Below are 55,609 nucleotides of genomic sequence, written 5' to 3' on the forward strand. Positions count from 1 at the left end.
CACGTTCATTCCCATCACTTACTTTGGAATGACGTAATTCTAATGCTGATTTTAGCGCGAATGATAACTTGATTTTATTCATTCAGGTAGTTTGATCTCATTTACAAAAAAATCAAGCATCTTCATTGATCACGGGTATAGAAGGATATCGTGAAGCTTATGCTCTACTTTTGATTGTTGGCGATGATCAGGGATTGGTGAAAAATGTTCATTAAAGGCTGATAACATTTGAGGCCCTATGAATAAGAAGCCTATTTGATCACACTTGGCTCAAAATTAAAAGTTCATGATCTTACCCTGGCCAACAGCACTTTAATTAGGGCTAAATATCAATTCATATCTTACTTGTGGTAATTTTTGTTGCTTGTATTCTCTGTGAGAACACCCAAAAACAATAAAGTGTCATCATCTTGTAGAGCCTCGCTCTCAATAAGTGTGATACATCTCGTGTTATAGCTGTATTGTATTTTAATGTTTGGGTAGTAATTTCTCTTTTTTTTGATTAAGTCAACTAAGTGTGGGTTTGCATCTGCTTTATGATCCTAACGTAGATTCTTTGTTTTTTGGGTTGGTTTTTGTTCGAAATTGGAGGTTTTTTACTTTTTTGTGCAATTTACTTAGTTCAGGATAAAAAACGCAGAATGATTTTTTTATTAGTTTTTTATAAATTATTGGTCTTCTTGCGTTGCTTTTTTATGTCTAATTATGGGGAGGGGGCTATGAACCCTTGCTTTTAAAGACAAAAAGATAATTAAAATTTGATTGGTAATGTTTTTTTTTGTCAATAGAATATTTAATTGTAAATAATTAGTTGCGGTTGTGATGACCTTTTTGATGTGGATAATAATATGGCACTAAAACTAGATACTGCACTGGGTATACACCCTCAAATGCTGCAATATCGTACCCAGCGGATGCAAATATTAGCCAATAATATGGCAAATTCCGACACGCCAAATTATAAAGCGCAAGACCTCACTTTTTTGTCATCATTCGAGATGGTAAATAACAGCCGTGAACTTACCGTCTCGCCAGAAGCAAAATATAGAATCCCTCATCAACGCTCATTGACAGGAAATACTGTCGAGTTGAGTGTGGAACAAGCGAAGTTTGCTGAAACAACGGCAAATTACCAATTCAGCCTTAATTTTTTGAAAATGAAAATATCAGGTTTGAAATCTGCAATAGAAGGAAGATAGGGTGTCATTTGGGCAAATATTTAATACCGCCGCTTCAGCAATGACTGCGCAAACCATCAGACTAAATACAATTTCTAGTAATTTGGCTAATGCGGATTCAGTTTCTGGCAACAAAGATCGGGTTTACAAGGCGTTAAAGCCCGTATTTGCGACTATTTATAGCGATATAAATACTTCGACACAGGAATACCGAGCGGCTTCTGCGAAAGTAATGGTCGCCGATGTTGTTTCATTGGATTCACTGATACAAAAAAGACATGAGCCAGATAACCCGTTATCAAATGCCGAGGGAAATGTGTTTTATTCTGGTATTAGCCCTGTCTCTGAAATGGCGGATATGATGTCTGCAAGCCGTAGTTTTGAAATGAATGTCGAAGTGCTTGGTAATGCCAAGTCTATGCAGCAATCCTTAATTAGACTATTGGAGGTCTAAAATGGCTTTACCTCTGTACACACCATCAAGCACTAATGTGGGGGCTCTCGCTACACAAGCTAATGACCAAAATGTGGTGAATAACCCGAATGACAGCGGTTCTATGAAAAACGAATTTTTGACATTAATGGTCGCACAAATACAAAATCAAGACCCATTGAATCCTACGGATGGCACGGAATACGTGTCTCAATTAGCGCTATTTTCTCAGGTGGAAGGTACTGAGAATATGGTCAAGCTAATGCAGAATAACTTGGTGATGATGGATAACATGCAAGTGCTTACGACAGCGGGTTTAGTGGGGCAAAGTGTCTTAGTTTATGGTAATGAGTTTAATATTGATGGTAAAGAAGGCCAATCCGTTGCTGGCAAAATTGAGCTAACCGCACCATCCTCACAAGTTAACCTGATTATTGAAGACGCACATGGGAAAAAGCAAACTGTTTCCCTCGGCGCTCAATCGGCGGGCTCTGTCAATTTTGATCTTGATTTAGAAAATTTAGATTTAGCTAAGGGAGGTTACTCAATCTCTGTTGAGCTAAGTAACGGCCAAAATTATAAACCAACAGTGCAAATGGCTGGGAAAATAGATTCGATCAATATACCCGCAACTGGTGGTGCATCTCAAGTATCTATAAGAGGGTTAGGCACCGTGCCCTTTTATGATATTAGTCAGTTTGACGAAAAAACAGATTCATAATAAACGTTAACTTTAAAAAGGACCTAATAAGATGAGCTTTAATATCTCTATCAGTGGTTTGCAGGCGACGAGCGAACAGCTGAACTCAATTTCAAATAATATTGCTAACGTTTCAACATCAGGATTTAAAGGCTCTCGAACCGAGTTTTCGTCGGTTTATAATGGCATGCAAGCAGGTGGCGTTGAAGTCGCTGGCATATCTCAGAACTTTGACCTAAATGGCAGTTTGCAGACGACGGGTCGTGCAATGGATTTAGGGTTAACGGGGGCTGGTTTTTTCAGTACTGTCGATAGTAAAGGCCAAAGCGTTTATACACGTTCAGGGGCGTTTACTGTCAATAAAGATAATACGATAGTATCTGGGCAAGGCAATAAATTACAAGGATATAGCGTAGATGCTAAGGCCAATATCCAGCAAGGTAAAATAGGTGATTTAACCATATCAAATGCGCAACTTGCCGCGAGCGCAACTAGCAAAGTAGATTTCAGTGCAAACTTTGATGCAAGAGCCACAGCTATCAGTACGCCGTTTGATGCAAGTGATGCAACTACGTTTACCTCATCTTATACAACAGAGACTTTTGACTCGCTAGGTAATTCACATACAACTTCTCAGTACTTTGTAAAAACGGCGGATAATACCTGGCAAGCGCATGTGACCGTAGATGGGAATGATGTGACACCTGTGCCTACACCGATCATTAATTTCAATAGCGATGGGTCTCTAAATACAACAACTTCGACAGTACCTTTTACCCTTAATACCTTCCCGCTAGGCGCGGATCCGATGACGGTTGCAGTCGACATAACAGGTTCAACGCAATACGCCGCAGACTTTGGTGTAAGTAAAAACAATCCTGATGGTTATACCTCTGGTGAGCTAGCAGGTATTCGCATTGAAGATAACGGCATGATTTACGCACAATATTCTAATGGTCAAAATCAGCTCCAAGGCCAGGTTATTATTGCTGACTTTCCAAACCCTAATGGGTTGGTACAAGGCAGTGGTACATCTTGGACGCAGTCTTTTGCGTCGGGGGCACCTATTGTTGGGACTGCAGGATCTGGCGTTTTTGGTAGTATGCAGGCCGGTGTGTTAGAAGGTTCTAACGTTGACTTAACGACTGAGCTTGTTGATTTAATGACCGCGCAACGTAACTACCAAGCAAATACCAAGACAATTACTGCGACCGATAAGATGACGCAAACACTATTTAACGCAGTGTAGATTAATTTATGAATCCAATATTATATACCGCGGCGGGAAGCGCTAATAAAGCCATATTATCTCAGCATGTGCGTAGCAATAACATGGCAAATTCTAATACGACTGGTTTCAAAGCAGTACTTGAACGCTCAACACCCATTTTTAGAGGTGGGGATGGTTTTGAAACAAGTACCACTAGCCGAAGTAACTCCACAGGGGTCGACTTTTCTGCTGGCGAGCTAACACGAACAGGTCGCGCATTAGATTTGGCCATTAATGGCAATGGTTTCTTTGCTGTTTTGGATGATCAAGGTAATGAGAGTTATACCCGTGCAGGTAATGTGACGGCTTCAAAAAATGGCACGTTAATGGTTAACAATAGAGATGTGTTAGATGAAAATGGAGCGCCGATTGTGCTACCAATTTATCAGGATCTAAATATTAGCGAGAAAGGCATTGTCAATATAGTACCGAATGGTGGTGGCGCAAGTGTGACTGTTGCCAAAGTTAAATTAGTGAATCCTAGTCTTGAAAACTTAACCTTAAATAAGGGTGGCACGTTTGATTCAAACGTGCCATTAGAATCAGATAGTAGCGTAATAATGGCCTCTGGTTATTTAGAAAGTTCTAATGTCTCTCCTATTACTGAAATGATGGCCGTGATGATGTCAACGAGACAATATGAGATACAAGTGAAAATGATGAAAGCGGCTGACAAGTTGGCAGCGTCGGGTAATCAATTAGTTTCTGCAAGAGGGTAATGCAATGCAAGCTGCTTTATGGATAAGTAAAACAGGGATGGCCGCGCAAGATGCGAAGATGACGGCTATTTCAAATAACTTGGCAAATATTAATACTGTCGGATTCAAACGTGACCGAGTGATTTTTGAAGATCTATTTTATTCAATTCAGACTCAGGCTGGCTCCCCTGTAGATGGAGACAATAATTTACCCACCGGTGTTCAATTAGGTAATGGTGTGCGTGTTGTTGGCACGCAAAAAGTACATACGCAAGGCGGAGTGCAAAATACCCATCAAGAACTCGATCTTGCCATTGTGGGTTCAGGCTTTTTTCAAGTAGAGAACTCGGATGGAGAAATTATGTTTTCTCGTAACGGCCAGTTCAATATAAATGAAGATGGTCAAGTAGTTAATACCGCAGGTTTGCCACTGGTCCCCGAAATGACAATACCCGAGGGGGCGACCTCCATTTCTATTGATATTGAAGGTGGTGTGAGCGTGACAATGGCTGGACAAGTCAATATGGACAGAATTGGCGAGATAACATTAGCCACCTTTATGAATCCATCTGGTTTGTCAGCAAATGGAGGCAATCTTTACCGTGAAACAGAAGCGAGCGGTGCGCCAAATGAAGTCACTGCGGGTATTGATGGTGCTGGGATAATTAAGCAAGGCGCGTTGGAAGGCTCAAATGTTCAGGTTGTTACAGAGATGGTTGACATGATAGCCACTCAACGCGCTTATGAAATGAGTGCAAAAATGGTATCTGCTGCCGATGAGATGCTTCAATATATCGCGCAAGCGACATAACCACAGTTAAAATATGTTCATGGGAAGGGAGACCTTATGTCGCTAAAAAAAACATTGATAATCATTTCACTTTTATTGCTGAGTGCTTGTTCAATACGCCCGGAATTTGTTCCTCCATCACCTGACAGTGTTGAATTTGCGCCACCCAAACTCGACTATTCACTTCCGAAGCCTCGCCATGGAAGCTTATATCGCAGTAAAAACTCCTTCTCATTGTTTACCGATACCCGTGCTTTCCAAGTGGGCGATATTCTAATGGTTTATCTTGATGAGGAAACGTCATCTAAAAAAAATGCTGGCACTAAGTTAGGTAAGAGTTCGGGTATTAGCATAGCGATACCTGACTATGGAGAAAGCGTTGACGTTGATAGGACATTTAAGGGGGAGGGAACAAGCTCTCAGCAAAATAAACTCAGTGGCACTATTACCGTCACCGTTTACGAAGTGCTGCCTAATGGCGTGTTGCGTGTGAGAGGCGAAAAATGGATCACTTTAAATCAAGGCGATGAATTTATTCGCTTGTCGGGCAATGTCCGTGTTGAGGATATCGATAATGGAAATGGAATCGCTTCAGGGCGTATAGCAGACGCGCGAATTACCTATGCAGGAAAAGGTGCGCTTGCTGACAGTAATGCCCCTGGTTGGTTGATGCAATTACTTTCATCACCATGGATTCCGATTTAAAGTGCGAAGGATTAGTAATGTTAAACATGTTTAAAGGTGCATTGGTTTCTATTTTATTGCTTTTGCCACAAGTGAGTTATTCGGAAAGTTTGATGAATATTGTGGATATCAAAGGTATTCGATCTAATGAAATAGTCGGTTATGGTCTAGTAGTTGGTTTGGACGGTACGGGCGATAAGAGTCAGGTTAAATTTACCAGCCAATCTGTCACGAATATGATCAAGCAATTTGGTGTTCAGTTGGATGACCGGTCAAATCCAAAAATAAAAAATGTCGCGGCGGTATCGGTGACGGCAACGATTAGCCCAATGCTCGGAGAAGGGCAAAAAATCAATGTCATAGTCTCAAGCTTGGGTGATGCAACAAGTTTACGTGGTGGGACATTAATACTAACGCCTTTACATAGTATTGATGGCGAGGTTTATGCGGTAGCACAGGGCAATGTAACAGTAGGTGGTCTAAGTGCTAAAGGGGAAGATGGAAGCAGTATAACAATTAACATACCGACAGTAGGGCGCATTCCAAACGGTGCGGTACTTGAGAGAGAAGTGCCTAATACGTTCAATGAAAGCCGCGTTGTTACGCTTAATTTACGTAAACCAAATTTCACCACAGCGAAAAATATTTCATCGAGCATTAATAAGATATTCGGGGCGGGTGTTGCAGAGCCAGTCAACTTCGCAAGTGTAGAGGTCACGGCACCGATGGGGCGTACACAACGCGTTGCTTTCATGTCGATGCTTGATGAGATCGAGGTAGAGCAAGGTAAAGATAAAGCACGTCTTATCTTTAACTCTCGTACCGGCACAGTGGTGATAAGTAAAGCGGTAAGGATATCAGAGGTCGCGATTTCTCATGGTGGTATTACCATTTCTATCCAAGAAGATAGTCAGGTAAGTCAGGCGAATGCCTTTTCAGAACGGGGCACTACTGAGATCATAAAAGATTCAACGATTAATATTAATAAGGATGATTCTACTATGATGGTGTGGCCTGAGGGTGTTGATTTAAGAACCATTGTTAATGCAGTAAACCAACTAGGTGCATCGGTTGATGATCTAATGCAAATCCTGCAGGCGTTAGATGCTGCTGGTGCATTAAATGCCGAATTAATCGTTATTTAGGAATCAGATGACTATCCCTGTAATTCAAGGCAACGTATCTCTTTACAGCGATACGCACGCTATTAACAAAATAAAGTATCAAGCGGATACGGACGGTGCACTCAAACTGGCTGCACAGCAGTTTGAAGCCATGTTGTATCAACAAATACTTAAGAGTATGCGTGCATCAACGGACATTATTAATGACGATGAAAATGCTTTATCTAATAAAGACCAAGGCGGCATGCGAGATATGTATGATGGCCAGTTAGCGTTGCATATGGCGAGTGGTGGCGCGGGTTCTATCTCGGATATGTTAATTCAGCAGTTATCACCCAGCAAAATCGAGACGTTAAATAAACGTGTAATAACCAATGATATTGTATTACAAAAAATATTAACTGCTAAGGATTAGATATGAGCATTTTAAATACCGCGTTATCAGGCGCTAATGCCAATCGTGCTGCACTCAATGTGACGGCATTAAATATTGCCAATGCCCATACTGTAGGTTACTCACGACAGCAGGCGATGCAAGCAACAACCGGTGCAACAGGGGCGTCAATCGGCGGTGTTGAAGTGACTAGCATACGGCGCATAGCAGATGACTTTATAAGCGCTCAAATATGGTCGAGTAAAAGTGAACTGGGTAATGCTAGCTATTCCATGGAGAACTTTGCAAAGCTAGAGGAGATAATGGGTATTGAGGGTTATAATATTTCATCAGGAATGGATGATTTTTTTGGCGCTATTAGCGAAAGTACGACAGGGGCTGAGTCTACTGCGCTCAGGCAAAAAGTATTGTCACAAGCTGATAGTTTAGCGCAGCGCTTTTCTGGGTTAAGTAATGCAATCCAGGACCAACATCAAAAATTATCCGATGATAGAAACAGTAGCATCATTAATATTAATGAATTACTCGGTTCTATCGCCACCAATACAGAATCCATAATTGCGATAGGTGGGTCTTCAGCGATACTTGAAGATCAACGAGATCTATTAGTTGGTCAGTTATCAGAGTTGGTAGACTTAGAGATAAACAAAGGCTCGGGAGGGGAACTTCAGTTATCCTTACCAAATGGCCAACCTTTACTTATTAATAGTAAAATAGGTGAATTGCAAGCAACACCATTAGCATCTGACCCTTTGCAAGCCACGTTAAATGTCATCTTTAATGGCAACAAGTTCCCTGTGTCAACTAACGCAGGAGGACAGCTAGGTGCAATAGAAACATCGCAAAAAAATGATCTTATTCCCCTTATTGATGCATTGGACGATATGACTGTTTTCCTTGCCGATGGCATTAATACTGCCTTGTCTGGAGGAACGGATATGAAGGGAAACTCACCCGCAGTGGATTTGTTTTTTTATGATCCTAGTAATCCTGCTGCAACACTGGTCGTCAATGACCTATCTCCCGATCAACTTGCTTTTTCTAAAACAGGTGCACCTGGTGATGGTGGCATATTAGAGGAATTATTAGCCATAACAGGCACTAAATTTTCAGTGACAGGCCAAGGCTTCATCAGCCTTGATGAAGCCTTTAGTTCTATAACGGGTGACGTGGCATTTTCGAGTAGAAAGTCTCAATCAACTTTTGATTCTAGCACTTCATTATACAATCAAGTTCAATCCTCGCGTGAGCAATTGAGTGGTGTAAGTAGTGAGGAAGAAAGCGCAAACTTAATGATGTATGCGAACTCATATGAAGCAAATATGAAGGTTATCAGCACTGCTAATCAAATGTTTAATACTATTTTAAATGCTTTTTAAGAAGGAACTTGATAATGAGAGTATCAGATACACAATTTAATAATGTCATGCTCAATGGTATGGCAGAGAGTAAGAAAAAACTAACGACGTTAATGGAACAATTGCATGCGGCTGAAAAGCTAACAAAAATTTCAGATGATCCCGTTGCCTCAGTAAAATTGCTGGGTCTGGAGAAAACGCTTAATGAAACTACCCAGTACATCACTAATATCGAAAGTATAAAAAGTGAATACCAGCGCTATGAAACGCAGATCAGTAGTATCGAAAGTAACTTGCAGGATGCAAACGCACTTATTCTTTTAGCAAAAAATAATACCGCGGATAGCTCAAGCTTTGTCATTGAATTGGAATCCTTAAAAGAGAATTTTATCGCTACTTTTAATTCAAAAGATAATTATGGAGCGTATCTTTTTGCTGGTACCGCCAGTAACGAAGTTCCATTCATTAAAGACGTAGCAACCGGTGAATGGGCTGTTAATCCTAACATCAATAGTGATACCAGTGAAGCTGTGGTTGGAGAGGGGCTGAAGCTGACGAATAACTTTACTCTTGATGATGTTGATGCTAAAGATATTTTAGACTTTATGAGCACGACAATAATACAGTTAAATAGCGCGAACCCTGACATGGATGCTGTCGGGAAGGCCCATGACCAATTATTGAACTCCTTAGGCAATGTATCAGCTTCACACGCTAAACTCGGTAGTGGCATTAATAATATGGATCGCCTACAAGAAACCCATATAGATACTGAGCTTTTTGCTACCAAGCTTGAAGGGGACTTAAAAAACCTTAACTTTGATGAAGCTGCTGTGAAAGTAGATAGTTACTCACTGGCATTGCAAGTAAGCCAAAAGACGTTTATTAAATTAAGCGGTTTATCAATGTTCAAGCTGATGTAGGTATGGTGGCATTTTAATAAATTGTGTTATCGAATTTTTACAACTTAATTTACTGCATAACCACGTTATTGTGACTTGCACCAGGTGTTTTTCCTGAATTAGCGCAAAGAAATAAAGCAAGTATCAATGTTATATGAAACTTATCTGTGATGAGATTATAGCTTCAAACCTTATCTTTCAGGTATTTAAAAATCACAAGCTCTCGATGTTTAAAAACTACAAGTTATAGTAGAACTACTGACAAATAAGAGCTTCTAAAAAAAGAAATTAAGATGAGCATATCAGCAATTAGTTTACAAAATACATCTCTTGTTCAAAAAATGGACGAGATGAAAGAGCCGGTGATTAAACACAATAATTTTAACGGAGCATCCCCTATCGATTTCAGTAAAGCGTTAGTATCGGTATTGGACGGAGTTAATACACAGCAAGCTGTTGCAACAGATAAAATAAATGCCGTTGGGTTAGGGAAAAGTGACGATATGATCGGTGCTGTTGTAGCCGCTCAGAAAGCGAGTTTATCATTTAGCGCTTTAATGCAAGTACGTAATAAATTGCTATCAGGTTTTGATGAAATTATGAAAATGCCAATTTAATTTAGGGTTATGTAATGGAAAATATAGTTTCTGCAAGAGCGGGCGGACAAAAAAACACAAGCGTAATCGAACGTAATCCATCAAGTAAAAAAAATGAAATGTCGTCTATATCTGCCTTTTCCCAAGGCGAAAAAATTATCAATATAATAAACGGTTCGCGTAAAAATTTTGCTGTTATAACTGCTTTCTTATCAGTGCTGATGATTGTTGTAGTGATATCGTTATGGGCATCATCAAGCAGTTACAAGCAACTTTATGGCGCGCAAGAGCCTTATAATAATAGCGCAATCATTAACGTGTTAGAAGCTGAAGGTATTTCATATAAGATGCAACCTGAGACGGGTGTGATTTTAGTGGAGGATGGGCGAGTTTCAGAAATTCGAATGCTTTTAGCCGCTAAAGGCATTAAAGCCGAACTGCCAGAAGGGTTAACCATCCTTAACAAAGAGTCAACACTTGGTACCAGCCAATTTATAGAAAAAGCGAGATATAATCATGGATTAGAGGGCGAGTTAGCAAAAACTATCATGTCTTTAAACGCGATAAATAAAGCGCGTGTACACCTTGCTATCCCGAAAGAAAATCTTTTTGTAGGGCGATCTAAAACGAAAGCGACTGCTTCTGTATATTTGGATGTAAAAGGAGGTGAGAGCCTTAGTGACGCGCAAATACTTTCCATTGTTAATTTAGTTGCTGGTAGCGTAAATAACCTACAGCCTGAATCTATCAGTGTAACGGATCAATCTGGTCGATTACTGAGTGACGACATAGATAATAAAGACAATACACGCGCATCGTCAAAGCAATCTGACTTTAAAGAAAGTATCGAAAGACAAATAAAAAAACAGGCTCAATCAATGCTGTTGCCTATATTAGGCATAGATAACTTCCGAATTGAAAGTAGTGCAGATATAGATTTCTCTAAGAGAGAAGAGACTAAAGAGTCATTTGAAACGCCTGTTTTGTTAACTCAAACGGTCAAAAATGAGAATGATTTTTCTGAGCTAGCTATCGGCATCCCTGGCTCATTAAGTACAACCCCGCCATTAGTCGACGGTGATCCTGATATCAAGACTCCTAATAAACAACGTACACGTCATCAATCAGATAGTAAATATGCAATCGGTAGTTCAATTACCCATACTCAGTTTCAGCAAGGCGTCATAAACAACATCTCTTTGTCTGTAGTGATTAATGAAGATATTGCGCCTGAAGGGGGATGGCAGGCTGAAGACTTTGGAAAAATAAAAGCGATGCTTGTTGCTGCTGTCGGTAGCGATCTCGAGCGTGGAGATAATATTAATATCACTAGTTTTACGTTTTCGCCCATTCAGTCTGCAATGCCGGTCACCGTGGCATGGTATGAAGAAACATACATTCAATCATTATTGAAAATAATCGCCAGTGCCATTGTTGCGCTGGCACTGGTTTTTTCCGTGTTAAGACCGTTAATGAAGCATATTACCGGCAACAATAATACTGTGAAAGATGATGATTTGTTAGCAGAACTTGCTCCTGCGCATGATGTAAAAGCCGATAAAGAAAAAGAATTTACCGAAAGGCTGAAAGAATATGGCGTTGGGGATATTAACGATAGAAATGATATTGAGGAGTTGATGTTACCAAGCCCTGATTCCCCTTTAAATGTTCAAATTCAGCATTTACAACTTACATCAAAAGAGCAACCTGATCGCGTTAGCGAAATACTGAAGAACTGGATTAACGCATAGGATTATCATGACAGAAACCGAAAATAAAAGAATAGATTCAACGGCTGTATCGACTGACGAAGTAAGCTCTCTAACCAAAGTAGAGCAAGCTGCCTTGTTATTACTTGGCATGGGCGAGGATATTGCAGCCGGTGTTTTACGTAATTTTAGTCGTGATGAAGTGCAAAAAGTAGCCAAGGCAATGTCAACATTGTCCGACATTAAGACGACCCAGGCAAAGGGGGTTATTGAAAAGTTTTTTAGTGATTATAAAAAACATTCTGGTATCCAAGGCGCCTCTAAAAACTTCATTGATAACATGCTAAATAGAGCATTGGATGGAAATATCGCCAAAGGTTTAGTCGCTGATTTATATGGTGATGAAATTAAAAATAAAATGAAAAAGCTTCAGTGGATTTCGGCAGATATTTTGCTGAAAACGATTGTTAATGAAAATGTCAAAATGCAAAGTGTTTTTTTAGCATATTTACCGCCAGAAATAAGTTCTGAAATATTGTCATTGCTGAATGAAGAGTTGCGTGTCGATATCATTTATCGTATTACTCAGATTGAAGATTTAGAAACAAATGTAGCAGACGATTTGTTGGAGTTGATTGAGCGCTGTGCAGATCAATATACTGAAAATAAATCAGGATCATTGAAGGGGGTAAAACAGGTTGCAGATATAATTAATCGTTTTACTGGTGATAAGGCTTCTGTCATTAATTCCTTAAGAGAAATTAATCATAACGTAGTCGAAATGATTGAAGGTGATATGTTTGATTTTTATATTATTAGTAATCAAACAGAAGCGACACTAGAAGAGATTCATAAAGCCGTGAGTGCAGAGTTATGGGCTGTCGCATTGAAAGGGACAACACCTGAGTTCAAAAAAACCATCCAAGGTGCGCTCTCTAAGCGTATGGGAGATGAGCTATTACGTCAAATAAATAATCTTGGTGCAGTGCCGGTTAGTCAGGTTGTCAAGGCACAGTCAGAAATTATGGAGATCATTAAGAATTTGAGTGATAGCAAAGTAATCGATCTTCTTCTATACACTGAAAACACAGTAGAGTAAAAGATGACGGCAATAATACGTATGCGGGATGCAGGTTCATTCTCTTCGTTTAGGTTTATATCTAAAAGCGATGGAGTCATTGACCATACCGATTTAATGGCAGAAAGTGCCCAAGACAAAGAAAAAATAGCCCTTGTTCGTCAATCTGCGATTAATGAAGGGCACTCGTCGGGTTACAAAAAGGGTTTTGAGGAAGGTGAAAAAGAGGGTTATGGGACAGGTTTATTAAAAGGGGCTAAAGAAGGCGCGATAGAAGTAAAATCTGACTTAAACATGACGTTGTCAAGCTTGAACCTAGCCTTGATAGATGTGCAAGATCTTGCTTTAAATACGCAAGACTCCATTAAGAGAACATCAATTTCTGTTATTGAAGAGATAACTAACAAGGTAATCAATAAAGAGTTGTCATTAAACCCTGAAATAATAATTAACTGGATTGATGACAGTATTGCAACATTACCTGAAGTACCTTCTTTTGTGACGGTGACACTCAATAACGAAGACTATGCTCGCATCGTTGGATTGCCTGAATTCAAAGAAAGCGAGACATGGAAATTGAAGTCAAATAGTTTGATTAAAACTGGCTGTTGTGAAGTGAGCACTAATTTGGCGGATATTAAAATAAACCCCCAAGAGAAAATAAAAAAAATACTTGAGCAGGTCGAATGATTCCTCTTATTTCCGTAAAAAACGTAAAAGATATATCGATTGCAACACTGACTGGTAAGGTGATTAATGCCAATAATCAATTGATTATTGCTGAAGGTTGCTTATTTCGGCTTAATCAAGACTGCATTGTGGAAACGGATAAGGAAGAGATAAAAGCAAAAGTTATTGGCATTGACAGAGCGAAAGCTTACCTCATGCCTTACAGCCCATTTTCGACTATTTACGTAGGCTCTAAGGTGATTCCGTTAAATAACACAGAGCATTATTACATTGATGATTCATGGCTTGGGCGCATCTTAGATGCCCGTGGTGAAGCCATTGATGACAAACCGACGCCCACTGGTAAAGATAAAATAACATTGCGTAGTGCAGAAAAGATTAACATTCTTAAAAAGAAACCAATTACAGAAAAGTTTGATGTTGGTGTTAGAGCGATCAACGCACTATTAACCTTAGCAAAAGGGCAGCGCATCGGTTTGGTTGCTGGTAGTGGCGTGGGTAAATCTGTATTGATGGGCATGATCACCCAGTTTTCGGAGGCCGATATTATTGTTGTTGGGCTTATTGGGGAAAGAAATCGAGAAGTAAGAGAGTTTATAGAGCGCAATATTGGTGAAGATGGCATGCAAAAATCGGTGGTGATTGCTGCACCTGCGGATCAATCGCCTTTGATGCGTATACAAGCAACAGAGTTATGCCATTCCGTTGCTGAATATTACCGAGATAAAGGTAAAAACGTATTGTTGCTTGTTGATTCGCTAACGCGTTACGCAATGGCGCAACGTGAAGTGGCGATTGCAATGGGAGAGCCGCCTGCAATCAAAGGTTATCCACCATCGGTATTTTCTTTCATTCCACCGTTATTAGAGCGTTCAGGTAATGGTGGAGAAAATTCAGGGTCAATGACTGCAATTTATACAATATTGTCTGAAGGGGATGAAGATTATGATCCTGTGGTAGACACGGCTAAAGCCATTCTTGATGGTCATATTGTGTTATCTAAAGAGCTCGCGCAGAGAGGTCACTTTCCCGCGATAGATATAGAGAAGTCGATAAGCCGTTGTATGGATTCAATTGTGCTAGATTCACACAGCCAAATAGCAAGACAATGTAAACGACTTTATAGCATGTACCATCAAGCTAAAGACTTAATATCATTAGGTGGTTATCAAGCAGGTAATGATCCTGAGCTAGATGAAGCCATACAGAAACACAGTGGCATTGAATCTATTTTAATGCAAAGTACGACGCAACATGTAAATTTTGAAAGTAGCTGCCAGCAATTGGCAAGGATTTTTAAATAAGCACACGAAGTTACAGTAGTAAATAGTGCTAATACGTAAATTATTAACGTTGCTAATTAATAGCAAAAACATGAAAGGTAAAAATATAAAATGCTTACAATATCAGTAGATGACGGCAGTACCAATGTGAAGGTCTCTTGGTTTAATGGTAAAACAGTGGAAACTATCATTAGTCCAAATTCATTTCGTAAAGGGTGGAAAAGTGCCGGGTTACGTTCAGACAAGGTGATTGCCAATTACCTCATTGGTGAAACAAAATATACCTACGATATTACATCGGATAAGGCATTAGAGACAACCCATATCGATTATCAGTATTCCGATCTTAATTTGCTGTCATTGCACCATGCATTGCTACAAACTGGTTTACCGCCACAAGTAATTAAAGTCGTTGTCACACTGCCTATCACGGTATATTACAATGCAGATGATTGTCAAAAGAACGAAGCTAATATTCAACGTAAAAAAGACAATGTAATGCGTGAAATTTCACTGAATAAAGGCGAAGTTTTTGAAATTAGCTCTGTTGAGGTCATGCCTGAAAGTGTACCAGCCGTACTAACAACGCTAATTGATTCTAGTGCCAGCGAGTTCAGTCGTACTTTAGTGATCGACATAGGTGGTACGACAGTTGATAGTGCCGTTATCGTTGGTCAATTTGAAGAAATCTCTGATATATACGGTAATAATGAAATTGGCATTGGTTTAGTCACCAATACAGCGAGACAGGCACTATCAAATGCTGACAGTGATGCCTCGTATTTAGTGGCCAATGAGCTCATCAAAAATCGTCATAATTTAGAGTTTGTAAAAGAGGTGATTAATGACCTCAGTAAAGTTGATGAGGTGCTTAATAAAATAGAGAACCGAATTAGTGAACTTGCTCAAAATGTTGCAGAAGAGATGAAAAAATTCTGCAAGAATCCAAATCGCGTATATTTAGTTGGTGGCGGTGCTCCGCTTGTTTTTGAAGCAGTAAAAGTGGCCTATGCAACACTGGGTGATAGAGTTGTTATCCTTGAAAATGCGCAAACGGCACTTGCGACAGAGAATATGCTTTATTCACTCAGTGAAAACAGTGACAAGAGTACTGCATGATATGGTTAATGTAAAAATAGTGATTGCCCTTGATGCTAGAAACCCTAATGATAACGTAGCCATTTCAGAGGCTAGGAAGTGGAAAGCGTTACAGGAAAAAGGCAAAAATCAAGCTTACTTGTCAGAGCAAAAAATGGTCTTTATGGCGGGCATATATCTACATACTATCGCGCCTCAACTTTGCAATAAGTTAGCGCAAAACCTGGCTGACGCCTCGCTTGACGACTTGGAATATTTTAACAAGTTAATCTTTGAAAAGGGAGTCAATGAAATACAGCTGGATGGGGTGTTAGATAAGTTAGGTGAAATACAAGATCTAATCAATACAACCATTGAAACAAGTAGACCTTTGTCTGCTGATGCCGTTAAAGAAACGCTATCGATAGCGGAACAAGAGGCGGTGTTGCCAGAGGTAGCAGAAATACAATTGAACGATAAATTAAAAAAAATAGGAAAAATAAAGTCTAAGAAGCTATTTTAAATAGGATGCTCACTAATTGTATTAATGAGCCATACAACACCTAAATGTCATTAAATCGGCATTCACAGTTTTTTCGTTTGCGCATGACGGGATAGATAATGTTATCTTCTAGAATTGACAATACATTGTCACCACTAGGGCAAAATAGCCCGGTATTAATAAAAAGCTCTAGCATATTAAGCGGAGTTAATAATGAAGTAAATAATGCAGGTATTAAGGCCAGTCAGGTTTCTGGCCTATTATCTAAAAATATCAGTGCATCGTTGGCATTATCTGACTCGCATCATGAACTCGCGTCGATAGACATTGCAAAACAAGCGATCAAAGAAACGGTTGGTGGCCTGTTAGAGATACAGAAAATCATTAAGCCTCAGTTAACACTGGAGGGCAGTAAAATATCACCCGAGAAAAGTAGTCAGTTGCTTTTTCAACAAAGAAAAATAAGCAACGCTGTTGAAACTAGATTTGACGATAATAGAGTTTTGGATGCAACGCTTTCACCACAGACCAAAACGAGTAATAGCATACCATTTCAAATCGAAGGGTTAGATTTAATTCGCTCTCGTTGGGAAAGCGAACTAGTAACGCTACAATTAGATGGTGAAATAAGTTTGTTAATGTTTGAGGCTGGCAAAAGCGATGAAGAACTTATTACTCAGTTCAACAAAGCGCTTGGCTTTGCGAAAATGAGTATTGAAAAAAATGATGACAGTCAATTAATTATTTCAATGGATGATGCTAAATGGCGAGAATCGAGCAAGGTAGTCAACATAACAGGCCAAGGTCATCGGTTCCCAAGCGGTCAATTTATTCCTACAAATATATCGTCTATTAAAGCAGACATAACGGCATTTGTTAAAGTTCCTTTAGACATGAACAGTCAAACCTTAAACGCTGTAAATAGTTTTATCGGAGAAGCTCAGTTTAGTTATCAGGCATTAAACCTAGCGCGTAATAAAGAAGTTATGTCTAGTGCTTCTTATTTAGATCAATACAAGATTGAAGCGGACCCATTTGAGCCAAAAATATCAACAATCATAGAAGAAAAAAAATGGGCATCTCTCTTTAATGTAAGGCAAAATCACGCCTCTATATCAAGAAAAACAGTCGTGGATTTATTAAAGTGAAATGCTTTTTCTTTTTAAGCTTAATGTTAATGCCCTGCTTTTGTTCTGCCATAGAGCCTGCTGACATAATCGATATTGTTGCAAAGCAAGTCGAGAAAGATACGGCTTCATTTTCGAAGAGAATGCAGTGGAAGCATTATCGTTATACTAGCAAACTACGCCATCCACTTTCAGTCACTAACTTATCTAAATGCTCAGTGGACTTAGCGGTAAAGAGCAGTAATAACGATATAATTAACAACGTGAGATATAAGGTAACTTGCAGTAAAGCTGTCAGTCATCAAAAATGGAGTATCAATGTTAACACCAAAATCAATTATTTTATGGGCGTTGCCACGCTAAGTAACAGCGTAAACAAGGGACACCTGATAAAGGCTAGCGACATTGTTTATGTTGAAAAAAAAATAAGAAAAAATAACGAGTATCTATTTAGTGATAACAATGTAATAGGCGAAAAAACAAAACGAAAACTGAAAAGAGGCAGTTTGTTGAAAAGAAAAGATATTAAAGTTAATCGCCTTGTCTTGCGTGAACGTGAGGTGCTTATTGTTATAAAACATGAACACTTAAACATGGCCACTACAGGAATACCGTTAAAATCAGGTGAGCTTGGAGATACAATCAAAGTAAAAAATAAACGTTCAGGAAATATAATAACTGCCATCGTTATAGGTAGGGATAAAGTAGCAGTGAAAGTTTATTAATAAGGGGTCCTTATGGAAATAAATAATACAAAGTCAAACATAACCGCTATGGGAATAAGCAAAGAGATAATCAATGTAATGCTATTATCCATGATGTTAGTTGTGTGTGTGTTATCTGATGCTAATGCGAATATAAAAAAAGTGCGTGTGCCAGAAGGGTTAAATAGTATTGAAACAAAGCTTCTAGTTAAGCAAGGGTATTTAAATCAGGGGAACTGCTACCATGAAAGTATGGCTTATAGTCAGGGAGCGGTGATCGTTGTGAAAATTGATAACCAACCAAAGAAGCTTATCTGCAGTAATCTAAATAGCTATGAAACTAACGCAAAACTAGGCTGGAAAGAGTTAGATGCAAAAAAAAGTAATGAAGTTAAAAGCAAGCTAACAGTCACTAGAGGCTGATAAAACATGTGTAATCATGACGTAATGATAGCTCTTCAATTTGTCTCTGCTTAGTGCGAATACCACCCTCAGAAATTTTCTAGATTCGAATAGTGAGTGATGCTTTTGACATATTGGCCACCATCTCATGTTGTTGAGAGAAAATGTTTCCGTTACCTTGGTTCTTTTCTTCGCAGTATTTCAAGATGGAGATTAGTTCATTGAATCTCAGTGTTACCTCGGTACGAATGCTGATAGGCAAATGATTCAAAAAAGCAGTGATATCATTAGGAAATTTAAAAGCATCAATAATTTTTAGTCTTTTTGCATGATTTTTTTCAAGGTGTTCAACATGTTTAATAATTTCAATGTTGGCTAATTGAAGGTTTTCTGATTGCATTTCAATGCAGTACAGCCTTGTAGATACAAGTAAAGCCAACAACTCAGTCGCACTTTTTGTATCATCCAATAATGAACGATGGAATAAATTAAGAACCTCTTTTTTATTCATCTTTACCATTTCCTAACAAGTGTTCGTCAGTAATTGCTTTAGACAAACTTGCTAAGTTCAGTGTTATTTTACCATCGCTGATCGCTTGCTTGACTTGCTTGACTTTCTCTAGGTCAACTTCGTACATTTTATTTAATTTTGCATTGGCTTCGTCAAGCATTTGGACATCGCCAATGTGAACGTCTACTTTGGTTTGTTTTACATTAGGCTTAGCAATTTTAGTCTCTATATTATTGGTGGCTTGTTGTGTCTTAATGACTGCTGTTGTTTTATTTATTTCCATTTTATTTATGTCCATATTCTCATTTATCTATATATACGCACAATTTCAGTATTTCTTTTCATTTTTATGCAAAAAAATTATTAATCTAAATTACCGACTGCATTAATTTTATAATCATCAGCAATTTCGTTAAATGATAACACAACTAAATCATTAGAAAATGCTCTTGCAAATTTGCCCATCATAGGTCGAACGGTTGGTGATACTAAGAGGATAGGCACCAGCCCTTGTTGCATCATCTGCTGGGTAATGTTGGGTAAGTTAACTTGCAGTTGCGTAAGTATATTTGAGTCGATCGGGGCCATATCTAAGCTGATATCAGGGTTCTGTGATTGCGCTTGTGCGATAGCATTGCGCAAAGTGTTGTCTAATTCAGCACTTAACACAAAGACGTTGAGCTCTTTGCTGTCAGGACTTAGTAGGCTTAATATCGTTAGTTTTAGGGCTGCACGTACATCAGATGCAATTAGAATAGCATCTTTGGTTTTATTGATGCTGTCTAAAATAGTGTTGGCAATAACCTTTTTATTTTTGATAGGAACTTGTTCAGCAAGTAGGTATTTAACGATCTGTAATTGCAGCCCAGCGGTAACAGAGGTGCTTAAGGATTCTGCTAGTTGGGGGTGAATAACGGCTAGCTTATCATTCATCGATTTGATGTCATCATAGTTAAATATGCTCGATAAATTACAACTTAATACCTTGTTAATATGTGTTGCGATAACGTCAGAAAGTGTTATAACTTGATAGCCTAAATTAATTGCTAGCGACTTATCCTGCGGATTGATCCAAAGAACAGGCATAAGATAGGCGGGATCTTTACCAATTATGCCATCTATTTCTGTAAATTCATCATCGAGAGAAACGGCCATAAAGTGATCCATGATGACCGACCCTTTCTCTATCTCTTCACCGTCGATAAAAATGGCATACTCATTGGGTCTTAATGATAGGTTATCGCGGATAGTGATTTCGGGTATTAAGAAACCTACTGTTTCTGAAAGAGACTTACGCGTACCTTTTATGCTTTTTAATAAAGGGGCGCCATTTTCACTATTAACTAAAGAAACGAGTCTATAACCTAACGTTATCGTAATGGGCTCAATATCGGTTACTGCACTCCAGTCCAGCGGTGTTTCGTTGCTTGTGGATAATGGGCTAACAGATTCGTTGATGCTTTCAAGTTGCTGTTCGCTCTGCGATTTTGTTTGTTGCCAACCAACAAAGCCTAATACTACTGCGAAAATAAAGAATGGCAGATGTGGCATATTTGGCACTGAGCCAATGATTGCCATTACCGCTGCTGCCGTATAAAGCACGCTTGGTGTGGCTAAAATTTGCTTTGAAATTGTTTCCGAAATGTCAGAATCGGAATTACTGACACGCGTCACGATGATTGCAGACGCTGTCGCTAATAATAGGGAAGGAATTTGTGCAACGATACCATCACCGATGGTCAGTAATGCAAATGTTTGAAAAGACTCTGTCGCATCTAAATCATGTGAAAATATACCAATTAAAACACCACCAATTAAGTTAATCATTAAGATTAAAATACCTGCGATAGCATCTCCTCGGACAAACTTACTCGCCCCGTCCATTGAGCCGTAAAATTCCGCTTCGTCACTTGTTTCTTTGCGTCGTGTTTTTGCTTGCTCTTGGTCAATGACACCGGCGTTTAAATCGGCATCAATGGCCATTTGTTTTCCGGGTAATGCATCCAGCGTAAAGCGCGCAGATACCTCTGAAATACGCTCTCCACCCTTTGTTATTACCACGAAGTTAATAATCATTAAGATAACAAAAACGACCATACCAACGATGTAATTACCGCCTATAACAACGTCACCAAATGCCTGTATTACACTACCCGCTGCTTCCCCACCTTTGTGCCCTTCAAGTAACACTATACGTGTAGAGGCAACGTTCAGCGTCAATCTCAATAGTGTTGCAATTAACAAGACCGTTGGGAAAATAGAAAAGTCTAAAACCTTTTTTGTTGTGGTACTCACCAATAAAACTAATATTGCTAATACAATGTTTAGCGTAAAGAATATATCAAGAAGAAACGGAGGAAGTGGCAAAATGATCATCGATAAGATCATTAATAACACCATCGGAATGGCGAGGCTCAGCTTTATGTTTTTTAGCTTGTTGAACATTTCCATTAAAATTTGAATCCTTTTGGTATAACAAAGTTTGGTAAGTGATTAGGCTTCTCTGCTTTATTTTCTCTAAAAGCACGTAGTTGTATTACGTATGAAAGTACATGGGCAATGGCGACAAATAGCTGGTTAGGGATCATTTGGTCAAGTTGCGTGGTGTGATAAATAGCGCGGGCAAGCGGCGGAGAAATAATAACTTCAACGTCATTCTCTAATGCGACTCGCTGTATTAGCAAAGCGGCCTGGTCATTGCCCTTTGCCACTAAAAATGGTGCTTCTGCGCGCTCTGTATCGTATTTTATTGCCACAGCGTAATGTGTTGGGTTCATCACCACAACATCTGCGTTAGGCACTGTTTTAGAGATTGCGCGTTGCGATGTTTGTTGTTGTATTTGTCGGATGCGTTGCTTAATTTCTGGTCGCCCCTCAGCTTGCTTATGTTCCTCTTTTACTTCTTGTTTAGACATTTTCATTTGCTTGTTAAATTCAAATATTTGATAAGGTAAATCTACCAGTCCGTAAAGTAACAATATGCCAATGATATACATAGAATAAAGTGCAAGTTTATTCAATACGGCGATCGATGAGCTTTCCAAGGGAAGGTTACGAAAAGACTGTATATCTTGAATGTTATCGCTTAAAAAATAATAAAGTAACAGGGATATAAACGTCACTTTAAAAATAGATTTGATTAATTCAACGACTGTTTTTAATGACCACATTCGCTTAATGCCCTTCAAAAAGCTTAATTTATCCAGCTTGGGTTGAATAGGCTTAAAGCTGAATACCCAGCCTCCTAATAATAGGCTACCAATCGTGGTAGCAAGTACCACGACGATAATAAAAGGAAAGAATATTTCAATGAGTGTAAAAATTGATTTACTTAAGCGTAATAGGATGGCGTCATTGGTCGCCAGTGTTTCCGCTGTAAAGGTAAAATTAAGTTTGAAAACATCCATGACGGCCTGTGCAATACTAGCGAAGTTCATATAAAAAAAGAGGCAGAAACCAAATAACAAACAAGCCGAGGCAAACTCCTTAGCTCGGGGTATTTCACCATCTCCTTTCGATTTCTTGAGCTTCTGTGCGGAGGGCTTTTCTGTTTTGTCAGCGCTATCACTCATTATGTGCCTCCCTGCATGTATTGGCGACTGAAAGCTAAAGCTTCTAGCAAAATGTCAAAATAAAGCGAGTTTATGCCATTCATAGATATAAACAACGCGAATAAGCCCAATACCATGGTCATTGGAAAGCCCAATGCAAATACATTTAAACTGGGGGCTGCTTTGTTCATAAAACCAAAGGAGGCGTTAGCTATTAACATTGCCGTGATGGCTGGGATAGCAATGGCAAAAGCCGATGCAAAAACCCAGCCCATCATTTTTATAACCATCCATACACTGGCCATTGCTAACCCATTTTTAATAGGCCAAATAGTAAAGCTCTCTACCATTAGCGCGAGCGCCACTAAATGCCCATCAAAGGCCAAAAATAAAAGTGTGCAAAGAAAAAGGTAGAGTCTACCAACAATAGCGACGCTGACACCGTTAGCGGGGTCATTCATCACAGCCATCGCAAGTCCCATTTGCATCGATATTGTTTGTCCAATAAGCGTGAAAACAGTAAAAAGTAGCTGGAAAGTTAATCCAAATAGTAATCCCCACACTAATTGTGCCATTGTCATGGTGACCGCTTGTAACGAAAAAGGATCTATTGTGGGTGGCATTTCTACGAATGGCACTACCAATAGCGTTAAAAAGAAGGCCAGTAAAACCCTTGCTTTTCGTGGCACCGCGCCATCACCAAAGATAGGGATAAACATAAAAACCCCAGATATGCGCACGAACGGCCACCAAAACGAGCCGAGTAATTGTGTTATCTCTGCGAAGGAAAACCCCATAATTAGCCGATCAAACTGGGTATGTTAATAAAGAGATAATCAAAGAAATCACTTATTTCTGAGATCATCCAATTACCGGTAAAAACCATGGTTAATAGTGTTGCCATTAAGCGCGGTAAAAAGCTTAATGTTTGTTCATTAACCTGTGTCGCAGCTTGAAAGACGGCAACAATTAGCCCCACAAAAAGGCTTGGTAGTACCAATATGGAAACAAATATCATGATCAGCCAAACTGCTTGTGAAAAGATAGAAACTACGAGTTCTGGTGTCATTTTTTCGCTATCCGAAGGAACTACTTAAACTGCCGACAAGCATCGTCCATCCATCAACTAATACAAATATCATTAGTTTAAAGGGGAGCGATACAATTAAGGGCGATAGCATCATCATACCCATCGACATCAATACCGATGCGACAACAAGATCGACAATTAAAAAGGGCAAAAAAATCATAAATCCGATTTGAAAGGCCGTTTTTAGTTCACTGATAACAAATGCTGGTAAGACAACCACAATCGATAAGTCTTCTGGTTTCACACTTTCATCTTCGCCACCAATTTTCATCATTTGCTCTAATGAGCTCACGTGGGTTTGCCTGAGCATAAATGCTTTAATCGGTTTCTCTGCAATGCTTGCGGCTTCGAGCATTGTTATTTGGCCGTTGTCGTATGGGACAAATGCACTATCGTAAACCTTGCTCCAAACGGGCTTCATAATCAAAATGGACAGGCATAACGCAATCCCGACAAGCACTTGGTTAGGCGGTGATTGTTGTAATCCTAATGCTTGACGCAAAATAGATAAAACAATAATGATACGTGTAAAACAGGTACACATTAAAATAAACGCAGGTATTAAGCTTAATGCGGTCATTAAAAGCAGGATTTGTAACTTTACACTGTAATCCTGACCATCTGGCGTATCAGTAATAGATAACACAGATAGTCCCTCATTTGCGTAGACGCTAAGTGGCAGTAATAGCAATACGCCAATAAGAGATTTAAATAATAATGTCATTCCTTTATTTAACATATTCATTGACAATATCGGTGACTTTAACGCCGTAATGCCCACCTGATACGACAACTTCGCCGTATGCAAAAAGCTTGCCGTTAACCTTAATATCTAAGGCTTCACCATTTTCTTTATTAAGCATGAGAATTGAATTACTTTTAATAGAAAGTAACTCAGATAGATCAACTGTTTTAGCGCCTACTTCGACGGTCACTTTAACGGGGATATCGTTTAGAAATTCCATAGAGCGTACAGTTTCTGATGGGGTTACTTTCTCTTCAATGGCTTTATCGTCATCATCTTCAAAATTAAAATTCATATCTTCAAAATTGAGGTCGTCAGTAATTAATTCGTCATTAGTTTTGTTAACTGGAGTGTTCATTGATTAATTCTCTTATTTGTCATTAACTGTAAAATATAGGTTGCCGTCTTCATTGCTTACTTGGCCTGTAAACAATTCTTTGTCGCCAATCATAAATGGAATGTTTTTATTGAAGTTCATTGAAATCACATCACCAGAATTGAGTGAGTAAAGTTCACCTAGTGTTAATTCACGTTGCATTAGCACTACATTTGGCTCAACCTCAACAGGTAATAAGCTAGCTTCAATTGATTCTTTAGAAATATTAGAGAGGAGGAAGCCTAATGTTAAGCTTTCAACCAAGTCATGATTTAAAATGGTAGTAAACTGAATTGATGTACTCGCTGATCTTAACGTAAAGGTTAGGATCACAGCTTGCAACGGGAGTTTCTTTGTTACCACTATTTTACAGTCGGCGATCGTCTCTAACTGAGCAATTTCTTTTACTACTATTTTTGCAAGTTTATCAAAAAAACGGATAGCCGTATTATCAATAGAACTCTGCGGAGCAGGGGCTTCATTAATGTAATCGCCAGTAAGGCGTATTAGGGATTCTTCAGCAATAGATAGTGACAACACACCTATGCTTGGTGTGTCGATAGAGGTGTATATATAATTTTCTTCTTTCGATAGAGACTGTAGTAGTTCAGCTTCGATTTCTGTTTCAACTTGTTTGTTAAACATTTTTGTAAAAATATCATTAAAGCGCGTTTGCATCTCCATTGCTATTTGGTTAATCCGTGGGACTAACCTGCGTTGTGCTAGGCCCAGATTCTCCATTGGAATTACTTGATAATTTTTCATCTTTTTTGGCTCTTTAGCAGCTAAGGGCTGGTTGTGTTATAGGTTATTTAAAAATGGATCGTTGACCAGTAACGCTAAGCATATCTGATAACCTAGATTGCTCTTGCTCTGATTTTATTCTGATTTTATTCTTATTTCTTTTGTCTATGATTGTTTCAATTAATTTAGTGCGAGAAGCTTGTTTGTTTAAGTGAAACTCCTGTCGTTGCAATTCTATATTATGTGTGGCGTGCTCACCCTCTATTTTCCTTGAAAACTGCGTGATCAAAGCCTTGTAGTCATTGTTATTTTGGTGAAATAATCCTCCATATTGAGGTTTTCTACAGGTAGGAGCTTTTAAAATGTTATCAATGCTAATTAAAGAGTTATTAAGTTTTTCTACTGTTTTTCTGGTGTCCAGCACATTGATTAAGAGTGACGTTTCTTTGTTTTTTTCTAGGACCTGAACTGTTTTATAGATGTCATTTTTCATGTAAGCAGTATAAAATATTTTTGACTTTATCTAAACACCCAAAAAAGGAATAAAGCAAAAAAAACGTACAATTGATTTTTTTATAAGTGCGATTGACTTTTTATTGACTTGTTGGTGGCTTTGGTTCATTTAAAAGATTCAAATAGCCAAGCTGCTTTATAGATTATTTGTGCACGATAAGGACTTTAAGTTAATTGCATAAAAACAATGAAATAAGTCAGCACCATTAGCAAACTCTATTTTTGCGTTTTTCAATGTTTTCATGGTCCTTATGAAAAATATGAGAAGCTATAGGCTGGAAAATGATTTCCAGCACTTACCTGGGGTAAGTAAACTTTGATGAAGCTTTTATAGGCAGTAAAATAGGCTAAGGCGTAAGTGCATGGTAGTTATTTGTGAGAACTGAGAAAATAAACAAGTTTATTTTCATGAAGGTGGTTACTCGTTTCAACATTTATCATGTTGATGAATAAACTTGTCCTCTGGCCACTTGCTGAGTTTTGCACCTTCAATGATAACGGGTATAATAGGCTCCATTTTTTAACAAGTTTTAAAGCTATGCGCCCAAGCAACCGTACTCCTGAACAAAACCGCGAAATAAAAATTACGCGTAATTTTACAGCTTATGCTGAAGGCTCAGTATTAATTGAAGTCGGTAATACAAAAGTATTATGTAACGCTTCTGTTTCAGAGTCTGTGCCACGCTTTTTAAAAGGCAAAGGTTGGGTAACGGCTGAATATTCAATGCTTCCTCGTGCGACACATACACGTAATATGCGTGAAGCAGCGAAAGGAAAGCAGGGTGGACGTACATTAGAGATTCAACGCCTTATTGCACGTTCATTACGTGCTGCTGTTGATTTAAAAGCCTTTGGAGAGAATATGATCACTGTCGATTGTGATGTAATTCAAGCAGATGGCGGAACACGCACAGCTTCTATCACTGGCGCTTGTATTGCTCTCGCTGATGCCTTGAATTGGATGGTGAGCGAAGGTAAAATTAAAAAGAGTCCACTTAAGCAAATGATTGCAGCGGTTTCGGTCGGTATCTACAAAGGTACGCCAGTTTGTGATTTAGATTACGCTGAAGATTCGAATGCACAAACCGATATGAATGTTGTGATGACAGAAACGGGTGGCATGATTGAAATTCAAGGTACTGCTGAAGAAGGCGCATTCAGCCATGAAAAATTATTGGTGATACTCAGCCTTGCTAAAGGCGGTATCGATAAATTAGTTATTGAACAGAAAAAAGCACTAAACGCGGAGTAAAAATGAAAGATTATCAAAAAGAGTTTATTGAGTTTGCAATTGAAAAACAGGTTTTAAAATTTGGCGAATTCACCCTGAAATCAGGCCGTATTAGCCCTTATTTCTTTAATGCAGGTTTGTTTAATACGGGTCGCGATCTTGCTCGCTTAGGCCGTTTTTATGCTGCCGCATTACAAGATTCTGGTATCGCTTACGACTTGTTATTTGGCCCTGCTTATAAAGGCATTCCAATTGCGACAACAACTGCAGTTGCGTTATCAAATGATTACGATTTAGACCTGCCATATTGTTTTAACCGTAAAGAAGCAAAAACACACGGTGAAGGCGGTAGTTTAGTAGGTTCTGAGTTAACCGGTAAAGTTATGCTGGTTGATGATGTAATCACAGCGGGCACGGCGATTCGTGAATCAATGGATATTATCAATGCGCACAATGCAGAACTTGCAGGTGTATTGATTGCCTTAGATCGTCAAGAAAAAGGTAAAGCAGAGCTATCTGCAATTCAAGAAGTTGAGCGTGATTACGATGCAAAAGTTATCTCGATCGTGCAACTTGCTGATGTTGTAAGCTACCTTGAAACACTGCCTGAGATGCAACAGCATCTTGCGTCTGTGCAAGCGTACCGCGAACAATACGGTATCTAAAATAGCTACGAGTAGTTAGCTACGAGCTTCGAAACTCGTAACTATCTGCTCGACGCTTTTTTATATCTTAAACTGCTTCACCGCTCCATCAAGTTCATTAGCAAGTGATTCAACTCGTTGACTGCATTGGTCGATATTTTCATAGTTGATTTGCATCTCTGAATAACCATCTTGTATATGTACCATATTCCTATTTATCTCTTCAGTAACACTACTTTGCTCTTCTGCCGCAGTAGCGACTTGTTCATTCATTTTATTGATCTCTTCAATACACGTAGTGATGTGTGAGATATCCTTACCTGCTTGTATTGCATCCTTAACGCTTTTATCAACCATCTCAATACCTTTCGACATAGCGGCTTGTGCGCTACTTGAGCTTGACTGTAGCTCGCTGATCATGATTTCAATTTCGCTGGTTGAGTCTTTTGTTTGCATCGCTAAACTACGCACTTCATCGGCTACAACAGCAAAACCACGGCCTGATTCTCCTGCTCGTGCCGCTTCTATGGCTGCATTTAATGCTAACAAATTAGTTTTTTCAGAGATGCTTTTAATGACATCAACGAATTTACCAATGTTAAGGCTGGCGCTGTTTAATTTTTCAATGACTGTTGATGCGTTATTAAGCTCCGTTGAAAGCTGATTAATATTAGCGATGGTTTCTTCAACTTCGTGGTTACCATGCTGGCTTTCTTGGTTCGCCTTTTCTGTTTCTGTGGCCGCTTGCATCGCATTACGCGCAATCTCTGCCACAGTGCTGCTCATTTCTGTTGTTGCTGTCACCACTTGTGTGACTTGGTCGGAGCCGGTGTTTATTTTATGAGATATCTGCTGACTATTACTTTTGTTTTCCGCCAACCTAGATTTGAGGCTATCTGCGGTCGTTTGTATTTTTTCAACTAAGCCTTGCAGATGCGAAACTAAGTGATTAATGGCATTACCAATATCGCCGAGTTCATCTTTGCTATTAACTTCAATGCGTAAGGTTAAATCGTTACTGGTGGTAATTTGTACCACTTTACGTGTTATTTCATTAATGCCTTTATGTAGCTGTCTCGCGATATAAAAAGACAAGCCTAATACAAAAATCAGGGGTAATAGAATGATAATACTGAGGCTAGTTAACAAACTGTTTTTCTCTGCAATAAGTGCCACATTATTGCTATTTAACTGTTGTAGCAGAGTCACTTCAACGGATTTTAAAAGGTTTATTTTCTGCGAGATGGTTTTAAACCAAACAGTAGGATCGGTATTAAATTGCCCGTCATTCATTTTTTTCAGCGCCAACTGGCGATAGTGGTCAACATCTTGAATGGGTTTTCCAGTCACCGTTTGTTGGTAAATTGAGAACTGTTTTACTGTGGCATGCGCTTTAAATTTATCTAAGTAAGCTTGTTGCTCTGCGAGTAAACGGATAAATTTTTCTAGAAGCGCGGGCGTAAAATGGTCTTTTTCAAACACGTTACTAAGCACTGCACGCTCTATGCCTGCACGCTCTTTATGTTGTAAAAAGCTGCCAATGGCGACGGATGAAATGGCCAATTGTACATTTTGATTTTCATTCGCTGTATTATCGATAATAGACAATAACAAGGCATTGAGCTGAGTGTAAAAAGCAACTTCCTCTGCAACACTGACCGCTAAGTTATCAACTCGGTTACGCATCTCTGACAGCTTATTTAGCGTCTGATTAACTTCTGAAAATAGGTCTTTGAGGTGAGGTGTTAATGGTTGTTTTTGTATGAAGGTCTGCAAAGCTTGGCGTTTTTGATCGGTGCTTTGACGATGCGTTTGAATGACTTGTTGGAATTTTTTTCCTTTAGATGATAAATAGCCCGCTGAAGCGCCACGTTCTTTTTGTAATTCATGGACTAACAATGCGCTCACGGAGGCGGAATTGGTCAGTACTAACATTTCCTCTAGCGCAATTTTCTCTTGATAAGTCTGCATAAAGTTATAACTGGCAAAGCAGATAAAACCCAATAATGGAAATAGTGTTAGCCCAAAAAGTTTACTGCGAATAGAAAGATTGTTGATAAAAATAGACATTTTATTCCTAGAATTTGAGTTATTCTTAACTTTAGAAGAGGCCTTTATGTTGTCATGGAATGATGTTAAAAAGAAGTTATTTTGGAAGGAAGAATGATGTAGGTTAATTAAATTAACCTACATCATTTTATTAAAGCGCTTTATTATTCGCTTATATCATTCACTTTAAGTGCCTGTGTTTCATCAAAGTCTTTCGTTTTCTGATGATTACTAGCAATGAATGAGTATATTACTGGCAAGATAAATAACGTAAACAGCGTACCAATAGACAAACCTGCTACGATTACAATACCAATACCAAAGCGACTTACCGCACCCGCACCCGTTGCAAATAATAATGGCGTCAAGCCAGCTACCATAGCCGCCGTTGTCATTAAGATAGGACGTAAACGAATTGTTGCAGCTTTTTTAACCGCTTCAGTGCGATCTAAACCACTGTGTAATTGCTCTTCTTTTGCCACTTCTGCAATCAAGATACCATGCTTAGTGATCAAACCAACTAGGGTTATCAAACCAACCTGTGTATAGATATTCATTGTGGCAGCACCCCATGCAAGGGCGACTAATGCACCACTTATTGCCAGTGGCACGGTCATTAGAATAACTAATGGGTCGCGAATACTCTCAAACTGACTTGCAAGTACCAAGAAGATAATCAATACCGCTAATAGGAAGGTCATGTATAACGCACTACCTTCAGTCACAAATTGACGAGCTTCACCCAGGTAATCATGACGATAGCCTTGTGGTAGCTTAGTTGTCGACAGCTCTTCAAAGAAAATAATCGCATCACCCATCGCAAAACCAGGGGCTAATACTGCGCCGATCGTAGCACTATTTAGTTGGTTAAAGTGTGGCAGTGAGCGTGGCTCAGCAACAACGTCAATATTGATTAACTCACTCAGTGGTAACATGTCGCCATTTTTAGCTTTAACAAAGAACTCACCAAGCATGCCAGGCGATAAACGATATTTACGTTCAACTTGCGCAATCACTTCATAACTACGGCCGTCAAGGTCGATGCGGTTTAGGTAACCATCACTCAGTAATGTACCTAATGTGATACCAATATCTTGCATGGTAACGCCATAAGCGCCGGCTTTATCACGGTCAATACTGATATTCATAGTTGCAGAATCAAAGGCTAAATCTAACTCAGAATAAACAAAGTTTGGATTCGCTTGTGTGGCTGCTAAAACATCACTAGCAATTTCTACTAGGCTCTCAAATGGATTAGAAGTCGTGATAACAAATTGCACCGGTAAACCACCCGATGAACCTGGTAACTCTGGCATTTGGAAAGCGGTTGTTGCTACCTCTGCAATGCTATTAAAGTCTCCTTTTAAGTTAGTTGCTAACTGTTTAGGGTCAATATCGCGTTGGCTCCATGGTTTCATGATAGCAATACCAAATGCTTGGTTTGCATTAGGAATACCCGACATTGCTAAACTACTTTGCACTGAATCTTGCTCTGTAATTTTAGCTGTTACCACTTTCATGCTGTTTTCGATGTAATCTAAATTCGCGTTTGAAGGCGCTTTAGACATCATCATTAACGCGCCTTTATCTTCCGACGGAGCAAGCTCAGATGGAATAAATTTAAACAGGAACGGTAACGAAGCAAATACCAGTAGGGCGAATAAAATAACCGCAGGACGACGTGTCATTAGCTTATCAAGTAATCTTGAATAACTATTAGTCAGGCCTGTTAGCGCATTATCTACAGTGCGTTCAAAGCGGTTAGGTTGGTGATTACTTTTAAGCATGACGCTACACATCATCGGAGACAATGTTAATGCCACTAAACCAGATACAAATACCGCACCAGCCAGTGTTAATGCAAACTCAGTAAATAGCGAGCCTGTAATACCGCCCATTAATGCAATAGGTGCGTAAACGGCTGCGAGTGTAATGGTCATTGAAATAACCGGAACGGCAATTTCACGTGTACCAATAATCGCCGCTCGGAATGGTTCTTCACCTGCTTTAATATGTCGATCTACATTTTCTACGACTACGATTGCATCATCTACCACTAAGCCGATGGCTAATACCATTGCCAGTAGAGTCATTAGATTGATAGTAAAACCAAACATCTGCATAACCACTAATACACCCACTAAAGAAAGTGGAATAGTGATAATAGGAATAATAACCGCACGCCATGAACCTAAAAATAGGATCATTACGATCAATACAATTAAACCCGCTTCAGCGATAGTTTTGATAACCTCTGAAATTGATTCTTCAATCGCGATAGTGGAGTCATAAAGCACTTCCATCTTGATTGAGCTTGGGTTGTTCTTTTGTAAATCAGGCAACATTTCACGTACGCCCGCAGTAATGTCTAGCGGGTTAGCAGTAGGAGCTGCATCGATTGCAACAACAACAGCATCATTACCATTAGCCATTGCGCGGTAAATATCATGGCTTTTTTCTAATGAAACTTTAGCTATATCTTGTAAACGGATCGTTTTACCGTCTTCACGAGTAGCAACGATCAGGTTTTCTAACTCAGCAGCCGTTGAAACTTGTGTTTTAGTATTACCATTAAACAATGTGTAATAACTGTTTGATTGGCCTGTTGCTGATTGAATATTATTAGCTTGTAGAATTTGCACCACATCTTTAGTGGTTAAATCAAAGCCTGCCATACGCTCAGGATCAAGCCAAACACGCATTGCAAATGAGGTACCACCATAAAGGTTAACCTTTGCTACACCATTGATACTGAATAGTTGAGGTTTAATTACACGCTCAAGGTAGTCAGTTATTTGGCTGGCATTTAACTCTTCACTCGCAAATGAGATGTAAATAACAGAGGTACTAGAACCGGTACTTAAATCAATCGTTGGATCTTCTGCTTCACTTGGTAACTGTGAACGAACACTATTTACTTTAGCAAGAATATCGGCAACCGCGCCATTAGGATCGGTATTAAGTTTCATGTAGACAACGATACTTGATCTACCCATAAAGCTTTGCGAAGTCATAAAGTCGATATTATCGGCTTGTGCAATGGCTTGTTCTATCGGTTGGGTGATAAAACCTTGGATCAAATCCGCATTTGCACCGTAGTAACTCGTGCTTACAGTGATCACTGTATTGGTCATGTTCGGGTATTCACGTACCTGCATTTTCCCAAGTGCCTGCAGACCTAATAATACGATTAGCAGGCTTAGCGAGATCGCTAAGATTGGGCGTTTTATAAATGTATCTGTAAATTTCATAATGAGCCCTACAGCGCTGGAATTTCAGCTGGTTTGTTAAGAATGTCTGATTCAGTGATTGTTACGTGAGAGCCATTACTTAAACGTACTTGGCCACTAGTAACAATAACGTCTCCTACTTCAAGGCCTGATAAAACATGGATATCACCATCGATACTTTTGCCTAATTTAACTATTTTCTGATCTACCTGTTTGAAGGTTTTACCATCTTTCGAGGTTTGCTCTGAAATAAGGTAAACCGTTTCACCGTATAACGTGTAGTTAATTGATGTTTCAGGCACTGCAATTTGTTCTGTTAGTGTTGGTAAAATAATATTCGCTTTAGCAAACATACCAGAACGTAATTTAAGGTCTTCATTAGGAATGTCAGCTTGTACTTGAATGACACCACTTTGGAAGTTCACAGCAGGTTCAATGGCAGAAATAGTACCTGTAAAGGTTATGCTTGATTCTGCATCAACAAAGATGTTCATTGCTTGGCCAATGCTAATTTTATTCAGGTCATTCTGTGGAACAGTAAAACGCATTTGCATACGACTGATATCTTCTAAACGTACGATATCAGTACCGTCTTTTAGATATTCACCCATGAATACGTTACGCAGTCCTGTAATGCCATCAAAAGGCGCGCGGATTATACGGCGACTAATCGTTGCTTCATAACTTTCTATTTGACCCTGTAGGGTTAATAAGTCTGCTTCTGCTTCATCTACTTTACCCTGTGAAACTGAGCCTTTTTTAAATAATGAAAGCATACGTTTATAGTTACGTTGGACTGCAGGTAAACGGCCTTTAGAGGCTTTTAAGTTTGCTTTTTCAACTTCAGAATCTAGGTAAACAATTGCATCACCTGTTTTCAACGTTTGACCAGAAACAAAGTCAATTTTTACAATTTTACCAGCAACTTCATTGGCAACAGTGACACCTTGGATAGGTTCAATAAAACCAATAGCGCGTAAATGGGGTGTCCACTCTTCTGTTTTAATTGTATGGCTAGTAACAGGGAACTCAGGAATCGGTCTGCTGGCTAAAAATTCTTGAATTTTTGACGCTTTAAACATGTTAAAACCGATGACACTACCAAAAACAAGTACTGCAAGTACGAGAGCCGAAGCTATCCATTTTTTCATTTTATTACCTTAATAATTAATATGTTGTTGAATTTTGTGGGGATGTTGAATGATTTGCCATGAGGCATCTCGAACTGTTGTCAGAACCTGCTCATCCAGTTGCAAGCGCTGCTTTAAAACTTTTTTTGCTAAATTAATCGCACTATCAAAACTAAGTGCAAGTAATGCTGGAATAGGTAAATCATGAAAATGCTTTTCGTTTATACCTTTTTGATAAAAATCTAGCAAGGGTAAAAAAGTTTGATCTTCAAAAAGCGTTATTGTTTCTTGGTCACCGTTTGGAATAAAACAGAGCATTTCAATAACGGCAAGACGCTGAGGGTTTTTTAATACTGCATTAAATGCATTGCGCCAAAGTAGATCGTATTTCTCTTTCGGATCTTGTAATTCAGACCAGCCAGAAAAGATAGTTTGTGAGGCTTCAAGACGAATATGTTGGTGTAACTCCAACATTAACATCTCTTTACTGTCAAAATAACGATAGATCGTGCCCGCTGCAATGCCAGCTGTTTTAGCTAACACTTTCATTGATAGACCGTAAAAACCACGTTCAGCTAATAGCTTCTCTGCGGCCTCAAGTATTTTACTACGTTTTCCCATGCTTCCTCAAAAATGAATGAACGTTCATTATCGTTGCTATTATCAATACTTTTATTCTTTATGCAATAGAAATTATATTATCCCGTGATACAATTCAGCAATAATTTATCAAATGGAAATATTATGGCTATTTTAGTGACAGGTGGCGCAGGTTATATTGGCTCACATACCGTATTGGAATTATTGGCAACGGATCAAGAGATCATTATCGTCGATAATCTGTGTAACTCTTCAAAGGAGTCACTAGCGCGTGTTGAGAAAATTACGGCTAAAAGCTGTGTTTTTTATGAAGGGGATATTTTAGATAAAGCCTTTTTAGACTCTGTGTTTGCTAAACATGATATTGAATCGGTTATCCATTTTGCAGGATTAAAAGCAGTGGGTGAATCGGTTGCTAAACCTGTTATGTATTACCAAAATAATGTGCAAGGTACATTAACCTTATTAGATGCTATGGCTGATGCCGGTGTGTTTAATTTAGTATTCAGCTCTTCAGCAACCGTTTATGGTGATCCTGCAAGTCTTCCTATTCGTGAAGATTTTCCGGTAGGTGGCACAACAAATCCTTATGGCACTTCAAAGCTAATGGTTGAAATGGTATTGCAGGATGTTGCCAAATCAGATGATCGCTGGTCATTTGCTATTTTGCGTTACTTTAATCCGGTAGGCGCACATATTTCTGGTTTGATTGGTGAAGATCCAAATGGTATCCCTAACAATTTATTACCTTATATTGCACAAGTTGCGGTAGGGAAATTAAAAGCGTTAGCGGTTTTTGGTGATGATTACGATACCAATGACGGCACCGGTGTACGAGATTACATTCATGTGGTTGATCTCGCGATTGGGCATTTAAAAGCATTGGAGAAAATTACTCCAACGACCGGAGTGAACATCTATAACCTAGGCACGGGTAATGGTTATTCGGTATTAGAGATGGTTAAAGCTTTTGAAGTTGCGAGTGAAAAAAGTATCGCTTACAACCTTTCTCCTCGTCGAGAAGGTGATATAGCGGCTTGTTATGCAGCGCCTGAAAAAGCGTTAATAGAATTAAACTGGCAAGCAGAACGTGGCCTAGCTGAAATGATGCAAGATACTTGGCGTTGGCAGTCTAATAATCCTAACGGCTACAAAAAATAGCTAGACGAAAAGGAAGCTGTCAGTTTTTAGCTGTCAGCCATCAGCTTTAAGATCCGCTTCGGTGGATTTTTTTATGCGCCTTTTTTAATAACATAGCGGTAGGGTAGCTGCTCGATATTAATCTCTACTAAGGTGTGATCCATAAAACGGCAAAAGCTGGGGATATCACGCGTAGTGGCAGGATCGTCTGCAATCACTTCAAGTAATTCACCCTGTTGCATTTTTCTCACTGTTTTACGAATCATCATCACTGGCTCTGGGCAACGTAATCCTAGTGTATCTAATGTGGCCGTTTCATTTTTGTGCATTAAAAATTCTCTGTAATAAGAAAGTATTTTTTAAGTCTAAAATACTCTATAGATATGGGTGAAATATTACTAAGCTTAATTTTGTGATCTAAGTCATATTATATATCTGTTACTCACCAAGATGCAAAAATCAGAAGTTTGCTGGATAACAGATGAAAGGAGAGCTTATGTTTCAAGTTAATCAGCGTATTTATATTCATCTGACTATTGTGATTAGTACCATCCTTATCCCTATTTTGCCTTTTGTGTACATACAATCAAGTGCTTGGCCGATGGCAATGCTAATGTCATCAGTGGCATTATGGATTGAATTGAGTGAACGCACGCCCCCTAAATCATAATAATGGTTCATTCAAACCAGTGTGGGAAATTCTCTTTGATGAGAGGTACATAAGTACGCGCAATAGGCAGGCGTTCATTCTCTAGCTGTATCACGTATTTTATTTTACTCAGCTGCACCACACGTAATACTTTACGTGGATTGACTAAATAAGAGCGGTGAATCTGCAAGAGACTTTCGTCTTTAAAATAAAGTTTAATATTTTTAAGGCGTAAAGAAAGATAAGTTGTGTCTTTGTTATCACACACAATACCGCTATAACCTTTGTCTGCTTGAATGTATTTAATATGGTCTTTTTGTGATGCAATCTCATATAGCTCTGATAACAACTGAGGTTCTTTCGCGAGCTCACTTATTTGTTTACGCATCATCTGAATCTGTGCCACTAAACTTTGAAAGTAAGCAATGTCTTCTTCGAGTAGAGGCTCTGTTGTACGTAATTCAAATCGGTATTGCGCGAGTGAAGAAGGAGACAGTTCAAGTACTTCAGACATATCGTTTTCATGGTCAGAAGTATGTTGATGTAATACATTCTGCCCTTCATAAACAGTGATATTGCCTGCTTTGTTATCATTAACGAATAATTCGAAGGCCGCTTCAATGAGCTGTTTAATATCAGTCAGTTTCTCTGCTTGTAAACTAAAGCTTTGTAAATTAATTAAACGATTATGTTCATTTTTTTGTACGGAACGATCTGCTTCACTCTGTGTGGAATGCGCTTTGATAGGTTTGGCTTCTGCTTGGTTATTTTCTTCAACGTTTATCAGTAACGCATTATGGTGTTTAATTTTTTCATTGGTGATCGGCAGGCCAATAAAAAAGATACCGTGATGATTCGTCGTTTGATAAGAGATCGTTGAAGCGAGTATTTTAGCGCAACGTTTTATGGCTAGTAGGGTTTGTTTTTGATGCACCGTTTCGCTTTGTTCGTGCTTTTCTTCCTTAATTTCAAAACCACTCAAATCACCTTGTTGTATGGTTTTGATATGTAATATTGTATGCCTAGGATTACGCTGAGCAAGATAAGAAAGCAGTAATATAAACAGCTGTTGCAGATAACTTTGATCCACTTGGACATTTTTTAAGGTTTGTGAAGTATCTAAACTGATAGTAATGCTTTTTTCTTTTAACTCAGGAAAGACGATTTTAATGGCATTTTGAAAGATAGTTAGTGGCGCTAAAGCTTCGGGTTTAGGCAGTGTTGAACTATCTGCTAATGTTGTTTCATGTAATAGCTGTTGCACCAATTGATTTAACAGATCACTTTTACGCTTAACTTCCTCTAACTTATCTTCGGTCGCTGTAATCAGTGCTAACTGTTTTTTTTCTATCTGTTTTGAAGTGATTGTATACCTTGCAAGGGCGTTTCAATATGTTGGAGCTGTGAGCGAACTTTAATAAATTGTGCTTTATTGTCTGCATCTTCCTGTTCTTCATTGCGTTGTTTATAACGTGAATAGATAAGTAGGGCGCTAACGATGAAAATAAAGAATAAGGTGATTAATACTTTACTTTATGCGCATTATAAAATGCGTTGAGCTGATAGGAAAATGCTCTGCGTAAATTTTGCTTAATAGTGAATCTGTTCCTTTGATGTCGTTATGTATTTGGCGCAGTGCAATGCCGTTATAGTGGTTGTTTTTGATATATTCTATTTTATGCGCGATAGAGTCTTCATCTTCAAAGCTAATAAAGTGCCCATCAAATTTTTCGCCATTGTATAACCAATGCATTTTAGCGTTATCATCCCAAAATTTTTGATAACCAGAAGAGGCCATAAACCCTTGCAGATAATCCTGTGTATAAACACCTGTCCGTCCGCTATTCGCAGAGTCCCAGCTTCCCCAAGATATTTTTTTAGCTTTCTGGAATAAGCCATTATTGGTTTTTTCTACTCCATTCCAGCCCATTGCAAATGCAGAGATATTTAAGATTATTTTTTCTGGTGCGATTTTTTGTTGTTTATAGAGCGCTAGCAGGCCATCAAAACTGCCTATTTCCATTTCATTTTCTAGTAAATTTTGTTTGTCTTTTACACTCACCGTTAAGGGGGATAAGTGGTTACTATTTTTTTCCCAGTAGCCATGAATGTAGTTTGTTGGCACGCTAAAATAGTCTAGATATTGCTGTACTTTAGTCATGTCCCAGAGCGTTTTAAAGCTAGGCTTAGCAGAAGGGGGGATCATTAATGTGTATTGTCGCTTGTCTTTGATACTTGCAATATCAAGCACTTCTCGTAGCTCTGCAATTAACAGATTAAGGTTTTCTGGGTCATCTGGGCGACTGGCATTTTTAATCGGTGCAGGCCAATCAATTTCAATACCATCTAGATGATAAGTGCGAATAAAGTCGAGTGCTGAAAGTGCAAAGTGATTTCGTGAGCTTTCAGAGGATGCAATGTCTGAATAATAATTAGAACGGCCCCAGCCACCAATCGAGATGATAGTTTGTAAGTGTGGATATTTTTTCTTGGCTTTATATAACTCACCTAAACTGCCTTGAAATAGACCCTTTTTAGGATCGTTATCCGGATAGTTATGACTAATATCCGCATATTCATCACTAATAACAACATTAAAGTTTTCATCAATATCTGCACTTTGGTAAACGATGTGCGTGGTTTGTTGAAAAGGGATATCTCGAATATGGTAATTAGGCCCGTAAATAGCCCACTGTTTATAATAAACAAAAACACTGTCATTGTTGTTTATATGCTGACTGGCGATGCTAGGCAGTGAAAGCAGTAGAGTTAAAAAACAGAAAAGACGAACTAACACACGAGGTTCCAAACTAAGGAGAGGATGTATTTTTAATTATAAATCAATGATAAATTAAGTGTAAATGTTAGTGTGAAAATTATTTTGTTATTCGTGAGTTTGGTGGGGTTTTAAGGCTTAGATGTAAATAATAAGGTGAGTTATCATCAATAGAATTTTTCCTCAGCAACTCAGTTGCTGAGGAAAAGGGCGTTTAGCCTGTATTACGTAAACCTGCAGCAATACCTGCAATAGTGACCATTAGTGCTTGGTCGATAACAGGACAGATTTCTTCGCCATTTTTACGTGAGCGTGAAAGTAGTTCTGCTTGCAACATGTTTAATGGATCAACATAAGGGTTACGCAGTGAAATTGACTCTTTAATCCAAGGTTGCTCTTGCATTAAATTATGATCTGGAATTGTTTCTAATACCATTTCACGTGTGAGTGTTAAGTTATCACGTAAGCGTTGACCAAGAGGCCATAGTTCTTTAGGAACAAGACGCTCTTCATAGAACTTAGTTAATTCTTCATCTGCTTTTAAGAATACCATTTCAAACATTTCTAAACGAGTATGAAAGAAAGGCCAGTTACAGTACATCTCTTGTAAAAGCTCTTTTTTACCTTCATCTAATAATGTTTTTAATGATGTGCCTGCGCCTAACCATGCAGGTAGCATTAAGCGGTTTTGGCTCCAAGCAAAGATCCATGGAATCGCACGTAAACTTTCTACGCCACCATTTGGCTTACGTTTTGCTGGACGACTACCTAATGCTAATTTTCCTAGTTCCAATTCAGGTGTTACGCTGCGGAAATAAGGAACAAAGTCAGGTTCTTCACGAATGAAGTGACGGTATTCTTGACAAGATTGCTCAGCAAACTGATCCATTAAGTCACGCCACTCTTGTTTCGGTGCCGGTGGTGGAAGTAAGTTCGCTTCTAAAATCGCTGCTGTATAAAGGTTTAAACTTTGTAGTGCAACTTTTGGTAATCCAAATTTAAAGCGGATCATCTCGCCTTGTTCGGTTACACGTAAACCACCTTTTAATGAACCAGGAGGTTGTGAAAGCAAAGCTTGATGTGCTGGAGCACCACCACGACCAATTGTGCCGCCACGACCATGGAACAATACTAATTGAATATCGTTCTCTTCACTGATTTTAACTAAAGCTTCTTGTGCTTGATATTGGCCCCAGTTAGCAGCTATCACGCCAGCATCTTTTGCTGAATCAGAATAACCAATCATAACGTGTTGAATACCGTTGATATAACCACGGTACCAATCTACAGCAAACAAACGTTCCATTACTTCTTTGGCGTTATTTAAATCATCTAAGGTTTCAAATAATGGCGCAACAGGAATACGGAATGGGCAACCGGCTTCTTTTAATAACAACTGTACCGATAATACATCAGAGGCTTGGCGTGCCATTGAGATGATGTAAATACCTAATGCTTGCTCATCAGTTTCTGCTACCACTTTACAGGTATCTAATACTTCTTGTACTTCTGCTGATGGCTTCCAAGAAGCGGGGATAAGTGGGCGTTTGCTATTCAGTTCTTGTAATAGGAAAGCTTGTTTATCAGCTTCATTCCATGCGTTGTAATCGCCAATGCCTAAATAACGTGTTAATTCTGACAGTGTGTCACCGTGGCGTTCACCATCTTGACGGATATCTAGCTTCACTAGATTAACGCCAAAACAAGCAACACGACGTAAAATATCTAATATTAAACCATTTGCAATTGAGTGCATGCCACAGGCTTTAAGTGATTGGTAACAAAGCTCAAGCGGTGCTTTTAATTGCTCAGTAGAAGTGATTAGGTCTTGTGCATCACTTTTTTGATTCTGTAATGTGGCACTCAATGACGTTAATGTTTCTTTTAGCTCTACACGCAGTTTACGTAGAATAACGCGGTAAGGTTCACCTACATCACCCACAACGGCGCGTAATTGCCCGTCGCAGTTACCCATTGATAATTCTTCAGTCAGTTGTTTAATATCTTGAAGATATAAACTAACTGCCATCCAGCGACTTGTTAATAGTACTTCTTGGGTTACTTTAGCGGTAACAAAAGGGTTACCATCTCGGTCTCCTCCCATCCATGAAGTAAATTTGATCGGTGAAGCATCAGTAGGCAGTGCTAGGCCTAAGCCATCTTGTAATTTTGCATCTAGTTCACGTACATAAAGTGGCACGGCTTCCCAGAGGCTGTTTTCAATAACCGCAAATCCCCATTTAGCTTCATCAACAGGTGTTGGGCGATTTTTACGAATGTCATTGGTATGCCAAGCTTGTGTAATTAGCTGTTCAAGACGATCCAGTAATTGATCACGCTCTTTATCAGAGATATCAGAAATTTCTAACAGGCTTAAGCATTCATTAATTGCAGTGTGTTTATGAATCAATGTGCGTCGAGTGATTTCAGTAGGATGGGCAGTCAGTACCATATCCATTGATAATTCATTTATCGCTTTTTGCATTTTTTCTTCAGAGATATCTGAATTTTTCAATTTTGCAATTAGCTGACTCATTGGATCAGGCGCACAAACACCACTGTCGCAATGGCGAGAAATTCCATGGAATTGCTCAGCAATATTAGCAAGGTTTAAGAAATGCGTGAAAGCACGGGCAACAGGGACTAATTCATCATCGGAAAGATTAGCTAGTTCAGCAACTAAGGTTGCTCCATCTTCCTGATTACCAGCACGAGAAGCTTTAGAAAGTTGGCGAATAGATTCGATCTTATCAAGGAACTCTGATCCTAAATTATCGCTAATACTTTTACCTAATAATTGCCCTAATAAATTTACGTTACCACGTAAATTTGCATATTGCTCTGTCATAAAAACCTCTCTAATCTGTAATTAAATTACACTTAAGTCTGTAACAAGGGGAGTAAATTACCACAAAAGCGGTAACAGTCAATCATGCTTGATAATTTTGCTTATAAATTAAGCGCTTCTTTGTGTAATTAAATTACACAATAGCGCTGGATCAATTTGTTAATTACTTCTTGGGTTGGTTTTACAAATGAAAGATCTAAGTATTCATTTGGTTGATGTGCTTGGGTAATATGACCCGGGCCTAAAACGATGGTATCGCAACCTAACTGTTCTATAAAAGGCGCTTCAGTACAGTAATTCGCACTTTGCGCTTGGTTACCTGTATATATTTCTGCTTGCGTGATTAAATCTGAATGTTGCGGGCATTGATAAGAAGGAATTGGCTCATGCAAATGATATATATCGACGCTATTTGGATAACGCTTTTCAATTTCTGCTAAAGAGTCTTTAACAGTAATAAACAACTCATTAGTGCTAATACCTGGAATAGGGCGCATATCAATATGTAAGTCACAACATCCACAAATGCGATTCGGGCTATCACCACCATTAATGGCACCAAAATTTAATGTTGGGTAAGGCACTGCAAAATGTTCGTTATGGTATTTATCTTTAAAGGTTTGTTGTACTTTTTTGAGCTCTCCAATAACCAAGTGCATAATCTCAATTGCATTGAGTCCTTTATCTGGATCCGAGCTATGGCCACTGTGGCCTGTAATACGAATACCTTCTGACATATGACCTTTGTGCATCACAACCGGTACCATGCCTGTTGGTTCACCAATAATGGCGTAGTCTGGTTTAATGGATTTTTGTAACGCGATGGCTTGTGCGCCCGACATGGTCGTTTCTTCATCGGCAGTCGCTAAAATACGCAACGGTTTATTGAGTTTAGTCAGGTCTGTACTTTTTAATACTTCGATAACAAAAGCAAAAAAACCTTTCATATCAATGGTACCCAAACCATATAAACGATTATCTTTTTCTACCACTTTGAAGGGGTCTGTTTTCCAGCCTGCTTCATCATAAGGAACGGTATCGGTATGTCCTGCTAGTAATAAGCCACCATCTCCACTGCCATAAGTGGAAACCAAATTGTATTTTCCGGGTACGTTTGGCACTTCAGTTATTTCATTGTTAAAACCAAGTTCTTCTAACCATGTTGCTAACTGATTGATAACGGATACATTGCTTTGATCCCATGATGTATCGGTTGAGCTAATAGAGGGAAGTGCAATAAGATCTTTATACAAATTAATAAATGTTGGCAATGCCATAGATAACCCTTCTTGAATTCAAGTCATAAATACAGGACTTGAATTGAACTGAAAAATGGAGATATTTTAATTTACCCAAAAAAAAGCCTTAAGTAAAAATTTAAGGCTTTTTTTTTGAATCTAATATAGATGAAATTAAACGGTAAATTTACTCACTTCACTAATTAATTTGTTTGCTTGCGTCTCAAGTTCTGTGCTCATTTCATCGTTTTGCTGAGATGTTTTCCCTGAATTTTCTGCAACATCTCGAATAGAGACAACATGACGATTAACTTCAGATGCGACCACACTTTGCTCTTGGATTGCCGTCGCAATGGTTGTATTCATATCCATAATACTAACAATATCGTGATTTATCTGTTCAAGCATTTCACCGGCTTTATTTGCTTGTGCTGCACTTTCTCGGCCTTCCTCGCGACACTCTGTCATTAACGATACGATATTTTTAGTGCGACTTTGTAGCGAGCTAATGATGTTCTCAATCTCTTTAGTCGACTTTTGTGTACGACTTGCGAGAGTACGTACTTCATCTGCGACGACTGCAAATCCACGTCCTTGCTCTCCCGCACGTGCTGCTTCAATGGCCGCATTAAGAGCAAGTAGGTTGGTCTGTTCTGCAATGCCGCGGATAACATCTAATACACTACCAATCGTTTCACTGTCTTTAGAGAGTTCGAAAACAACCTCTTCAGACTCGACAAGCTTCTCTGACAATATATTAATCTGTTGAATGGTTGCATCTACACCCTGTTTACCAATGGCTGCATTCTGGTTCGTTTGTTCGGCTTTATCCGCCGCATCGGTGGTATTACTGGCAATCTCTTCGATAGTTGCCACCATTTCAGTAACGGCGGTTGCCAGCATATCTGTTTCTTGCATTTGCGCTTGAACACCTTCATTTGCTTGATGAATGTTAGATGTTAGTGTGCTGGCCGCATGGTTTACGTTATTTGCCGATTCTTGTGTTGATATAATAAGGGCGTGGAAATTTTTAATCATGCCGTTAAATGCACTTGCCATTTCAGCTAGTTCATCATTGTTTTTAGTAGAAACAATAATGGTAAGGTCATTGGTTTTTGCAATCTTCACAATTGAACTTTTAATAAATAAAATGCCACTCATGATGCTACGGCTTACGATTGATGCAATCATAATTGAGATTATTAAAGCGATAGCAAAAAGTAAGTAAGTCATATTACTCAGTGATTTAATGTAACTGTCAATTGATTGGTCTACTTTGATAACCATTGCATTTTGCTGTTGAATAACCATTGCTGAGCTATCGAAGAGTGCTTTACGTAAACCACTTTGTGCATTGTAACCAAATATTTTTTGTTCTTTTGCTAGATCCAAAAATGCTTTTTTGTATTTAGGAAGTGAGAAGTTAACTGCTGTTTTTTTACCAATAGAGAGGCTACTACCTTCTACGCCACTCACTAATTTTTTGTAAACTCGTTCAAATTTTCTAATGTGCTTACGATCAAAATCCATCAAGAAATCTTTTTCATAACGACGTAATTGCAACGTTAAACTAAGCATTTCAAAGTCAGATTTACCGATAGAACGCTCTACTTGTTTTACCGTTTTTGTTAACGTGCCGTATAGGCCGTCTTTAGTCGTTAAACCGATGCGTTTTTGTGATTCAACTAAGGTATTAAACTGCTGTCGATATTCTTCAAGTGCGGAGGTCAGTGTTGCTACTTCACTGGTAGGCATATCCATGCTAATTAATATTTTTTGGACCGCGCTAAGCTGATTCTCTAATTTAGTGTCTTGTGTATGAAAGTCTTCTACATCGGATATTTTTTTCTGGGAGATGAAGTTTTTTTCATAATGTCGGAGCTGTAAAATGCCTGATTCTATTGCGCCAATATCTTGAGCAAGCGAGATGTCTTTTTTTAATGATGAAGAAGAGAAGTTTAATAGTAGTAACATTGCCAACATACTTGCGATAGATATCACTGTGTTGGCGATTAGTTTATGTTTTATTAGCATAGTAATTACCCAAATCCTTTTTGTATTATAACCGGTTGCTACTTATAGCTTATGTCGCTATTTAGCTGTCAGCCATCAAACCGCATTTAATAACTTTATTTTGTGATAACGTTCCCTGAATGATGATTGATTATATATATTTTAGTAAATGTAGTTATCTAATGGGCAGAAGGAAGGTAGGTACTATGGGAGAGAAACTCTATTTATAAGTTTTAATGCGTACATGAATATCATTATTATTCAGCAATGATATTCATGTACAGTAAGTGTAATGATCACACTTTAAAACGACTTATTTCCCCTTTTAATACAGTTGCTTGCTGAGCAAGTTCTTGGCTCATTTGATTATTTTGTACCGATGACTCGCTAGTAAGTTCTGCTACATCTCGGATAGATACAACGTGACGATTTACTTCTGAAGCAACCGTACTTTGCTCTTGAATGGCCGTTGCAATTGCAGAGTTCATATCCATGATACTGAGAACATCATTGTTTATTTGCTCTAATAAATCTCCCGCTTGGGCCGCTTGGTTACTACTTTCTTGTCCTTCATCGCGACATTCAGCCATGAGTGTTACAATATTAGTGGTACGGCTTTGCAGTGTACTGATAATGCTTTCTATCTCTTTCGTTGATTCTTGAGTACGGCTCGCTAATGTACGTACTTCATCGGCAACTACAGCAAACCCTCGACCTTGCTCACCAGCTCTCGCCGCCTCAATTGCCGCATTTAAGGCAAGTAAGTTGGTTTGCTCTGCAATGCCACGAATAACGTCTAATACACTACCAATAGTAATACTATCTTCTGCTAGTTGATTTACAACAGACTCTGATTCAGTCAACTTATCGGATAATACGGATATTTGTGCAATAGTTGCATCCACACCCATTTTACCTTTGTCTGCATTCTTGTTGGTTTGTTCTGCTTTGTCTGCTGCATCCGTCGTATTGTTTGCTATCTCTTCTATGGTGGCTACCATTTCAGTTACCGCTGTGGCGACCATATCTGTTTCCTGCATTTGTGACTCGACACCACTGTTTGCTTGATGAATGTTTTTTGTTAATGAACTTGTCGCTTTATCAACACTATCAACCGATTGTTTAACGGAAACAATGAGGTGTTGGAAGTTTCTTATCATATGATTAAACGCTTCTGCCATTTCAGAAAGCTCATCTTTGCTTTTTGATTTTACTAAAATGGTGAGATTGTTTGTATCTGCGACTTCTACCATTGAATTTTTAATGTGCGAGATACTAGTTGTAATACTTCTGCCAATAAACCACGCAATACAGCTAGCAATTAAAAGGGATAATGCAAACACGATATAGGTGAGTTGGTTAATTGAGGTAATGTATTCTTGTACTGATTTTGTAGTTTTAGCAACTAGACTAGCTAAGCTTTCATCTACTTGATGAATCGTTGAACGCATCTCTTTTTGTAAGCCACTTTTAGAATTTAAGCCGAGTTCTTTTTGTTTTTTAACCAGATTTAAAAAAGCTGTTTGATAGCTTTTGACCGCCTTATTAATTTCACTTTTTTGGCTTTCTTTTAAATCGCTGTTTTCAACCACAATAGAAAATTTATCATAGTTAGCTTGGAATTTTTTTACGTATTTCTCATCAAGGCGCAACATGAAGTCTTTTTCATTACGGCGTAAACGTAACATTACGCTGACAGCATGGTAGTCATCCTCACCTAATGCGCTTTCTACACTATGAACTGATTTTCTTAAGACACCGTAAAGGCCTGCTTTCGGTGTCAGGCCTATTTCTTGTTGTTTGCTTACAATTTTTTTAAAAATATCTTGATATTTGGTAAGAATATTCTCTAATTTGACAGCTTCATTTTGATCTACGCCTATTTCTGATAAATATAAAGAGAGATGTTTAATGTTTCCCTCTAGGGTTTTGATTCTCTTATTAAAGGTATCTAAATACTTTAATTGCTTGCGGGCCAAAAAGTCTTTTTCATTACGTCGTAGCTGTAAAATATTAGCCTCTACTTTGCCAATATCCTGGGCCAGGGTAATGTCTTTTTGTAGAGAAGAGGATGAAAAAACAACCAATAGTAACATTGCCAACATACTCAGCATTGCCGTTACGGTGTTAATTATTAGTTTATGTTTAATTAGCATGAAAATACCTTAGTTTAAATTTTATCTTTATTAAGTGTAAGTCTAAATTGAGATGTTGCTAGCTAAAGCCCCCCGTGCAAAATTCAGGGGCCGTTGAGTAATTCCAGATTAAGGCATCAAAATTAGTGTCTATCATGCTTCCTTGTAACCAATGAGTTAGTTCCAATATAAAATTTTTATGTTATTTTTGCGATCTTGTGTCCCGTTTTTTCATTACAGGCTCGGTAATGGGTATTGAAGGGGTGATGAAGATGTTCGGGGTCTTGTCTATCGTGCTTATCTTAAGAAACAGCAGGAGGAAATGTTCCGTTGAGTACATGTGTTATTGCAACTGAAGATGTATTGATAAACTCGCCTTTGAGTCATCTGATAATAAAGCATAGGCGGTAAAAAATCAGGTGAATATTTAGCTCCTAATTTAGTCGCAATGTTTCAAGCTTGCTTGGCACAAGTGTTAGAAATTAAAGAATAATAGACTGATTAATTAACAATGGGAGGCGAATAACCTGAGTCTTCTATTGCCTACTTCAAACTCACCGGTTAAATATTTATTCATGTTTATTGCATAAATAATCATATTTAATTACAATGTTTGCTTCTAAGGCATTTCCTTCTTTATTACTTTTTCCTATAATACAGCCTTCTTAATTTTAACTATTTTTTAAACAGGATTTTCTATGTTGAAAGCAATCGTTGTCGGTGCAAGTGGTTACACTGGTGCAGAATTAGCCCATTTTCTGACACGCCACCCAGAGATTGAATTAGCAGGTTTGTATGTTTCTGAAGGTAGTTTAGATAAAGGTAAAAAATTATCTGCTTTATACGGCAACTTAGTGGGTGTTGTTGATTTACCTTTACTGCCTCTTGGTAATAGCGGTATTAAAAATGCCTGCGAAGGTATTGATATTGTTATCTTAGCGACTGCACATGAAGTCAGTCATAATTTAGCGCCTCTATTTTTAGCTGAAGACACGGTTGTTTTTGATTTGTCGGGTGCTTTTCGTGTTCAATCAGCGGGCTTTTATGACAAGTTTTATGGCTTTACCCATCAATTCCCTGAGTTATTAGATAAAGCGGTTTACGGTTTAGCGGAATGGAATGCTGAAGCGGTTAAAGGTACTGACTTAATTGCTGTACCAGGTTGTTATACAACTGCTTCATTAACGGCATTAAAACCATTGGCTGAAGCGGGTTTAATTAAAGAAAATTACAAACCAACGATTAATGCAACCAGCGGTGTTAGTGGCGCGGGACGTAAAGCGAATGTTGCAAGTAGCTTCTGCGAAGTAAGCCTACAACCTTACGCTGTGTTTAATCATCGTCATAAGCCTGAAATCGATCAGCATTTAGGCTTACCTGTTGTGTTTACGCCGCATCTAGGTAGTTTTAAACGTGGTATTTTGGCAAGTATTAATGTTGTTTTAAAAGCGGGTGTGACAGCTGCGCAAGTTGATCAAGCATACCAAGATGCATATGCAGACAAACCTATCGTGCGTTTAATGGAGGGTACCTTGCCTGCACTTAAAAATGTTGTTGGCACCCCTTATTGTGATTTAGGTTGGGCTGTTGATGGTGAAGACTTAGTGGTATTTAGTGCCATTGATAACCTGCTTAAAGGTGCTTCTTCTCAGGCAATACAATGTATTAACCTTCGTTTTGGTTTTGAAATCACCGCATCACTTTTATAAAAGAGCTTTATGTAATGAAACAACCTTTATTAATTAAATTAGGTGGTGCAGTGCTTGAAAATGAACAAGCGCTGACTAATCTATTTTCTGCATTAACAACGTATTTAGAAAAAGAAAAACGCCCGTTATTATTAGTACACGGTGGCGGTGTTATTGTTGAAGATGTTTTAAGTAAAATGAACATTAAAAGCGAAAAGAAAGATGGCTTACGTATCACCCCATTTGATCAAATTGGTTATGTGGCGGGTGCGTTAGCAGGGACATCTAATAAGTTATTAATGGCGAAAGCATTACAAGCGGGCCTTTCTGCTGTTGGTTTATCATTAGCCGATGGCTTTAGTTGTAAAGTCACGCAAATGGATCCTGATTTAGGCGCAGTCGGTATTTGTTCTGCCAATGATCCTAAGCTTATAAATCATTTATTAGCGGGTGGCTTTTTACCTGTTATCTCATCTATCGCTATTGGCGAAGATGCGCGCTTATATAATGTCAACGCGGATCAAGCTGCTATTACTATTTGTGAATTGTTAAATGCAGAGTTAGTTTTCTTGTCGGATGTGGATGGAGTATGGGACGCACAGAAACAAGTAATTCCCGAGTTAAATACACAATTAGCTGATACACTAATCGCCGAAAATGTTATCCAAGATGGCATGGCGGTGAAAGTAAAAGCAGCACTGCAAGCTGCTGATCAATTGGGTCATGTTATGCTCGCAAGTTGGAAAAATCCGGAAAATTTAGTGTCATTGCTTGCGGGTCAAGCGGTGGGTACCAAAGTAATTAAATAGGGATAACTACCCAGGTCGTTGCCCTGAGCATTTACCGTCTTTTTATATAAAGCACCCCCAAGTCTTAATGGGTGAATAGTGACAAAATAGGTAACTAAAAATGGAAGATTTATTAACTGGTTTTGAAATGACTCAGCAACAAGCATTAGACTTGATTGCACTAGGTAAAGATTTAAAAGCAAACCCTACTAAATATGCACAAGCATTAGCTGGAAAAAGTGTTGTTACATTATTCGAGAAACAATCACTGCGTACGCGTGTCTCTTTTGATATTGGTATTAATAAATTAGGTGGTCACGCCGTTTATTTAGATCAAGCAAATGGTGCGATGGGTAGTCGTGAAGATGTAAAAGATTTTGCCGCTAATATTTCTCGTTGGGCTGATTGTATTGTTGCGCGCGTATATGACCATAAAACATTGGTTGAGATGCAACAATATTCAAGCGTACCTGTGATTAATTCATTGTGTGATTTGTATCATCCATGCCAAGGTATGGCGGACTTCTTAACGATTGCACAAAACTACGATGACGTCTCTAAAGTGAAATTGGCATATATCGGAGATGGTAATAACGTAACTCATTCTCTGTTTATTGCTGGCGCCATTTTAGGCGCAACCGTGACGGCTGTTTGCCCAATTGGTCATAGTCCTGACGCACAAATTATTAAACAAGCACAAGATATTGCCGCTAAAACGGGTGGAACAATCACCGTTACCAATACAGTGGAAGATATTAAAGGTTATGACGTTGTTTATGGTGATACTTGGCTTTCAATGGGTGACGACACGCCTCTTGAGCAAATTAAAGCGAAGTTTATGCCCTACCAAATTAACCAAGCGCTATTAGATAGCACGGGTATCAAGCATATTTTACATTGCCAACCCGCTCACCGAGGTTTAGATATTACGTCGGAAGTAATGGATGGTCCTGCTTCATTGATTTTTGATCAAGCAGAAAATAGAATGCACATACAAAACGCAATCATGTTGACGTTAATTAATTAAACCATGTTGATCAAAGGAAGATAATCAATGAGTAAAGTAAAAAAAGTTGTTCTCGCTTATTCTGGTGGCTTAGATACATCGGCAATCATTCCATGGTTAAAAGAGACTTATGATGATTGTGAAATCATTGCTTTTTGTGCCGATGTTGGTCAAGGCGCTGAAGAGTTAGTTGGTTTACATGAAAAAGCGATCGCATCAGGTGCTTCTGAATGTCACATTGTTGATCTAAAAGAAGAGTTTGTTGCAGATTACATCTACCCAACAATCGCTTCTGGCGCAGTATATGAAGGTACTTATTTATTAGGTACGTCAATGGCTCGCCCAATTATTGCAAAAGCACAAGTTGAAGTTGCACTTAAAGTCGGTGCCGACGCGGTATGTCACGGTTGTACTGGTAAAGGTAATGACCAAATCCGTTTCGAAAGTTGTTTTGCAGCTCTTGCGCCTGAATTACGTGTTATTGCGCCTTGGCGTGAGTGGGACATGGTTTCTCGTGAAGATTTATTGGATTACCTTGCTGAGCGTAATATCGAATCTGCTGCTTCTGCAACTAAAATCTACAGCCGTGATGCCAACGCATGGCACATCTCGCATGAAGGTGGTGAGCTTGAAGATCCAAACAATGAGCCAAGTAAAGGCGTTTGGACTTTAACCGTTGATCCATTAGATGCACCAAACGACCCTGAATACGTAACACTTAAAGTTGAAGCTGGTCGTGTTACTGCAGTAGACGGTGTTGAGCTATCTCCATACGAGGCATTAATGCTTTTAAATGAAAAAGCCGCTAAACATGGTGTTGGTCGTGTTGATATCACTGAAAACCGTACCGTAGGTATGAAGTCTCGTGGTTGTTACGAAACACCAGGTGGTACTGTAATGGTAACGGCACTACGTGGTATTGATGAATTAGTACATGACAAACCTTCTCGTCGCTGGCGTGATCAAGTGGGCCAAGAATTTGCTCACTTAGTATATGACGGCCGTTGGTTCACTCCATTATGTGCTTCTTTATTGGCTGCTTCTGAATCATTAGCAAGCGATGCAAATGGTGAAGTAGTTGTACGTCTTTACAAAGGCCAAGCGGTTGCAGTGAAGAAACAATCTCCAAACAGCTTGTACTCTGAAGAGTTTGCAACATTTGGTGATGATAATGTATATGACCAAAAGCATGCTGAAGGTTTCATCCGTCTTTATTCTTTATCAAGCCGTATTCGTACCTTGAATAAAAACAAATAAATACGTTTGTTAACAAATAGATAATTCCTACTTCATTTTATATATCGTAGGAATTTCTATTTTTATAGGTTTTCAGTAATATTGAGAATCAATAAGAATAGTTTTTTGATCAATCATAGAAAGTAATGGAGTTATAGATGGCATTATGGGGCGGACGTTTCAGCCAAGCGGCAGACGTAAAATTTAAATTATTCAATGACTCATTACGGTTTGACTACCGTCTTGCTGAGCAAGACATCATTGGTTCAATTGCATGGTCAAAAGCACTGCAAAGTGTAAAGATTTTAACCGCTGATGAACAAGTTCGTTTAGAAGGTGCATTAAACGAGTTATTGACTTCTGTTCAAGCAAATCCAAAACAAGTATTACTGTCAGACGCTGAAGATATTCACTCATGGGTTGAAATTCAATTAATCCAACGTGTTGGTGATCTTGGTAAAAAATTACATACAGGCCGAAGCCGTAATGACCAAGTCGCAACTGACCTAAAACTTTGGTGTAAAAAAACAGCACAAGAGCTAGTGGTACATTTAGATCGCCTTGAAGCAAAACTGATTGAGCTAGCAAGAATTCACCAATCGGTTGTTTTACCTGGATACACGCATTTACAACGTGCTCAACCAGTAACATTTTCACACTGGTGTTTAGCCTACCTTGAAATGTTAGAGCGAGACCATAGTCGTTTGGAAGATTGTCTAGAACGTTTAGATACTTGTCCGTTAGGCAGTGGGGCACTTGCTGGTACGGGTTACCCAATGGATAGAACTGCTTTAGCGCATTCTTTAGGTTTTAAACGTGCAACACGTAACAGTTTAGATTCAGTATCTGACCGTGACCACGTAGTAGAGTTAATGAGTTGTGCGACACTTTCAATGGTACATTTATCACGTATGGCTGAAGATCTTATCTTCTATAATAGTGGTGAAGCTGGCTTTATCGAAATGTCAGATCAAGTAACTTCTGGCTCATCATTGATGCCACAAAAGAAAAACCCAGATGCTATGGAGCTTATCCGTGGTAAATCAGGTCGTGTCTTTGGTTCATTAGCGGCAATGTTAATGACATTAAAAGCATTACCTCTGGCTTACAACAAAGATATGCAAGAAGATAAAGAAGGGCTTTTTGATGCGCTTGATACTTGGGGCGATTGTCTTGAGATGGCATCAATGGCATTAACTGATCTTAAGGTAAATGAAGAACGTACTAAAGAAGCTGCTCAAGGTGGTTACTCAAATGCCACTGAATTAGCTGATTACTTAGTAGCAAAAGGCATTCCATTCCGTGAAGCGCACCATATTGTAGGTGTTGCTGTTGTTTTCGCGATTGAGAAAGGTGTACCGCTTGAAGATCTAAGTGTTGCAGAATTCAAAGAATTCTCAGACGTTATTGAAGATGATGTATATCCAACACTAACGTTAGAAGCTACATTGGCTGCACGTCAAGCACAAGGTGGCGTATCACCAACGCAAGTAGAGTTCGCATTAACAGAAGCTGAACAACGTCTTGCGGCACGTAATACATCAGGAATTGTGATAAGAGCTGCTCGTTTGACAGATGTTGATCGTATCGAATCAATGGTGAACCATTGGGCAGATAAAGGCGAAAATCTGCCAAGAGACAAGGCGGACTTAGCACAGTCAGTTGCTGAATTTGCAGTCACTGAATTAGATGGCAAAGTCACAGGTTGTGCTTCTGTACATATCTATGACACCGGTTTAGCTGAAATACGCTCATTAGGTGTAGAGCCTGGCTTTGAAGGTCGTGGTCAAGGTAGCGCATTAGTTGAGTTATTAGTTAAACGTGCAGAAAAATTAGCGATTAAGCGTTTATTTGTATTAACACGCATGCCAGAGTTCTTTATGAAGCTTGGTTTTAGTCCTGAAAGTAAGGCAACAATGCCTGAAAAAGTACTAAAAGATTGTGCAATATTTGTTAGTGAACATGCAAGTGACGAAAAGGCACTAGAGTTGAACTTCAAAACAAGTATGTTGCTCCAGAAAGACATGGGCAAAAGTTAATATAACTAATAAGCAGTTACACAGTTTTTATTACAGTCTCTAAAAGGCGTGTTTCTATTAATGGAAACACGCCTTTTTTGTTTTAAGAGGTTTTGTTTGTATCCGCTAATAAATAGTCATTCTTTAAATTGACGTAATGTTTTGCAGAGCGTTTTAAGAAGGCGAACTCTTTCTCTGTTAATGGGCGTGCTTGTTTTACAGGCGAACCAACATATAAGAAGCCAGATTCAAGAGTTTTGTTCGGGGGTACTAACGCACCGGCCGCAATAATGATGTCATCATTAATTTTTGCATTATCTAATATGATTGCACCCATACCTATTAATACACGTGAACCAATTTCGCAGGCATGTAACATTGCTTTATGACCAACAGTAACGTCTTCACCTATATGTAAAGAATAACCATCAACACTTGCTTCACCTTTACGGGCGACATGTAATACAGAACCATCCTGAATATTGGTGCGTTTTCCTACCTTTATGTTATTTACATCACCACGTAAGACACACATTGGCCAGATACTGACATCTTCAGCTAACTCAACATCGCCAATAACAGTAGAAAATGGATCGATATAAACATTATCAGCAATTTTAGGTGAGATACCTTTATAAGCACGTAATACAGGAAACATAACAAACCTTATTTGATAGGGAAAAAAGCACTATACGATAGAAAAGTGTGTGTAACAAAGTAAAATCTGTGGATAACTTGTGTTTAAAATAGGTATAAAAACTAATGTCGAAAAGATCGTGTTTTTACTTAAATAACGCTTGCCAATGCTCGCTCAATCCCTATAATGCGACCCCACAGACAAGGCAACTAACGAAAGTTACTTACCAAGTCCGAACCAACAAGCTGCCTTATTTATAAGTGATAGTTTGAGTCGAAAATCTTAATATAATTAAGGTGTTGACAAGGTTCAAGGTTAGCGTAC

52 protein-coding genes are annotated in these 55,609 nt (G+C 38.7%); 30 read left to right on the top strand and 22 right to left on the bottom strand.

Features of this window, described 5'->3' with window-relative positions:
• The first annotated feature begins 848 nt into the window (after positions 1 to 848).
• The 21 genes from CXF74_RS07635 (at position 849) to CXF74_RS07735 (ending at position 18,720) form a co-directional block, all read left to right on the top strand.
• The gene (locus CXF74_RS07635; RefSeq protein WP_101081826.1) at positions 849 to 1,199 is read left to right on the top strand and encodes a flagellar basal body protein; all 351 of its coding nucleotides are present in this window, start codon (positions 849 to 851) and stop codon (positions 1,197 to 1,199) included.
• A gap of 1 nt (position 1,200) precedes the next feature.
• Positions 1,201 to 1,632: a flagellar basal body rod protein FlgC gene (flgC, locus tag CXF74_RS07640; RefSeq protein ID WP_101081827.1), complete on the top strand. Its 432-nt coding sequence runs from the start codon at positions 1,201 to 1,203 to the stop codon at positions 1,630 to 1,632.
• Position 1,633: 1 nt separating this feature from the next.
• On the top strand, positions 1,634 to 2,332 hold the full coding sequence (gene flgD, locus CXF74_RS07645; protein WP_101081828.1) for a flagellar hook assembly protein FlgD: 699 nt from the start codon (positions 1,634 to 1,636) through the stop codon (positions 2,330 to 2,332).
• 31 nt (positions 2,333 to 2,363) lie between these two features.
• Positions 2,364 to 3,560, top strand: a complete 1,197-nt coding sequence (gene flgE / locus CXF74_RS07650) for a flagellar hook protein FlgE (RefSeq protein ID WP_101081829.1) — start codon at positions 2,364 to 2,366, stop codon at positions 3,558 to 3,560.
• 8 nt (positions 3,561 to 3,568) lie between these two features.
• Positions 3,569 to 4,300: a flagellar basal body rod protein FlgF gene (locus tag CXF74_RS07655; RefSeq protein ID WP_101081830.1), complete on the top strand. Its 732-nt coding sequence runs from the start codon at positions 3,569 to 3,571 to the stop codon at positions 4,298 to 4,300.
• A 4-nt stretch (positions 4,301 to 4,304) separates the two neighbouring features.
• The gene (flgG, locus tag CXF74_RS07660) at positions 4,305 to 5,090 is read left to right on the top strand and encodes a flagellar basal-body rod protein FlgG (RefSeq protein WP_101081831.1); all 786 of its coding nucleotides are present in this window, start codon (positions 4,305 to 4,307) and stop codon (positions 5,088 to 5,090) included.
• 36 nt (positions 5,091 to 5,126) lie between these two features.
• The gene (flgH, locus tag CXF74_RS07665; RefSeq protein ID WP_101081832.1) at positions 5,127 to 5,774 is read left to right on the top strand and encodes a flagellar basal body L-ring protein FlgH; all 648 of its coding nucleotides are present in this window, start codon (positions 5,127 to 5,129) and stop codon (positions 5,772 to 5,774) included.
• 26 nt (positions 5,775 to 5,800) lie between these two features.
• Positions 5,801 to 6,898 carry a flagellar basal body P-ring protein FlgI gene (locus CXF74_RS07670; RefSeq protein WP_442965945.1) on the top strand — a complete coding sequence of 366 codons (1,098 nt, stop codon included), beginning with the start codon at positions 5,801 to 5,803 and terminating at the stop codon, positions 6,896 to 6,898.
• A gap of 7 nt (positions 6,899 to 6,905) precedes the next feature.
• Entirely contained in the window at positions 6,906 to 7,292 is a 387-nt protein-coding gene (locus tag CXF74_RS07675) for a rod-binding protein (protein WP_101081834.1), read from the top strand.
• A 2-nt stretch (positions 7,293 to 7,294) separates the two neighbouring features.
• The gene (flgK, locus tag CXF74_RS07680) at positions 7,295 to 8,650 is read left to right on the top strand and encodes a flagellar hook-associated protein FlgK (protein ID WP_101081835.1); all 1,356 of its coding nucleotides are present in this window, start codon (positions 7,295 to 7,297) and stop codon (positions 8,648 to 8,650) included.
• Between the two features lie 14 nt (positions 8,651 to 8,664).
• Positions 8,665 to 9,552 (top strand): hypothetical protein, encoded by an 888-nt coding sequence (locus CXF74_RS07685; RefSeq protein WP_101081836.1) that lies wholly within the window; start codon positions 8,665 to 8,667, stop codon positions 9,550 to 9,552.
• A gap of 272 nt (positions 9,553 to 9,824) precedes the next feature.
• Positions 9,825 to 10,148: a flagellar hook-basal body complex protein FliE gene (gene fliE / locus CXF74_RS07690; protein WP_101081837.1), complete on the top strand. Its 324-nt coding sequence runs from the start codon at positions 9,825 to 9,827 to the stop codon at positions 10,146 to 10,148.
• Positions 10,149 to 10,162: 14 nt separating this feature from the next.
• Positions 10,163 to 11,878 carry a flagellar basal-body MS-ring/collar protein FliF gene (gene fliF, locus CXF74_RS07695; RefSeq protein WP_101081838.1) on the top strand — a complete coding sequence of 572 codons (1,716 nt, stop codon included), beginning with the start codon at positions 10,163 to 10,165 and terminating at the stop codon, positions 11,876 to 11,878.
• A gap of 7 nt (positions 11,879 to 11,885) precedes the next feature.
• Entirely contained in the window at positions 11,886 to 12,935 is a 1,050-nt protein-coding gene (locus CXF74_RS07700; protein ID WP_101081839.1) for a FliG C-terminal domain-containing protein, read from the top strand.
• A gap of 3 nt (positions 12,936 to 12,938) precedes the next feature.
• On the top strand, positions 12,939 to 13,604 hold the full coding sequence (locus CXF74_RS07705) for a FliH/SctL family protein (RefSeq protein ID WP_101081840.1): 666 nt from the start codon (positions 12,939 to 12,941) through the stop codon (positions 13,602 to 13,604).
• Complete coding sequence (locus CXF74_RS07710) at positions 13,601 to 14,908, top strand: FliI/YscN family ATPase (RefSeq protein WP_101081841.1); 1,308 nt, start codon at positions 13,601 to 13,603, stop codon at positions 14,906 to 14,908. The genes CXF74_RS07705 and CXF74_RS07710 overlap by 4 nt, the downstream gene beginning before the upstream one ends.
• Before the next feature lie 90 nt (positions 14,909 to 14,998).
• Positions 14,999 to 16,006 (top strand): plasmid segregation protein ParM domain-containing protein, encoded by a 1,008-nt coding sequence (gene parM, locus CXF74_RS07715; RefSeq protein ID WP_101081842.1) that lies wholly within the window; start codon positions 14,999 to 15,001, stop codon positions 16,004 to 16,006.
• A complete protein-coding gene (locus CXF74_RS07720; protein WP_157822350.1) occupies positions 15,987 to 16,487 on the top strand; it encodes a hypothetical protein in 501 nt (166 codons plus the stop codon). The genes parM and CXF74_RS07720 overlap by 20 nt, the downstream gene beginning before the upstream one ends.
• Positions 16,488 to 16,585: 98 nt before the next feature.
• On the top strand, positions 16,586 to 17,614 hold the full coding sequence (locus CXF74_RS07725) for a hypothetical protein (RefSeq protein ID WP_101081844.1): 1,029 nt from the start codon (positions 16,586 to 16,588) through the stop codon (positions 17,612 to 17,614).
• Entirely contained in the window at positions 17,611 to 18,318 is a 708-nt protein-coding gene (flgA, locus tag CXF74_RS07730; RefSeq protein WP_157822351.1) for a flagellar basal body P-ring formation chaperone FlgA, read from the top strand. The genes CXF74_RS07725 and flgA overlap by 4 nt, the downstream gene beginning before the upstream one ends.
• 12 nt (positions 18,319 to 18,330) lie before the next feature.
• The gene (locus CXF74_RS07735) at positions 18,331 to 18,720 is read left to right on the top strand and encodes a DUF1496 domain-containing protein (protein WP_101081846.1); all 390 of its coding nucleotides are present in this window, start codon (positions 18,331 to 18,333) and stop codon (positions 18,718 to 18,720) included.
• Between the two features lie 79 nt (positions 18,721 to 18,799).
• Here the strand turns inward: CXF74_RS07735 and CXF74_RS07740 are convergent, their stop codons facing one another.
• The 10 genes from CXF74_RS07740 to CXF74_RS07785 all read right to left on the bottom strand — a co-directional run bounded on the left by CXF74_RS07740 (position 18,800) and on the right by CXF74_RS07785 (position 26,209).
• Positions 18,800 to 19,210 (bottom strand): hypothetical protein, encoded by a 411-nt coding sequence (locus CXF74_RS07740; RefSeq protein WP_101081847.1) that lies wholly within the window; start codon positions 19,208 to 19,210, stop codon positions 18,800 to 18,802.
• Positions 19,203 to 19,493 (bottom strand): hypothetical protein, encoded by a 291-nt coding sequence (locus CXF74_RS07745; protein WP_157822352.1) that lies wholly within the window; start codon positions 19,491 to 19,493, stop codon positions 19,203 to 19,205. The genes CXF74_RS07740 and CXF74_RS07745 overlap by 8 nt, the downstream gene beginning before the upstream one ends.
• An 80-nt stretch (positions 19,494 to 19,573) precedes the next feature.
• Complete coding sequence (locus CXF74_RS07750) at positions 19,574 to 21,661, bottom strand: flagellar biosynthesis protein FlhA (RefSeq protein WP_101081849.1); 2,088 nt, start codon at positions 21,659 to 21,661, stop codon at positions 19,574 to 19,576.
• Positions 21,661 to 22,782, bottom strand: coding sequence for a flagellar biosynthesis protein FlhB (gene flhB, locus CXF74_RS07755; RefSeq protein ID WP_101081850.1), 1,122 nt, complete (start codon positions 22,780 to 22,782; stop codon positions 21,661 to 21,663). The genes CXF74_RS07750 and flhB overlap by 1 nt, the downstream gene beginning before the upstream one ends.
• Positions 22,782 to 23,558: a flagellar biosynthetic protein FliR gene (gene fliR, locus CXF74_RS07760; RefSeq protein ID WP_101081851.1), complete on the bottom strand. Its 777-nt coding sequence runs from the start codon at positions 23,556 to 23,558 to the stop codon at positions 22,782 to 22,784. Before fliR ends, flhB begins: the two co-directional genes overlap by 1 nt.
• A gap of 2 nt (positions 23,559 to 23,560) precedes the next feature.
• Positions 23,561 to 23,830, bottom strand: coding sequence for a flagellar biosynthesis protein FliQ (gene fliQ, locus CXF74_RS07765; RefSeq protein ID WP_101081852.1), 270 nt, complete (start codon positions 23,828 to 23,830; stop codon positions 23,561 to 23,563).
• 7 nt (positions 23,831 to 23,837) lie between these two features.
• On the bottom strand, positions 23,838 to 24,596 hold the full coding sequence (gene fliP, locus CXF74_RS07770; protein WP_101081853.1) for a flagellar type III secretion system pore protein FliP: 759 nt from the start codon (positions 24,594 to 24,596) through the stop codon (positions 23,838 to 23,840).
• On the bottom strand, positions 24,580 to 24,954 hold the full coding sequence (gene fliN / locus CXF74_RS07775) for a flagellar motor switch protein FliN (protein ID WP_101081854.1): 375 nt from the start codon (positions 24,952 to 24,954) through the stop codon (positions 24,580 to 24,582). Before fliN ends, fliP begins: the two co-directional genes overlap by 17 nt.
• A 12-nt stretch (positions 24,955 to 24,966) precedes the next feature.
• Positions 24,967 to 25,737 carry a FliM/FliN family flagellar motor switch protein gene (locus CXF74_RS07780; RefSeq protein ID WP_101081855.1) on the bottom strand — a complete coding sequence of 257 codons (771 nt, stop codon included), beginning with the start codon at positions 25,735 to 25,737 and terminating at the stop codon, positions 24,967 to 24,969.
• A 43-nt stretch (positions 25,738 to 25,780) separates the two neighbouring features.
• Positions 25,781 to 26,209, bottom strand: a complete 429-nt coding sequence (locus CXF74_RS07785; protein WP_101081856.1) for a hypothetical protein — start codon at positions 26,207 to 26,209, stop codon at positions 25,781 to 25,783.
• Between the two features lie 558 nt (positions 26,210 to 26,767).
• Here CXF74_RS07785 and rph point away from each other — a divergent pair.
• On the top strand, positions 26,768 to 27,481 hold the full coding sequence (gene rph / locus CXF74_RS07790; RefSeq protein WP_101081876.1) for a ribonuclease PH: 714 nt from the start codon (positions 26,768 to 26,770) through the stop codon (positions 27,479 to 27,481).
• A 2-nt stretch (positions 27,482 to 27,483) separates the two neighbouring features.
• On the top strand, positions 27,484 to 28,125 hold the full coding sequence (pyrE, locus tag CXF74_RS07795) for an orotate phosphoribosyltransferase (protein WP_101081857.1): 642 nt from the start codon (positions 27,484 to 27,486) through the stop codon (positions 28,123 to 28,125).
• A gap of 60 nt (positions 28,126 to 28,185) precedes the next feature.
• On the opposite strand, the gene CXF74_RS07800 is transcribed toward pyrE, so the two are convergent.
• The 4 genes from CXF74_RS07800 to CXF74_RS07815 all read right to left on the bottom strand — a co-directional run bounded on the left by CXF74_RS07800 (position 28,186) and on the right by CXF74_RS07815 (position 35,134).
• Positions 28,186 to 30,174 carry a methyl-accepting chemotaxis protein gene (locus CXF74_RS07800; protein ID WP_101081858.1) on the bottom strand — a complete coding sequence of 663 codons (1,989 nt, stop codon included), beginning with the start codon at positions 30,172 to 30,174 and terminating at the stop codon, positions 28,186 to 28,188.
• Positions 30,175 to 30,317: 143 nt separating this feature from the next.
• On the bottom strand, positions 30,318 to 33,404 hold the full coding sequence (locus CXF74_RS07805; protein ID WP_101081859.1) for a multidrug efflux RND transporter permease subunit: 3,087 nt from the start codon (positions 33,402 to 33,404) through the stop codon (positions 30,318 to 30,320).
• An 8-nt stretch (positions 33,405 to 33,412) separates the two neighbouring features.
• The gene (locus CXF74_RS07810) at positions 33,413 to 34,534 is read right to left on the bottom strand and encodes an efflux RND transporter periplasmic adaptor subunit (protein WP_101081860.1); all 1,122 of its coding nucleotides are present in this window, start codon (positions 34,532 to 34,534) and stop codon (positions 33,413 to 33,415) included.
• A 9-nt stretch (positions 34,535 to 34,543) separates the two neighbouring features.
• The gene (locus CXF74_RS07815) at positions 34,544 to 35,134 is read right to left on the bottom strand and encodes a TetR/AcrR family transcriptional regulator (RefSeq protein WP_101081861.1); all 591 of its coding nucleotides are present in this window, start codon (positions 35,132 to 35,134) and stop codon (positions 34,544 to 34,546) included.
• A 123-nt stretch (positions 35,135 to 35,257) separates the two neighbouring features.
• On the opposite strand from CXF74_RS07815, the gene galE reads away from it, so the two are divergent.
• Entirely contained in the window at positions 35,258 to 36,274 is a 1,017-nt protein-coding gene (gene galE / locus CXF74_RS07820) for a UDP-glucose 4-epimerase GalE (protein ID WP_101081862.1), read from the top strand.
• Between the two features lie 71 nt (positions 36,275 to 36,345).
• On the opposite strand, the gene tusA is transcribed toward galE, so the two are convergent.
• On the bottom strand, positions 36,346 to 36,582 hold the full coding sequence (gene tusA, locus CXF74_RS07825; protein WP_101081863.1) for a sulfurtransferase TusA: 237 nt from the start codon (positions 36,580 to 36,582) through the stop codon (positions 36,346 to 36,348).
• 167 nt (positions 36,583 to 36,749) lie between these two features.
• On the opposite strand from tusA, the gene CXF74_RS21930 reads away from it, so the two are divergent.
• Complete coding sequence (locus CXF74_RS21930) at positions 36,750 to 36,923, top strand: hypothetical protein (RefSeq protein ID WP_157822353.1); 174 nt, start codon at positions 36,750 to 36,752, stop codon at positions 36,921 to 36,923.
• Positions 36,924 to 36,930: 7 nt separating this feature from the next.
• Here the strand turns inward: CXF74_RS21930 and CXF74_RS07830 are convergent, their stop codons facing one another.
• The 6 genes from CXF74_RS07830 to CXF74_RS07855 form a co-directional block, all read right to left on the bottom strand.
• Positions 36,931 to 38,166, bottom strand: a complete 1,236-nt coding sequence (locus CXF74_RS07830; RefSeq protein WP_101081864.1) for a LytTR family DNA-binding domain-containing protein — start codon at positions 38,164 to 38,166, stop codon at positions 36,931 to 36,933.
• 264 nt (positions 38,167 to 38,430) lie between these two features.
• Positions 38,431 to 39,699 carry a glycoside hydrolase family 18 protein gene (locus CXF74_RS07835; RefSeq protein ID WP_157822355.1) on the bottom strand — a complete coding sequence of 423 codons (1,269 nt, stop codon included), beginning with the start codon at positions 39,697 to 39,699 and terminating at the stop codon, positions 38,431 to 38,433.
• A gap of 193 nt (positions 39,700 to 39,892) precedes the next feature.
• Entirely contained in the window at positions 39,893 to 42,526 is a 2,634-nt protein-coding gene (ppc, locus tag CXF74_RS07840) for a phosphoenolpyruvate carboxylase (RefSeq protein WP_101081866.1), read from the bottom strand.
• A 128-nt stretch (positions 42,527 to 42,654) separates the two neighbouring features.
• Positions 42,655 to 43,803, bottom strand: coding sequence for an acetylornithine deacetylase (gene argE, locus CXF74_RS07845; protein ID WP_101081867.1), 1,149 nt, complete (start codon positions 43,801 to 43,803; stop codon positions 42,655 to 42,657).
• Positions 43,804 to 43,938: 135 nt separating this feature from the next.
• On the bottom strand, positions 43,939 to 45,798 hold the full coding sequence (locus tag CXF74_RS07850; protein WP_101081868.1) for a methyl-accepting chemotaxis protein: 1,860 nt from the start codon (positions 45,796 to 45,798) through the stop codon (positions 43,939 to 43,941).
• A 275-nt stretch (positions 45,799 to 46,073) separates the two neighbouring features.
• Entirely contained in the window at positions 46,074 to 47,933 is a 1,860-nt protein-coding gene (locus tag CXF74_RS07855) for a methyl-accepting chemotaxis protein (protein ID WP_101081869.1), read from the bottom strand.
• Positions 47,934 to 48,610: 677 nt separating this feature from the next.
• Between CXF74_RS07855 and argC the strand changes: the two genes are divergently transcribed.
• From argC to argH, 5 genes are all read left to right on the top strand, one after another.
• Entirely contained in the window at positions 48,611 to 49,621 is a 1,011-nt protein-coding gene (gene argC, locus CXF74_RS07860; protein WP_101081870.1) for an N-acetyl-gamma-glutamyl-phosphate reductase, read from the top strand.
• A gap of 14 nt (positions 49,622 to 49,635) precedes the next feature.
• Positions 49,636 to 50,409, top strand: coding sequence for an acetylglutamate kinase (gene argB / locus CXF74_RS07865; protein WP_101081871.1), 774 nt, complete (start codon positions 49,636 to 49,638; stop codon positions 50,407 to 50,409).
• 100 nt (positions 50,410 to 50,509) lie between these two features.
• Positions 50,510 to 51,415, top strand: coding sequence for an ornithine carbamoyltransferase (locus CXF74_RS07870; protein ID WP_101081872.1), 906 nt, complete (start codon positions 50,510 to 50,512; stop codon positions 51,413 to 51,415).
• 27 nt (positions 51,416 to 51,442) lie between these two features.
• A complete protein-coding gene (locus CXF74_RS07875; protein WP_101081873.1) occupies positions 51,443 to 52,651 on the top strand; it encodes an argininosuccinate synthase in 1,209 nt (402 codons plus the stop codon).
• Positions 52,652 to 52,788: 137 nt separating this feature from the next.
• Positions 52,789 to 54,669 carry an argininosuccinate lyase gene (argH, locus tag CXF74_RS07880; protein WP_101081874.1) on the top strand — a complete coding sequence of 627 codons (1,881 nt, stop codon included), beginning with the start codon at positions 52,789 to 52,791 and terminating at the stop codon, positions 54,667 to 54,669.
• An 82-nt stretch (positions 54,670 to 54,751) separates the two neighbouring features.
• Here the strand turns inward: argH and CXF74_RS07885 are convergent, their stop codons facing one another.
• Positions 54,752 to 55,306 (bottom strand): gamma carbonic anhydrase family protein, encoded by a 555-nt coding sequence (locus tag CXF74_RS07885; protein WP_101081875.1) that lies wholly within the window; start codon positions 55,304 to 55,306, stop codon positions 54,752 to 54,754.
• Positions 55,307 to 55,609: the final 303 nt, after the last annotated feature.

The organism is Psychromonas sp. Urea-02u-13 (assembly GCF_002835995.1).
Taxonomy (GTDB): Bacteria; Pseudomonadota; Gammaproteobacteria; order Enterobacterales; family Psychromonadaceae; genus Psychromonas.

Coding starts and splice junctions, on each gene's coding strand:
- CXF74_RS07635 (WP_101081826.1), top strand. CDS start 849: ATGGCACTAAAACTAGATACTGCACTGGGTATACACCCTCAAATGCTG.
- flgD (WP_101081828.1), top strand. CDS start 1,634: ATGGCTTTACCTCTGTACACACCATCAAGCACTAATGTGGGGGCTCTC.
- flgE (WP_101081829.1), top strand. CDS start 2,364: ATGAGCTTTAATATCTCTATCAGTGGTTTGCAGGCGACGAGCGAACAG.
- CXF74_RS07655 (WP_101081830.1), top strand. CDS start 3,569: ATGAATCCAATATTATATACCGCGGCGGGAAGCGCTAATAAAGCCATA.
- flgG (WP_101081831.1), top strand. CDS start 4,305: ATGCAAGCTGCTTTATGGATAAGTAAAACAGGGATGGCCGCGCAAGAT.
- flgH (WP_101081832.1), top strand. CDS start 5,127: ATGTCGCTAAAAAAAACATTGATAATCATTTCACTTTTATTGCTGAGT.
- CXF74_RS07670 (WP_442965945.1), top strand. CDS start 5,801: ATGTTTAAAGGTGCATTGGTTTCTATTTTATTGCTTTTGCCACAAGTG.
- CXF74_RS07675 (WP_101081834.1), top strand. CDS start 6,906: ATGACTATCCCTGTAATTCAAGGCAACGTATCTCTTTACAGCGATACG.
- flgK (WP_101081835.1), top strand. CDS start 7,295: ATGAGCATTTTAAATACCGCGTTATCAGGCGCTAATGCCAATCGTGCT.
- CXF74_RS07685 (WP_101081836.1), top strand. CDS start 8,665: ATGAGAGTATCAGATACACAATTTAATAATGTCATGCTCAATGGTATG.
- fliE (WP_101081837.1), top strand. CDS start 9,825: ATGAGCATATCAGCAATTAGTTTACAAAATACATCTCTTGTTCAAAAA.
- fliF (WP_101081838.1), top strand. CDS start 10,163: ATGGAAAATATAGTTTCTGCAAGAGCGGGCGGACAAAAAAACACAAGC.
- CXF74_RS07700 (WP_101081839.1), top strand. CDS start 11,886: ATGACAGAAACCGAAAATAAAAGAATAGATTCAACGGCTGTATCGACT.
- CXF74_RS07705 (WP_101081840.1), top strand. CDS start 12,939: ATGACGGCAATAATACGTATGCGGGATGCAGGTTCATTCTCTTCGTTT.
- CXF74_RS07710 (WP_101081841.1), top strand. CDS start 13,601: ATGATTCCTCTTATTTCCGTAAAAAACGTAAAAGATATATCGATTGCA.
- parM (WP_101081842.1), top strand. CDS start 14,999: ATGCTTACAATATCAGTAGATGACGGCAGTACCAATGTGAAGGTCTCT.
- CXF74_RS07725 (WP_101081844.1), top strand. CDS start 16,586: ATGTTATCTTCTAGAATTGACAATACATTGTCACCACTAGGGCAAAAT.
- CXF74_RS07735 (WP_101081846.1), top strand. CDS start 18,331: ATGGAAATAAATAATACAAAGTCAAACATAACCGCTATGGGAATAAGC.
- CXF74_RS07740 (WP_101081847.1), bottom strand. CDS start 19,210: ATGAATAAAAAAGAGGTTCTTAATTTATTCCATCGTTCATTATTGGAT.
- CXF74_RS07745 (WP_157822352.1), bottom strand. CDS start 19,493: ATGGAAATAAATAAAACAACAGCAGTCATTAAGACACAACAAGCCACC.
- CXF74_RS07750 (WP_101081849.1), bottom strand. CDS start 21,661: ATGGAAATGTTCAACAAGCTAAAAAACATAAAGCTGAGCCTCGCCATT.
- flhB (WP_101081850.1), bottom strand. CDS start 22,782: ATGAGTGATAGCGCTGACAAAACAGAAAAGCCCTCCGCACAGAAGCTC.
- fliR (WP_101081851.1), bottom strand. CDS start 23,558: ATGGGGTTTTCCTTCGCAGAGATAACACAATTACTCGGCTCGTTTTGG.
- fliQ (WP_101081852.1), bottom strand. CDS start 23,830: ATGACACCAGAACTCGTAGTTTCTATCTTTTCACAAGCAGTTTGGCTG.
- fliP (WP_101081853.1), bottom strand. CDS start 24,596: ATGAATATGTTAAATAAAGGAATGACATTATTATTTAAATCTCTTATT.
- fliN (WP_101081854.1), bottom strand. CDS start 24,954: ATGAACACTCCAGTTAACAAAACTAATGACGAATTAATTACTGACGAC.
- CXF74_RS07780 (WP_101081855.1), bottom strand. CDS start 25,737: ATGAAAAATTATCAAGTAATTCCAATGGAGAATCTGGGCCTAGCACAA.
- CXF74_RS07785 (WP_101081856.1), bottom strand. CDS start 26,209: ATGAAAAATGACATCTATAAAACAGTTCAGGTCCTAGAAAAAAACAAA.
- rph (WP_101081876.1), top strand. CDS start 26,768: ATGCGCCCAAGCAACCGTACTCCTGAACAAAACCGCGAAATAAAAATT.
- pyrE (WP_101081857.1), top strand. CDS start 27,484: ATGAAAGATTATCAAAAAGAGTTTATTGAGTTTGCAATTGAAAAACAG.
- CXF74_RS07800 (WP_101081858.1), bottom strand. CDS start 30,174: ATGTCTATTTTTATCAACAATCTTTCTATTCGCAGTAAACTTTTTGGG.
- CXF74_RS07805 (WP_101081859.1), bottom strand. CDS start 33,404: ATGAAATTTACAGATACATTTATAAAACGCCCAATCTTAGCGATCTCG.
- CXF74_RS07810 (WP_101081860.1), bottom strand. CDS start 34,534: ATGAAAAAATGGATAGCTTCGGCTCTCGTACTTGCAGTACTTGTTTTT.
- CXF74_RS07815 (WP_101081861.1), bottom strand. CDS start 35,134: ATGGGAAAACGTAGTAAAATACTTGAGGCCGCAGAGAAGCTATTAGCT.
- galE (WP_101081862.1), top strand. CDS start 35,258: ATGGCTATTTTAGTGACAGGTGGCGCAGGTTATATTGGCTCACATACC.
- tusA (WP_101081863.1), bottom strand. CDS start 36,582: ATGCACAAAAATGAAACGGCCACATTAGATACACTAGGATTACGTTGC.
- CXF74_RS21930 (WP_157822353.1), top strand. CDS start 36,750: ATGTTTCAAGTTAATCAGCGTATTTATATTCATCTGACTATTGTGATT.
- ppc (WP_101081866.1), bottom strand. CDS start 42,526: ATGACAGAGCAATATGCAAATTTACGTGGTAACGTAAATTTATTAGGG.
- argE (WP_101081867.1), bottom strand. CDS start 43,803: ATGGCATTGCCAACATTTATTAATTTGTATAAAGATCTTATTGCACTT.
- CXF74_RS07850 (WP_101081868.1), bottom strand. CDS start 45,798: ATGCTAATAAAACATAAACTAATCGCCAACACAGTGATATCTATCGCA.
- CXF74_RS07855 (WP_101081869.1), bottom strand. CDS start 47,933: ATGCTAATTAAACATAAACTAATAATTAACACCGTAACGGCAATGCTG.
- argC (WP_101081870.1), top strand. CDS start 48,611: ATGTTGAAAGCAATCGTTGTCGGTGCAAGTGGTTACACTGGTGCAGAA.
- argB (WP_101081871.1), top strand. CDS start 49,636: ATGAAACAACCTTTATTAATTAAATTAGGTGGTGCAGTGCTTGAAAAT.
- CXF74_RS07870 (WP_101081872.1), top strand. CDS start 50,510: ATGGAAGATTTATTAACTGGTTTTGAAATGACTCAGCAACAAGCATTA.
- CXF74_RS07875 (WP_101081873.1), top strand. CDS start 51,443: ATGAGTAAAGTAAAAAAAGTTGTTCTCGCTTATTCTGGTGGCTTAGAT.
- argH (WP_101081874.1), top strand. CDS start 52,789: ATGGCATTATGGGGCGGACGTTTCAGCCAAGCGGCAGACGTAAAATTT.
- CXF74_RS07885 (WP_101081875.1), bottom strand. CDS start 55,306: ATGTTTCCTGTATTACGTGCTTATAAAGGTATCTCACCTAAAATTGCT.